The organism is Streptomyces sp. NPDC087215, assembly GCF_044744885.1.
Classification (GTDB): Bacteria; Actinomycetota; Actinomycetes; order Streptomycetales; family Streptomycetaceae; genus Streptomyces.
This window is the reverse complement of record NZ_JBIUZD010000004.1, coordinates 113,780-171,450: the sequence shown is the minus strand read 5'-3', so window position 1 is coordinate 171,450 and position 57,671 is coordinate 113,780. Positions and strand designations below refer to the sequence as shown.

The 57,671-nt window shown below is 73.6% G+C and carries 39 protein-coding genes and 1 pseudogene (1 of these 40 cut by a window edge); 28 read left to right on the top strand and 12 right to left on the bottom strand.

The genetic code is table 11. From position 1 onward, the window contains the following. Both guaB and ACIO92_RS13515 read left to right on the top strand, forming a co-directional pair. Positions 1-789, top strand: partial view of an IMP dehydrogenase gene (gene guaB, locus ACIO92_RS13520; protein WP_366439615.1) — the 3' portion only. Its footprint begins 714 nt before the window's first position; the window shows 789 of its 1,503 coding nt (coding positions 715-1,503); its start codon lies off the left edge, out of view; it ends in the stop codon at positions 787-789. A gap of 105 nt (positions 790-894) precedes the next feature. Continuing rightward, positions 895-2,019 carry a GuaB3 family IMP dehydrogenase-related protein gene (locus ACIO92_RS13515; protein WP_366439614.1) on the top strand — a complete coding sequence of 375 codons (1,125 nt, stop codon included), beginning with the start codon at positions 895-897 and terminating at the stop codon, positions 2,017-2,019. A gap of 70 nt (positions 2,020-2,089) precedes the next feature. On the opposite strand, the gene ACIO92_RS13510 is transcribed toward ACIO92_RS13515, so the two are convergent. Further along, positions 2,090-3,331 carry a nucleotide sugar dehydrogenase gene (locus ACIO92_RS13510; RefSeq protein ID WP_366439613.1) on the bottom strand — a complete coding sequence of 414 codons (1,242 nt, stop codon included), beginning with the start codon at positions 3,329-3,331 and terminating at the stop codon, positions 2,090-2,092. A 272-nt stretch (positions 3,332-3,603) separates the two neighbouring features. Between ACIO92_RS13510 and ACIO92_RS13505 the strand changes: the two genes are divergently transcribed. From ACIO92_RS13505 to ACIO92_RS13480, 6 genes are all read left to right on the top strand, one after another. Next, positions 3,604-5,310, top strand: coding sequence for a glycerol-3-phosphate dehydrogenase/oxidase (locus ACIO92_RS13505; protein ID WP_366439612.1), 1,707 nt, complete (start codon positions 3,604-3,606; stop codon positions 5,308-5,310). A 189-nt stretch (positions 5,311-5,499) separates the two neighbouring features. Beyond that, entirely contained in the window at positions 5,500-8,082 is a 2,583-nt protein-coding gene (locus ACIO92_RS13500) for a protein kinase (protein WP_402281305.1), read from the top strand. A gap of 158 nt (positions 8,083-8,240) precedes the next feature. Next, on the top strand, positions 8,241-11,702 hold the full coding sequence (locus ACIO92_RS13495) for a protein kinase (protein ID WP_402281303.1): 3,462 nt from the start codon (positions 8,241-8,243) through the stop codon (positions 11,700-11,702). A 146-nt stretch (positions 11,703-11,848) separates the two neighbouring features. After that, positions 11,849-13,792, top strand: coding sequence for a protein kinase (locus ACIO92_RS13490; RefSeq protein WP_402281301.1), 1,944 nt, complete (start codon positions 11,849-11,851; stop codon positions 13,790-13,792). Between the two features lie 196 nt (positions 13,793-13,988). Then, positions 13,989-15,653 carry a succinic semialdehyde dehydrogenase gene (locus ACIO92_RS13485; protein ID WP_366439608.1) on the top strand — a complete coding sequence of 555 codons (1,665 nt, stop codon included), beginning with the start codon at positions 13,989-13,991 and terminating at the stop codon, positions 15,651-15,653. Positions 15,654-15,834: 181 nt separating this feature from the next. Beyond that, positions 15,835-17,676, top strand: coding sequence for a GMC oxidoreductase (locus ACIO92_RS13480; protein ID WP_402281299.1), 1,842 nt, complete (start codon positions 15,835-15,837; stop codon positions 17,674-17,676). A gap of 809 nt (positions 17,677-18,485) precedes the next feature. Here the strand turns inward: ACIO92_RS13480 and ACIO92_RS13475 are convergent. Beyond that, positions 18,486-18,776: a chorismate mutase gene (locus ACIO92_RS13475; protein WP_401236746.1), complete on the bottom strand. Its 291-nt coding sequence runs from the start codon at positions 18,774-18,776 to the stop codon at positions 18,486-18,488. 347 nt (positions 18,777-19,123) lie between these two features. On the opposite strand from ACIO92_RS13475, the gene guaA reads away from it, so the two are divergent. The 5 genes from guaA to ACIO92_RS13450 all read left to right on the top strand — a co-directional run bounded on the left by guaA (position 19,124) and on the right by ACIO92_RS13450 (position 24,044). Further along, the gene (gene guaA, locus ACIO92_RS13470) at positions 19,124-20,716 is read left to right on the top strand and encodes a glutamine-hydrolyzing GMP synthase (RefSeq protein ID WP_366439605.1); all 1,593 of its coding nucleotides are present in this window, start codon (positions 19,124-19,126) and stop codon (positions 20,714-20,716) included. 116 nt (positions 20,717-20,832) lie between these two features. Then, positions 20,833-21,621 carry a class II aldolase/adducin family protein gene (locus tag ACIO92_RS13465; protein ID WP_366439604.1) on the top strand — a complete coding sequence of 263 codons (789 nt, stop codon included), beginning with the start codon at positions 20,833-20,835 and terminating at the stop codon, positions 21,619-21,621. 177 nt (positions 21,622-21,798) lie between these two features. After that, entirely contained in the window at positions 21,799-23,031 is a 1,233-nt protein-coding gene (locus ACIO92_RS13460; protein WP_366439603.1) for a hypothetical protein, read from the top strand. Positions 23,032-23,346: 315 nt separating this feature from the next. Continuing rightward, the gene (locus ACIO92_RS13455) at positions 23,347-23,499 is read left to right on the top strand and encodes a hypothetical protein (RefSeq protein WP_402057003.1); all 153 of its coding nucleotides are present in this window, start codon (positions 23,347-23,349) and stop codon (positions 23,497-23,499) included. Between the two features lie 2 nt (positions 23,500-23,501). Further along, on the top strand, positions 23,502-24,044 hold the full coding sequence (locus ACIO92_RS13450; protein WP_402281568.1) for a DoxX family protein: 543 nt from the start codon (positions 23,502-23,504) through the stop codon (positions 24,042-24,044). Positions 24,045-24,200: 156 nt separating this feature from the next. Here ACIO92_RS13450 and ACIO92_RS13445 read toward each other — a convergent pair whose 3' ends face one another. Next, positions 24,201-25,547, bottom strand: a complete 1,347-nt coding sequence (locus ACIO92_RS13445) for a PspC domain-containing protein (protein WP_402056559.1) — start codon at positions 25,545-25,547, stop codon at positions 24,201-24,203. Between the two features lie 156 nt (positions 25,548-25,703). Here ACIO92_RS13445 and ACIO92_RS13440 point away from each other — a divergent pair, with 156 nt between their 5' ends. Next, positions 25,704-26,966, top strand: coding sequence for a PspC domain-containing protein (locus ACIO92_RS13440; RefSeq protein ID WP_351795886.1), 1,263 nt, complete (start codon positions 25,704-25,706; stop codon positions 26,964-26,966). Then, positions 26,963-27,691 carry a response regulator transcription factor gene (locus ACIO92_RS13435; RefSeq protein WP_366439601.1) on the top strand — a complete coding sequence of 243 codons (729 nt, stop codon included), beginning with the start codon at positions 26,963-26,965 and terminating at the stop codon, positions 27,689-27,691. The genes ACIO92_RS13440 and ACIO92_RS13435 overlap by 4 nt, the downstream gene beginning before the upstream one ends. A 1,037-nt stretch (positions 27,692-28,728) precedes the next feature. Here ACIO92_RS13435 and ACIO92_RS13430 read toward each other — a convergent pair. Beyond that, positions 28,729-29,808 carry an NlpC/P60 family protein gene (locus tag ACIO92_RS13430; protein ID WP_402281295.1) on the bottom strand — a complete coding sequence of 360 codons (1,080 nt, stop codon included), beginning with the start codon at positions 29,806-29,808 and terminating at the stop codon, positions 28,729-28,731. Positions 29,809-30,171: 363 nt separating this feature from the next. Between ACIO92_RS13430 and ACIO92_RS13425 the strand changes: the two genes are divergently transcribed. Both ACIO92_RS13425 and pcrA read left to right on the top strand, forming a co-directional pair. Beyond that, positions 30,172-30,525 (top strand): hypothetical protein, encoded by a 354-nt coding sequence (locus ACIO92_RS13425; protein ID WP_366439599.1) that lies wholly within the window; start codon positions 30,172-30,174, stop codon positions 30,523-30,525. A 112-nt stretch (positions 30,526-30,637) separates the two neighbouring features. Beyond that, positions 30,638-33,085, top strand: coding sequence for a DNA helicase PcrA (pcrA, locus tag ACIO92_RS13420; RefSeq protein WP_402056554.1), 2,448 nt, complete (start codon positions 30,638-30,640; stop codon positions 33,083-33,085). Positions 33,086-33,173: 88 nt separating this feature from the next. Here the strand turns inward: pcrA and ACIO92_RS13415 are convergent, their stop codons facing one another. Then, positions 33,174-34,841: a M23 family metallopeptidase gene (locus ACIO92_RS13415; RefSeq protein ID WP_402056551.1), complete on the bottom strand. Its 1,668-nt coding sequence runs from the start codon at positions 34,839-34,841 to the stop codon at positions 33,174-33,176. Positions 34,842-35,115: 274 nt separating this feature from the next. Continuing rightward, entirely contained in the window at positions 35,116-35,886 is a 771-nt protein-coding gene (locus tag ACIO92_RS13410) for an alpha/beta fold hydrolase (RefSeq protein ID WP_366439596.1), read from the bottom strand. Positions 35,887-36,187: 301 nt separating this feature from the next. Here ACIO92_RS13410 and ACIO92_RS13405 point away from each other — a divergent pair, with 301 nt between their 5' ends. After that, entirely contained in the window at positions 36,188-36,595 is a 408-nt protein-coding gene (locus ACIO92_RS13405) for a cobalamin B12-binding domain-containing protein (RefSeq protein ID WP_366439595.1), read from the top strand. Positions 36,596-36,656: 61 nt separating this feature from the next. Here ACIO92_RS13405 and ACIO92_RS13400 read toward each other — a convergent pair whose 3' ends face one another. Together ACIO92_RS13400 and ACIO92_RS13395 are read right to left on the bottom strand one after the other, a co-directional pair. Beyond that, positions 36,657-38,303, bottom strand: coding sequence for a DUF5691 domain-containing protein (locus ACIO92_RS13400; RefSeq protein WP_402281566.1), 1,647 nt, complete (start codon positions 38,301-38,303; stop codon positions 36,657-36,659). 529 nt (positions 38,304-38,832) lie between these two features. Further along, the gene (locus tag ACIO92_RS13395) at positions 38,833-40,185 is read right to left on the bottom strand and encodes an SWIM zinc finger family protein (protein WP_402281292.1); all 1,353 of its coding nucleotides are present in this window, start codon (positions 40,183-40,185) and stop codon (positions 38,833-38,835) included. A gap of 147 nt (positions 40,186-40,332) precedes the next feature. On the opposite strand from ACIO92_RS13395, the gene ACIO92_RS13390 reads away from it, so the two are divergent. The 6 genes from ACIO92_RS13390 to sucD all read left to right on the top strand — a co-directional run bounded on the left by ACIO92_RS13390 (position 40,333) and on the right by sucD (position 48,408). Beyond that, on the top strand, positions 40,333-40,746 hold the full coding sequence (locus tag ACIO92_RS13390) for a hypothetical protein (RefSeq protein ID WP_366439593.1): 414 nt from the start codon (positions 40,333-40,335) through the stop codon (positions 40,744-40,746). Positions 40,747-40,880: 134 nt separating this feature from the next. Further along, positions 40,881-42,038, top strand: coding sequence for an AAA family ATPase (locus tag ACIO92_RS13385; protein ID WP_366439592.1), 1,158 nt, complete (start codon positions 40,881-40,883; stop codon positions 42,036-42,038). After that, complete coding sequence (locus ACIO92_RS13380; RefSeq protein ID WP_402281291.1) at positions 42,035-44,341, top strand: DUF5682 family protein; 2,307 nt, start codon at positions 42,035-42,037, stop codon at positions 44,339-44,341. The genes ACIO92_RS13385 and ACIO92_RS13380 overlap by 4 nt, the downstream gene beginning before the upstream one ends. Next, on the top strand, positions 44,338-45,609 hold the full coding sequence (locus tag ACIO92_RS13375) for a vWA domain-containing protein (RefSeq protein WP_402056544.1): 1,272 nt from the start codon (positions 44,338-44,340) through the stop codon (positions 45,607-45,609). Before ACIO92_RS13380 ends, ACIO92_RS13375 begins: the two co-directional genes overlap by 4 nt. A 715-nt stretch (positions 45,610-46,324) precedes the next feature. Next, positions 46,325-47,503 (top strand): ADP-forming succinate--CoA ligase subunit beta, encoded by a 1,179-nt coding sequence (sucC, locus tag ACIO92_RS13370; protein WP_366439589.1) that lies wholly within the window; start codon positions 46,325-46,327, stop codon positions 47,501-47,503. A 20-nt stretch (positions 47,504-47,523) separates the two neighbouring features. Continuing rightward, positions 47,524-48,408: a succinate--CoA ligase subunit alpha gene (gene sucD, locus ACIO92_RS13365; protein ID WP_366439588.1), complete on the top strand. Its 885-nt coding sequence runs from the start codon at positions 47,524-47,526 to the stop codon at positions 48,406-48,408. A gap of 170 nt (positions 48,409-48,578) precedes the next feature. Here sucD and ACIO92_RS13360 read toward each other — a convergent pair whose 3' ends face one another. Beyond that, on the bottom strand, positions 48,579-49,733 hold the full coding sequence (locus ACIO92_RS13360) for a sigma factor-like helix-turn-helix DNA-binding protein (RefSeq protein ID WP_401236817.1): 1,155 nt from the start codon (positions 49,731-49,733) through the stop codon (positions 48,579-48,581). Positions 49,734-49,943: 210 nt separating this feature from the next. Further along, positions 49,944-50,141, bottom strand: a pseudogene (locus ACIO92_RS13355) (helix-turn-helix domain-containing protein); the annotation flags it as partial. Positions 50,142-50,260: 119 nt separating this feature from the next. On the opposite strand from ACIO92_RS13355, the gene ACIO92_RS13350 reads away from it, so the two are divergent. Further along, positions 50,261-52,033, top strand: a complete 1,773-nt coding sequence (locus ACIO92_RS13350) for a DUF6350 family protein (RefSeq protein ID WP_402281290.1) — start codon at positions 50,261-50,263, stop codon at positions 52,031-52,033. A 48-nt stretch (positions 52,034-52,081) separates the two neighbouring features. Here ACIO92_RS13350 and ACIO92_RS13345 read toward each other — a convergent pair whose 3' ends face one another. Next, positions 52,082-52,816, bottom strand: a complete 735-nt coding sequence (locus ACIO92_RS13345) for a hypothetical protein (protein WP_366439585.1) — start codon at positions 52,814-52,816, stop codon at positions 52,082-52,084. Positions 52,817-53,068: 252 nt separating this feature from the next. On the opposite strand from ACIO92_RS13345, the gene purN reads away from it, so the two are divergent. The 3 genes from purN (at position 53,069) to ACIO92_RS13330 (ending at position 56,919) form a co-directional block, all read left to right on the top strand. Then, on the top strand, positions 53,069-53,698 hold the full coding sequence (purN, locus tag ACIO92_RS13340) for a phosphoribosylglycinamide formyltransferase (protein ID WP_402056538.1): 630 nt from the start codon (positions 53,069-53,071) through the stop codon (positions 53,696-53,698). Beyond that, positions 53,673-55,244 (top strand): bifunctional phosphoribosylaminoimidazolecarboxamide formyltransferase/IMP cyclohydrolase, encoded by a 1,572-nt coding sequence (purH, locus tag ACIO92_RS13335; protein ID WP_366439583.1) that lies wholly within the window; start codon positions 53,673-53,675, stop codon positions 55,242-55,244. Before purN ends, purH begins: the two co-directional genes overlap by 26 nt. Before the next feature lie 220 nt (positions 55,245-55,464). Continuing rightward, positions 55,465-56,919 carry a DUF2079 domain-containing protein gene (locus tag ACIO92_RS13330; RefSeq protein WP_402281563.1) on the top strand — a complete coding sequence of 485 codons (1,455 nt, stop codon included), beginning with the start codon at positions 55,465-55,467 and terminating at the stop codon, positions 56,917-56,919. 93 nt (positions 56,920-57,012) lie between these two features. Here the strand turns inward: ACIO92_RS13330 and ACIO92_RS13325 are convergent, their stop codons facing one another. After that, a complete protein-coding gene (locus ACIO92_RS13325) occupies positions 57,013-57,621 on the bottom strand; it encodes a hypothetical protein (protein ID WP_366439582.1) in 609 nt (202 codons plus the stop codon). Positions 57,622-57,671: the final 50 nt, after the last annotated feature.

Here is a 57,671-nt window from a genome sequence, read left to right as displayed (position 1 = left end):
GAGCGGGCCCAGGCCCTGATCGAGGCGGGCGTCGACTTCATCGTCGTGGACACCGCCCACGGCCACTCCCGGCTCGTCGGCGACATGGTCGCCAAGATCAAGTCGAACTCGTCCGTCGATGTCATCGGCGGCAACATCGCCACCCGTGACGGCGCCCAGGCGCTGATCGACGCCGGTGTCGACGGCATCAAGGTCGGTGTCGGCCCCGGCTCCATCTGCACCACCCGGGTCGTCGCGGGCATCGGCGTCCCGCAGGTCACCGCGATCTACGAGGCTTCTCTCGCCGCCAAGGCGGCCGGTGTGCCGGTCATCGGCGACGGCGGTCTGCAGTACTCCGGAGACATCGCCAAGGCCCTCGTGGCGGGCGCGGACACCGTGATGCTGGGCTCGCTGCTCGCGGGCTGCGAGGAGTCCCCGGGCGAGCTGCTCTTCATCAACGGCAAGCAGTTCAAGTCGTACCGGGGCATGGGGTCGCTCGGCGCGATGCAGTCCCGTGGCGAGCAGCGTTCCTTCTCGAAGGACCGCTACTTCCAGGAGGGCGTCGCCTCCGACGAGAAGCTGGTGCCCGAGGGCATCGAGGGCCAGGTGCCGTACCGGGGCCCGCTCTCCGCGGTCGTCCACCAGCTGGTCGGCGGACTGCGTCAGTCGATGTTCTACGTCGGCGGCCGCACGGTGCCGGAGCTCCAGACGAACGGCCGGTTCGTCCGGATCACGTCCGCGGGCCTCAAGGAGAGCCACCCGCACGACATCCAGATGACGGTCGAGGCACCGAACTACAGCAGGAAGTAACAGAGCGCGAGCGTGGGGGCGGTTCCGGGAGGTGCCCGGAACCGCCCCTCGCGCGTGTGTCGGGGATACTGGTAGGCGCAGACGTAGAGGGAAAGGCCACACATCGTGACTGAGATCGAGATCGGGCGCGGCAAGCGCGGCCGCAGGGCGTACGCGTTCGACGACATCGCCGTCGTCCCGAGCCGGCGCACCCGGGACCCGAAGGAGGTCTCGATCGCCTGGCAGATCGATGCCTACCGGTTCGAGCTGCCGTTCCTGGCCGCGCCGATGGACTCGGTCGTCTCGCCGCAGACCGCCATCCGCATCGGTGAGCTGGGCGGCGTCGGCGTGCTGAACCTGGAGGGTCTCTGGACCCGGTACGACGACCCGCAGCCGCTGCTCGACGAGATCGCCGAGCTGGACGAGGCGAGCGCGACCCGCCGTCTGCAGGAGATCTACGCGGCTCCGATCAAGGAGGAGCTGATCGGGCAGCGCATCAAGGAGGTGCGCGACTCCGGTGTCGTCACCGCCGCCGCGCTCTCTCCGCAGCGCACCGCCCAGTTCTCCAAGGCGGTCGTCGACGCGGGCGTGGACCTCTTCGTCATCCGGGGTACGACGGTCTCCGCCGAGCACGTGTCCGGCGCGTCCGAGCCGCTGAACCTGAAGCAGTTCATCTACGAGCTGGACGTCCCCGTGATCGTCGGCGGCTGTGCCACGTACACGGCGGCCCTGCACCTGATGCGGACCGGCGCGGCGGGTGTCCTCGTGGGCTTCGGCGGCGGGGCGGCGCACACCACCCGCAACGTGCTGGGCATCCAGGTCCCGATGGCGACCGCGGTCGCCGACGTGGCCGCGGCCCGCCGCGACTACATGGACGAGTCCGGCGGCCGGTACGTGCACGTCATCGCCGACGGCGGCGTGGGCTGGTCCGGCGACCTGCCGAAGGCCATCGCCTGCGGTGCCGACGCGGTCATGATCGGCTCCCCGCTGGCCCGTGCCACGGACGCGCCCGGCAAGGGCCACCACTGGGGCATGGAGGCCGTCCACGAGGACGTGCCGCGCGGCAAGCTGGTCGACCTGGGCATCGTCGGCACCACCGAGGAGATCCTCGCGGGCCCGTCGCACACCCCGGACGGCTCGATGAACTTCTTCGGTGCCCTGCGCCGCGCGATGGCCACCACGGGCTACAGCGAGCTCAAGGAGTTCCAGCGCGTCGAGGTCACGGTCGCGGACGCCCAGCACAAGCGCTGACGGCTCCCGTACGTCCCCGAGGGCCCCGCACCGACCGGTGCGGGGCCCTCGGGCGTTCACGGCCGGGCGTTCACAGCCGGTGGGCCGCGCCGGTGGGGGTGGCGCCCCGGGTGTCGAGGAGCAGTTGGGCCTTCACGGAGAGCCCCTGGAGGTCGTACGTGCGGTGGTGCTGGAGCAGGACCGTCAGGTCGGCGTGGGCGGCGGCCTCGTAGAGGGAGTCCGCGCGGGGGACGGGCAGCTCGCGGACGCGCCAGTCGGGGACGTGCGGGTCGTGGTAGCTGACGGCCGCGCCGAGGTCCATCAGGCGGCGGGCGATCTCGTCGGCGGGGGAGCCCTGGCGGTCGGGGAGGTCGGGCTTGTAGGTGATGCCGAGGAGGAGGACGCGGGCGCCCCTGGCCGACTTGCCGTGCTCGTTGAGGAGGGTGGCGGCGCGCTGGACGACGTACTGCGGCATCCGTTCGTTGACCTGGCCCGCGAGTTCCACGAGCCGGAGCGGGCGGTGGGCGCCGACGGTGTCGACGGGGGCGCCGTGGCCGCCGACGCCGGGGCCCGGCCGGAAGGCCTGGAAGCCGAAGGGTTTGGTCTCGGCGCAGCGGATGACGTCCCACAGGTCCACGCCGAGTTCGTGGCAGAGCACCGCCATCTCGTTGACGAGGGCGATGTTGACGTGCCGGAAGTTGGTCTCCAGGAGCTTGACGGTCTCGGCCTCGCGCGGGCCACGCGCGCGTACCACCTTGTCGGTGAGACGTCCGTAGAAGGCGGCGGCCGATTCGGTGCAGGCGGGGGTGAGGCCGCCGATGACCTTGGGGGTGCCGGCGAAGCCGTGGGTACGGCTGCCGGGGTCGAGGCGGCCGGGGGAGTACGCCAGGTGGAAGTCGCGTCCGGCGCGGAGGCCGGAGCCCTCTTCGAGGAGGTCGCGGAGCAGGCCCTCGGTGGTGCCCGGCGGGACGGGGGACTCCAGGAGGACGGTGGTGTGGGGGCGCAGCCGGGCGGCGAGCGCGCGGGCCGCGCCGGCGACGGCGGCCAGGTCGAGGGCGCGGTCGGGGCCGAGCGGGGTGGGGACGCAGATGACCGCGGTGCGGACCCGGCCGAGTTCGGCGGGGTCGGCGGTCGGCCGGAATCCTCCGGCGAGCATCCGGCGGACCTCGGGCACGGTCAGGGGGCCGTCGGCGGGGGAGCGGCCTGCGGCGAGTTCGGCGACGGGCCGGGGGTCGGTGTCGTAACCGACGGTGTCGATGCCCGCGGCGGCGGCGGCTCGGGCGAGGGGGAGACCGTGGTGGCCGAGGCCGATGACGGCGAGGTCTGCGGGCATGGGGGTGGGCCGTCCTTCCCAGTAGCCGGAGGAGACGCGGGGCGCAAGCCCGGTGGACAGAACGGGTCGAGCGCAATGTCAGACTAGGCGTAAATATGACCGATATGCCGCATTGGGGGGTCGAAGGGTGCCGAGTGTTATCCACAGGCCGGTGGTCAGACGGTGGCTGAAGTCGCCGGGTCGGGACAGAATCGAGCTGTGAGCCGGACCGCACGGTCCCGGCTCTCGTGCCGGAACGACGGGGGAAACCGGAGAACGGGAAGGCGGCAGCCGTGAGGACAGCGACACTGGGACCCGCCGAGCGCACCGAGGCGCTCGCGGCCATGGCCGAGCGCGAGCTGGACGTGCTGGTCGTCGGCGCAGGAGTGGTCGGCGCCGGGACCGCCCTCGACGCGGTGACGAGAGGGCTCTCCACCGGCCTGGTCGAGGCCCGGGACTGGGCCTCCGGCACGTCCAGCCGCTCCAGCAAGCTCATCCACGGCGGACTGCGCTATCTGGAGATGCTGGACTTCACCCTCGTACGGGAGGCGCTGAAGGAGCGCGGGCTCCTCCTGGAGCGCCTCGCCCCGCACCTGGTGAAGCCGGTGCCCTTCCTCTACCCCCTCCAGCACAAGGGCTGGGAGCGGTTCTACGCGGGCTCCGGCGTCGCCCTGTACGACGCCATGTCGCTCTCCTCCGGCCACGGCCGGGGCCTCCCCGTCCACCGGCACCTCTCGCGGCGCGGCGCCCTGAGGGTCGCCCCCTGCCTCCGCAAGGACGCCCTCGTCGGCGCCCTCCAGTACTACGACGCCCAGATGGACGACGCGCGCTTCGTCACGACCCTCGTGCGCACCGCCGCGTCCTACGGCGCCAGGGTCGCCAGCCGGGCCCGGGTCGTCGGCTTCCTGCGCGAGGGCGAGCGGGTCGTCGGCGCCCGCGTCCAGGACGTCGAGGCGGGGGCCGCGTACGAGATCAGGGCCAAGCAGATCGTCAACGCGACCGGGGTGTGGACCGACGACACCCAGGCCCTCATCGGCGAGCGCGGCCAGTTCCACGTCCGCGCCTCCAAGGGCATCCACCTCGTCGTCCCCAAGGACCGCATCCACTCGACCACCGGACTCATCCTGCGCACCGAGAAGTCCGTGCTGTTCGTGATCCCCTGGGGCAGACACTGGATCGTCGGCACGACGGACACCGAGTGGGACCTCGACAAGGCCCATCCCGCCGCGTCCAGCGCCGACATCGACTATCTCCTGGAGCATGTGAACGGCGTGCTCTCCACCCCGCTCACCCGGGACGACGTCCAGGGCGTCTACGCGGGACTGCGGCCCCTGCTCGCGGGCGAGTCCGACGCCACGAGCAAGCTCTCGCGCGAGCACACCGTCGCCCACCCGGTGCCGGGCCTCGTCGTCGTGGCGGGCGGCAAGTACACGACGTACCGGGTCATGGCCAAGGACGCCGTGGACGAGGCGGTGCACGGACTCGACCAGCGCGTCGCGCCCTGTGTCACCGAGGACACCCCGCTGCTCGGGGCCGAGGGCTACCGCGCCCTGTGGAACGCACGGGCCAGGATCGCCGCGCGCACCGGCCTCCATGTCGTCCGGGTCGAGCACCTCCTCAACCGCTACGGCTCCCTGACGGAACAGATCCTCGATCTGATCGCCGGGGACCCCTCGCTCGGTGAACCGCTGTCGGCGGCCGACGACTATCTGCGCGCCGAGATCGTCTACGCCGCCTCCCACGAGGGCGCGCGCCACCTCGACGACGTCCTCACCCGGCGGACCAGGATCTCCATCGAGACCTTCGACCGGGGCACGCGCAGCGCCCGCGAGTGCGCCGAGCTGATGGCGCCCGTCCTCGGCTGGGACGAGCGCCAGATCGAGAAGGAGGTCGAGCACTACGAGAAGCGGGTGGAGGCGGAGCGGGAGTCGCAGCGGCAGCCCGACGACCAGACGGCGGACGCCGCACGGCTCGGAGCACCGGACATCGTGCCGATCTGACGGGACGTCCGGGTCGTCCGGTTCGGGTGGGAGCCCGGGGGTGTCCGGGGGCGTCGTCATCCCGGAGTTCGGACCCGGGGGCGCCGCCCGCGCCGAGGTGAGAGACAATGAGCTCTCTTCCAGGGCGGGTTACCGCATCGCGCGGGAAGCGGCAGACGCGGCGAAGATCAGGGATCGCAGAGGGGACGCATGTCGGAGGCGGAGCAGTCGCGGGACACGGCGAAGGACCCCGGGCGGGACGCCGCAGGGGCCGCGACCGACGGCGACCGAGGAGCGGTTCCGGCCGCGCGTGAACCGGAGCGGGACGAGCGGAAGCCGCGCGGGGAGGACGACTCCCCGGAGCGGGCCGCCGGGACCGGACCGGAGGACGAGACGGGGCCGGAGGTCACGGCCGGGCCGGAGAGCGTGACCGGGCCGGAGCGCACGAGCGGCTCGGGCGGTGCGGACGCTGCCGGGGGCGCGGACGCCTCCGTGCCTTCCGGAGCCTCCGGGAAGGCCGGTGCCGCCGGTGACCCCCGGGCGTCGAGGGGCTCGGGTGCTTCCGGTGGCTCTGGTGTCTCGCGTGGCTCTGGTGACCCACGTGCTTCGCGTGGCTCCCGTGACTCCCGTGACTCCCGTGACGAGGACACCCCTGGTACGTCTGACAATCCGAGTGGTCCGAGTGGTCCGAGTGGTCCGAGCGGTTCGGAACGTTCGGACGCCTCCGCCGGTCCGGACGTGAAGGACGGTCAGGAGGCCGCCGCCTCCGGGCGGCTGCGCGGCACCGAGCCCTCCACCGGCCGCGCCGGGTTCGGCGCGGGCGACGGCGACGGCGAGAGCGACCGGGGGCGCCCGGCGGGCACCGCGCGTGCCACCGGCGGCGCCCGGCCGCGCAAGGACCCGGTCACCGAGGGCCGCCTCCTCGCGGGCCGTTACCGCCTCGGCGCGGTCCTCGGACGCGGCGGCATGGGCACGGTGTGGCGCGCGGTCGACGAGACCCTCGGTCGTACCGTCGCCGTCAAGGAACTCCGTTTCCCCACCAGCATCGACGAGGACGAGAAGCGCCGCCTCATCACGCGGACCCTGCGCGAGGCGAAGGCCATCGCCCGCATCCGCAACAACGGCGCCGTCACCGTGTACGACGTCGTCGACGAGGACGACCGCCCGTGGATCGTCATGGAGCTCATCGAGGGCAAGTCCCTCGCGGACGCCGTGCGCGAGGACGGCACGCTCACGCCCCGGCGCGCCGCCGAGGTCGGCCTCGCCATCCTCGACGTGCTGCGTTCGGCCCACCGCGAGGGCATCCTGCACCGCGACGTGAAGCCGTCCAACGTACTGATCGCCGAGGACGGCCGGGCCGTCCTCACCGACTTCGGCATCGCCCAGGTGGAGGGCGACCCCTCGATCACCTCCACCGGGATGCTCGTCGGCGCGCCCTCGTACATCTCGCCGGAGCGGGCCCGGGGCCACAAGCCGGGCCCCGCCGCCGACATGTGGTCGCTCGGCGGTCTGATCTACGCGGCGGTCGAGGGCAGCCCGCCGTACGACAAGGGCTCCGCCATCGCCACCCTGACGGCGGTGATGACCGAACCGGTCGACCCCCCGAAGAACGCGGGCCCCGACCTGGAGAAGGTCATCTACGGGCTGCTCGCCAAGGACCCCGCCCAGCGCCTCGACGACGCAGGTGCGCGCGTCCTGCTGCGGGCCGTCCTCGACGCGCCCGACGTGACCCCCGAGGTGTCGCCCGAGGTCACCAGGGTCGTGGCGCTGCCGCCCCGCCCCGAGCGGGGGCCGGGCGCGCAGGGTCCGGCGGCCGACCGGGACAAGGCGCCCGACGCGACGGCCGACCGGATGCGGGGCGCCCTGAAGTCCGTGCGGAACGCGGCGGTCTCCTCGAAGGCCGACCGGCCGTCGACGGGCGCGCCCGCGACGGTCCCGCACCCCAGGGCGGCGGTGAACTCCGCGCAGGCGCACGGCACCGGCCGTCCCGCCCCGGCGCGCGCCCCGCTCACCGACGTCGTCCCGCGCCGCACGCTGATCATCATCGTGGCCGTCGTGGTGCTCGCCCTGCTCGGCACGATCCTCGCCGTCTCCCTCGGCGGTGGCGAGGAGGGCGACCAGGGCAAGGGCGGCGGCACCACCGCATCGGCCGGTGCCTCGGCGGGCGGCGACGGATCGGACGGTTCCGGCAGCTCCGACGGCGGCAAGGGCCAGCAGCCCGGTGGCCCCGGCCAGCAGGGCGGCACGCAGCCGGACGGCACCGGTACCACCGGAGGGTCGAACGGCAAGGGCGTCACCCCGTCGGGGACCACCGGCGGGGGCACGGGCACGAGCCTGCCCGCCGGATACGCCCTGGTCACCAACGCCCGTTTCCACTTCAGCATGGCCATGCCCGCGAACTTCCGGATGCGTGCCATACCGGGGTACGACGGCGGCGCGATCTTCAGCGAGAGCGGCGGTTTCCCGCGCATCCAGGTCGACTTCAACGGAAGCCCGAAGGACGACGCGGCGGCCGCCTGGGAGTTGGCCAAGCTCGGAGTGGCCGCCACCAGCAAGGGGTACAAGCACGTCGGCATCAGGACGGTGTCCTACAAGGGGTATCCGACCGTCGCCGACTGGGAGTTCGAGCGGACCCAGAAGGACATGCGGGTCCATGTGCTCAACCGGGGCTTCAAGGTGGACGCCGACCGCGGCTACTCCATCATGGTCAGCTGCGCGGCGCAGGAGTGGGACGCCGAGGAGTGCCGGACGCTGCGGGAGACCGCGTTCGGGACGTTCAGCCCCAAGGACTGACCGCTCCCACGTATCGTGAGGGCCGAGGACCGTACGCAGTCGAACAGAGCCGTCGACCGCACGGTCCGTGACCGGAATCGACGGACCCGCCCGATCCCGCACGACCTCGGGGGTCCGGCGGGCCGCGGGGGACACAGCGTGCGCGCGGGGGAGGCGTCGTGGACGACTACGCGGGAAGAGTGCTGGCGGACCGCTACCGCCTGCCGCTGCCACCGGGGGGCGCCGACGCGCCCGCCGACGCGTACGACCTGGCCGAGACGCGCGCCTTCGACACCTACAGCGGGCAGGAGGTCCTGGTCCGTCAGGTGCCGCTGCCGGAGTTCGTGGACGCCGAAGTGCTCGACGGCGAGGACGGGTCCGCCGGGGCGCGGGGCGCCGCGGGGCGGGCGACCCGCCGTCCGGCCGAGCCCGTCGTGCGCCGGGCGATCGAGGCGGCCCAGGCCGCCGCGCAGATCCCCGACCATCCCCTGCTCGACCAGGTCTTCGACGTCTTCGCGGAGGCCGGTTCGCTGTGGATAGTGAGCGAGCGCGTCGCCGCCCGTCCGCTGGCCGCGCTCCTCGCCGAGCAGCCCCTCAACCCGTACCGCGCCGCCGAGATCGGCGCCGACGTCCTCACCGCCCTGCGCGCGCTGCACGCCCACGGCTGGGTGCACCGGAACATCACCGCCCGGACCGTGCTGGTCTGTGAGGACGGCCGGGTGGTCCTCTCGGGTCTGGCGGTGGGCGCCGCCGAAGAGGCCCTCTGCGGGTACGCGCCGGTCCCCGAGACGGAACCGGAACCGTCCGGTTCGGGCTGGCACGCCCCGGAGAACAGCCCCGCCGACCGGAGGCCGACCGCCCACCACCCGGAGAGGTACGACCCCGAGGATTCCCGGGGTCATGACGATCACCGGGACTTCCAGGACTCCGGGGACCTCGGGGGATTCGAGGGTCCCGGGCGCTTCGAGAAGTCCGGCGGCTTCGAGCTGCCCGGGAGCCTCGACGGGCCCGGGGAGCACGACTCCGGGCTGTACGGCTCCGAGCCGTACGAGGCCGAGGTCTACGAGGAGGGCGGCGGGCCGGTCCCGTACGGGGCGGACGAGACGGGCGGCCTCGTGCCCGTCCCGGCACCCGTGGTCCCCGGCGCCCCTGTCCCCGTTCCCTACGGGACCCCGGACCCGGACCCGGAGCTGCCGGACGCCTACGGCGATTCCTACGACGACCCCTACACCGACGCCGATACGCAGGTCGAGGCGGCCACCGGGGCCCAGGTCTACGCCGACGTCCACGCCGAGGCCGACGCCCACAGCGACGCCCACGAAGCCCTCCACGGCGCCGGAACCCTCCACGACCCCGACGACGCGGACGCCTCCGCGTCCCCCTACGGCACCGCCCCCGGGTCCTACGGCTCCGACCCCTACGGGCGGTCGGCCGGGGCTCCCGCCGAGCAGGGGTCCCCGCCCGCGCCGCCCACCGCGGACGTCCGGGCGGCGAGGGCCGGAGCCATCGCGGCCTACCGCGCCGGAGCGCGCGCCGCCGCCGCGATCGGCGAGAGCGGCGCGCTCCCCGTCCAGCGCCCCGCGCCGCAGGACCCGCCCGCCCCGCCCCCGCCGCCCACGGCCCAGGCGGTCGGCTCGCCCGAGCCGCAGTGGTGGGCACGGGTGGCGGACGAGGCGGACGACGAGGACGACGGCGACGACCCGTACGACGACGAGGGCGCCCGGCCGACCGACCCCCCTGCCGGTCCGCCGCCGCGCGTGATGCTGGCGGGCAACTGGAGCGACGGCCCGCACACCTCCCGGGACGGCTCGGCACCGATCTCCGCGGGCGGTTCCGGCCCCGTGCTGCCCGGCTCGGGTCGCCCCGCGCTGCCCGCCGGATACACGGCCGCGACCCCCGACCCCGACCGGCTGCCCGACCCCGACCGCTTCCCGGTCCCCGTCGGCGCCCGGCAGAGCGCGCCCGCCGCGACCCCGGCGGAGACGTACCGGGGCCCCGGCACCCGGCTGGCCGCCGAGCGGGCCCGGCAGACCCGGATCGCGGTCGTCGGGGCGGTCACCGAGCGCTGGGCGCCCGAACAGGCCGGTCCCGTCCACGAGAACTGGCGCCTCGCCCCGCCGATCGGCCCCGCCACCGACCTGTGGGCCCTCGGCGCGCTCCTCTACCGGGCCGTCCAGGGCCACGCGCCCTATCCGGAGGACAACGCGGCCGAACTGGTCCAGCTGGTCTGCGCCGAACCGCCCGCCTTCGCGGAGGAGTGCGGTCCGCTGCGCCCGGTCGTGGAGTCCCTGCTGCGTCAGGACCCGACCGAGCGGCCCGACTTCGAGGAGCTGCGGGGCTGGCTGCGGTCCCTGGTGCGCTCCGCCCCGGAACCGGAGATGGGCGCCGGGACCGTACCGCCGCCGCCCTTCGACGAGGCGCGGCTGCCGATCGTGCGCAGACGCGGTGAGCTGGTGCGCCGTCGGCGCGGATCGGCGGGCGCGGGCCGCCACCGTCACAAGCGGGGCAAGGAGCCGCGCCCGCCGTCCCCGCGCGGGTCCGGACAGCCGCCCGAGTACGGGACCGGCCGCGTACCGGCCGGGTACGAGCGGTCGGGCCCCGGTCACGAGCGGCCGGAACCCGGGTACGCCGAGCACGGACCGGGCGGTGCCCACGAGGAGTTCGGTCCCGGTGCCGGGGACCCTGGCCAGGACTTCCACGACGGCCCCCGCCGGGACCCGCACGACGACTTCGACGACGGTCCCCGCCATGCCCCGGCGCGGCAGGACTTCCGTGACGACTTCGACGACGAACCGCGTCGGGGCGGGCGCGGGCGGTTCGGGGGATTCGGCGGCTTCGGCGGGGACCAGCACCCGCAGGACTTCCACGAGGAGATCCCGCAGCGGGCGCCCCGTACCGCGCGGTCCTCGGCCGCCCGGCGCCCCGGCTCCGGCACGCCGAAGTCCCTCGGCCGCACCCTCGTGGTCCTGGTCTTCCTCCTGCTCGGCGGGGCGGTCGCGTACGCCGTCCTGGTCCTGCCCGGTGACGGGGAGACGCCGAACGGTCCCACCGCCACCGGTCCCGCCCCGTCCGGCGCGGCCCGGAACTCCGGCACCACCCCGCCCACCGGCGGCCCTTCGGCGACGACCGCCCGGCCGACCGCCCCGCGCACCACCCCGCCCCCCGCGGACACCTCGGCACCCGCGCTCGCCGCCGGATACGCCCTGCGGAAGGACCCGGAGGGCTTCCGGATCGGGGTGCCGAACGGCTGGCGGCGCAGCCCGATCAACGACGCCGGGCAGGTCCGCTACACCGGAGGGGACTTCACGATGATCGTGGTGCCCGGCCGGGACAGCGTCCGGGAGAACGGTTCCGACCCGCTGGAGTACCAGAACACCAGGGAGCGGGAGCTGGATCCGTGGCGGGCGTCGAGCTGGTCGGGCGCGGAGAGGACCCGCCGGGTCGACATCGGCAGGACGGCGACGGCCACCGGCAGTTACTGGTGGCTGGACGGCACGGGCCGTCAGGTCTTCGTCCGCAACCTGGCCCTGGTCGACGGCGGGCGGTACCACGTCGTGCAGGTCATCGGCCCCTACGTCGACAGTGACAAGGTGTCCGAGATCTTCGACGAGGCGACGAAGGCGTTCCGTCCGGGCCGCTGAGCAGCACCGGGACGGCCGCGGGTTCCGTGGCGGTCACGGAACGCCCATCGGCCCCCGGTCACAGTGCTGTTCCTATGACCGCCCCGAGGTTCCGTCGTCCGTACCCCCCTCCGTAACCTGGCATCCGAAGGAACGGGCGGGGGCAAGTGGAACATTCTCAGAGCACAGGCGAGGGACTGCTGCTCGCCGGGCGCTACCGACTGGGCGAGGCCATCGGGCGCGGCGGCATGGGCAAGGTCTGGCGCGCGCACGACGAGGTGCTGCACCGCGTGGTGGCGGTGAAGGAACTGACGGCGGGTCGGTTCGTGGCGGAGGCCGACCGGCTGGTGCTGCACGCCCGCACGCAGAAGGAGGCGAGAGCCGCCGCGCGGATCACGCACCCCGGCGTCGTCACGGTCCACGACGTCCTGGAACACGACGACCGGCCGTGGATCGTGATGCAGTACGTCGACGGGCCGTCGCTCGCCGACGCCGCCAAGGAGGCGGGCACGATCGAGCCGCGCGAGGCGGCCAGGATCGGGCTGCACGTCGTCGGCGCGCTGCGCGCCGCGCACGAGGCGGGAGTGCTGCACCGGGACGTCAAGCCGGGCAACGTCCTCCTCGCGCGCGACGGACGCGTCCTGATCACCGACTTCGGGATCGCGGCCATCGAAGGCGACTCGACGATCACCCGTACGGGTGAACTCGTCGGCTCGATCGACTATCTGGCGCCCGAGCGGGTACGCGGCGGCGATCCGGGGCCCGCCTCGGACCTGTGGTCCCTCGGCGCCACCCTGTACGCGGCCGTGGAGGGCACCTCCCCGTTCCGTCGTACGTCTCCGATCAGCACCATGCAGGCCGTGGTCAGCGAGGAGCCGTCCCGCCCGCTGAAGGCGGGCCCGCTGGCCCCCGTCATCGTGGCCCTGCTGCGCAAGGACCCCGACCAGCGTCCGCGCGCGGACGAGGCCGAGCGGATGCTCCTCGAAGCGATGGAGGGCCGGACGCCGGAGGCGGCACAGGCCTTCGTCCCGACGCAGCGGGTGAGCCGGGAGGAACTGGAGCCGACCGGCGAGGGCCGGGGCGGCGGCCGGGGCGGCGGCCGGGGCGGCGGTCCGGCGGGCTCGCTGGACCCCTCCGATCTGGTGGAACTGGGTGAGGACGCCGGGGACGGCGGGGACAGCGGGACTCACAGGGCTGGTGGGGCTGACCGGGCTGATGGGGTCCGCGAGACCAGCGGGGCCGGTGAGATTCATGCGGCGAGCAGGTCCAGCGGGACCCAAGCGACCAGCGGGTCCAGTGGTACGGCCGAGCCCCCCGGTGCGAAGGACGCCCCCGGTGCGACCGTCCCGGCCCCCACGAGTCAGTGGCCACAGCCGCCCCACACCCTCTCTCCGTCCCCTTCCGGGCCGGGCTCCTGGCCCCCCTCCCACCCCACCGCCGTACCGCCGCCCCCGGCCGGGGGCGGCCGGGGCCGCTGGCGGACCGTCGCCCTGGCCGCCGTGGTCGCCGGGCTCGTCGCGGGCGGCGCCGTCTTCGCCACGATGAACCACCTGGGCGGTGACCGGGGCGGCGAAGGCGGCCGGACCACGACCAGCGCGCCCGCCCCCACGACCCCTCCGCGGTCCAGCGCCCCCGCCGTCCGCGAGAAGGCGAACGCGGTCCCGGACGGCTGGCACCGCGTCGAGGACCCGGCGGGCTTCAGCCTCGTCGTGCCGGACGGCTGGAAGCGGCAGTTGGAGGGCGACCAGATCGACTACACCCCGGACAACGGCCGGCACCGCATCCGGATCAGCATCGACCGCAACCCCGACTACGAGAACCCGTACATGCACGCGCTCGACCTGGAGCGCGCGCTCCAGCGGCGGATGGACTACACCCGGGTCAAACTCGTCCAGACGGCCTACCGCGACCAGGTGCGTTCCTGCCTGTGGGAGTTCACCTGGACGGAGAAGAAGAACTTCCCCGGCCCCCGGCACGCCATCGACCAGATCTACTACGCGGACGACGGCACCGAGTACGCGATCTACATGTCCTCGCCCGAGTCCAGCTGGGAGACCACCCGGGAGCAGTTCGACGTGGTCCTCCAGCACTGGCGGGCCCCGGGCGACTGAACGGCCGCGCGGGTACGCGCCGGGCCCCCGGCGCGTACCCGCCAACGGGTGAAGAATCTCCGGCGCGCCCCTCCGCCAGCCACAACCCGCTGATCAGGGCTTATGTGCCAGTGATCGCTGGCGCGATGGGCGCACCCGGCGAAAACGCGTTACCGACGGGTACCCAAAGAGCGGAACGCGGCCTACGCTCGCCCTCATGACGGACTCGCAGGCCCCCTCCGCCCCCCCGGTTCCCGACGCCTCCGCCCAGCGGACCGGAGCCGCCGCGCCCGCCGGGGCGACCAACCCGGTCGCGCCCGCGCCCGCAGGCGCGCGTACCGCCGCCGACGTCGTGACGCCCGAGGTGGTCGCCCGGCTCACCCGTGGCGTCGTCGGCTCCGGACGGACCGCCAACCACAGCCCCTTCACCGGGGACCGGCTCGCGGAGCTGCCCGAGTCCACCCCCGAGGACGTCGCCGAGGCCTTCACGCGCGCGCGTGCGGCCCAGCCCGTCTGGGCCGCCGTCCCGGTCAGGGTCCGCGCCGCCGTCCTCCTGCGCTTCCACGACCTCGTCCTCCAGCGCCAGTCCGAGGTCCTCGACCTGATCCAGCTGGAGACCGGCAAGGCCCGCCTGCACGCCCACGAGGAGGTGCAGGCGGTGGCCGTCGCCGCCCGCCACTACGGCCGCAAGGCCCCCAAGTACCTCGGCCCCAAGCACCACACCGGCGTCGTCCCGACCCTGACCAAGGTCACCGAGCTGCGCCAGCCGCGCGGTGTCGTCGGCCAGATCGCGCCCTGGAACTACCCCCTGGAGCTGTCCGTCGGCGACGCGCTCCCCGCCTTCGTCGCGGGCAACGCCGTCGTCATGAAGCCCGACACGGAGACCGCGCTCACCGCACTGTGGGCCCGTGACCTGCTCATCGAGGCCGGGCTGCCCGCCGGGGTCTTCCAGGTCGTCCTCGGCGAGGGCCCGGTCGTCGGCCCCGAGGTCGTCAAGCACGCCGACTACGTGTCCTTCACCGGCTCGACCCGCACCGGCCGGGAGGTCGCCCAGGGCGCCGCCGCCCGCCTCGTCGGCGTCACCCTGGAGCTCGGCGGCAAGAACGCGATGCTCGTCCTGCGGGACGCCGACATCGAGAAGGCCGCCGCCGGCGCCGTCCGCGCCTGCTTCTCCTCCGCGGGCCAGCTCTGCATCTCCATCGAGCGCCTCTACGTCCACGAGTCCGTCGCGGACGCCTTCCTCGACCGCTTCGCCGCCCGCACCAAGGCCATGCGGCTCGGCAACTCCCTCGCGTACGGGGCCGACATGGGCTCCCTCGTCGGCGCCCGGCAGCTGGAGACCGTCACCCAGCACGTCGAGGAGGCCGTCGCCAAGGGTGCCCGGCTCGTCGCGGGCGGCGTCGCGCGCCCCGACATCGGCCCCCTCTTCTACGAGCCGACCATCCTCGACGGCGTCGAAGCCCCGATGGCCGTCTGTGCCGAGGAGACCTTCGGCCCGGTCGTCTCGGTCTACCGCTTCACCGACGAGGACGAGGCCGTCCGCCTGGCCAACGCCACCCCGTACGGCCTGAACTCCTCGGTCTGGACGAAGGACTCCCGCCGGGGCCACGCCGTCGCGGCCCGGCTGCGCACCGGCACCGTCAACATCAACGAGGGGTACGCCCCCGCCTACGGCAGCGTGCAGTCCCCGATGGGCGGCATGAAGGACTCCGGGCTCGGCCGCCGCCACGGTTCCGAGGGCATCCTCAAGTACACCGAGGCCCAGACCGTCGCCCAGCAGCGGCTGATGCCGCTCGCCCCCTCCTTCGGCATGGACGACGAGAAGTACGCCGCGTTCATGACCACGTCCCTGAAGGTGATGAAGGCCCTGCGCCTGCGCTGACCGCCGCCCCCGCCCCTCCGGCGCACGGCCCCCGCCCCGGAGCCGTACGGACTCCGCCCCTCCGTGCGACCCCCGCCCCTCTCGTACGGGCTCCGCCCCTGCCCGTACGAGCCTCGTGTCTTCCCGTACGAGTTCCGCCCTTTTCCGTACGAGTCCCGCCCCTTTTCGTCCGAGGAGAGCCATGACCGCGGTACCCCCTGCCCGGAATCAGGAAGCGAGCAGGCCGGACGACGCCGACGACGGGTACGACTACGACGTCCTCGTCGTCGGCTCCGGCTTCGGCGGTTCGGTCACCGCCCTGCGGCTCACCGAGAAGGGCTACCGGGTCGGCGTACTGGAGGCGGGCCGCCGCTTCACCCGCGCGACCCTGCCGAAGAACTCCTGGGACGTGAAGAACTTCCTGTGGGCCCCCGCCCTGGGTCTCTACGGCATCCAGCGCATCCATCTGCTCGGCAACGTCATGGTGCTGGCGGGCGCGGGCGTCGGCGGCGGCTCCCTCAACTACGCCAACACCCTCTACGTACCGCCGGAGCCGTTCTTCGACGACCCGCAGTGGCGGGACATCACGGACTGGCAGGACGAGCTGCGGCCCTACTACGACCAGGCCCAGCGGATGCTCGGCGTCCGGCTCAACCCGACGACGACCCCCTCCGACGTGCACCTGAAGGCCGCCGCCCAGGCCATGGGCATCGGCGACACCTTCCACATGGCCCCGGTCGGCGTCTTCTTCGGCGACGGCTCCGACGCCGACGGCACGGCGAGGGCGAGGCCCGGCGGCGAGGTCCCCGACCCGTACTTCGGCGGCGCGGGCCCCACCCGGCGCGCCTGCACCGAGTGCGGCGAATGCATGACCGGCTGCCGCCACGGAGCCAAGAACACCCTCAACGAGAACTACCTCCACCTCGCCGAGAAGGCGGGCGCGACCGTCCACCCCATGACCACGGTCGTCACCGTCACCGAGGACTCCCGGGGCGGTTTCGCCGTGCGGACCCTCCCCACCGACCGGCGGCGCAAGGGCAGGGGCCGGACCTTCACCGCCCGCCGGGTGGTGATCGCGGCGGGCACGTACGGCACCCAGACCCTGCTGCACCGGATGAAGGACACCGGCCTGCTGCCCCGGATCTCCCGGCGGCTCGGTGAACTGACCCGTACCAACTCCGAGGGCCTGGTCGGCGCCCAGACCACCGAGCGGCGCTACCGCGAGCGGTACGGAGGCAAGAAGGCCGACTTCACCCGGGGCGTCGCCATCACCTCCTCGGTCCACCCCGACGCCCACACCCACATCGAGCCGGTGCGGTACGGCCGTGGCTCCAACTCGATGGGCGGCCTGACCGTCCTCCAGGTCCCCTACGGGGCCCACCGGGTCCGCGCCTGGTTCCTCAACATGCTCAGGCACCCCGCCCTCGCCGCCCGCTCGCTCTCCAACCGGCACTGGTCCGAGCGGACCATCATCGGTCTGGTCATGCAGTCACTCGACAATTCCCTGACGACCTACCGCAAGCCCGGCGGACTCGGAAAGGGCCTGCTCACGGCCCGCCAGGGACACGGCGCGCCGAACCCGGTACAGATCGCCGAGGCCACCCGGGCCGCCACCCTCCTCGCCGAGGAGATCAACGGCTTCGCGGGCTCCAACATCGGCGAACTGATGGGCACCCCGCTCACCGCCCACTTCCTCGGCGGCTGCCCGATCGGCGCCGACACCGACTCCGGTGTCATCGACCCGTACCACCGGCTCTACGGCCATCCAGGGATCTCCGTCGTCGACGGGGCGGCCGTCTCCGCCAACCTCGGCGTCAATCCGTCCCTGACCATCACCGCGCAGGCCGAACGCGCGATGTCCTTCTGGCCGAACAAGGGGGAGGAGGACGTCCGCCCGCGCCAGGGTGAGGCGTACGTCCGGCTCACGGCGGTCGAACCCAGGTCCCCCGCGGTCCCGGCCGAGGCCTTCGGCGCCCTGCGCCTGCCGTTCCTCGGCATCCCGGCCGTACCGCCGAAGAAGAGCGCGAGGACGAAGAAGGCGTGAGGGCCCTCGGGTGCGGGAGGGCCGGGAGAGGGTCCTGTGGAAGGCCCGGGGCGGCAGGGGAAGGCGGGTGCCGCCCCGGAAGACAGAAAGGGCGCTGCACCCCCCTCCGAGTGCAGCGCCCTTCCAGTTCTTGGTGGTGCCGCATAGATGACCCGTGACCGCCGGGATTGGTTGTAGCGGTTGCCCACAATCTCCATGTGACGCGCGTCACGTCCCGTGGGCGAGGGGGCGCGAGGGTACGAACAAGGGCCCCGTGGCGCGATTCCGGTCGCGGCACGGGGCCCTTGGCGTCGGTACCGGTGTCAGGGTGACGCCGGTACCGAGCGGCACGGCGCCGGGGGGTGCGCCGTGCGGGAGGGGAAGGGAAGAGAAAAGGGGAGGGAGAGGGGGAGGGGACGGGACGGATTCCGGGGTCCGGGCGTCCCGGGTCCGGAGGTTCGTACAGTGCGGTGGGGTGCCGGCGATCGTGGGGGCCGCCGCCGGACGAGCCGGTTGCGGTCGGCCCCGAGCGTCCTCGGGGCCGACCGCCCTTTTGGGCGACCGGGCTGCTGTCCCCTGCTGCCCGGTCACGAGCGCTGGCGCGAGGTCCCACGGCGTACCAGAGGTACGCCACACGCCCCAGCGAAGTCCACGCGTGGTTTCCTGCGGGCCCGCCCCTGGCTGGCACGGACACCCGGACCAACGAAGTCGGCTCCGGGCCGGTCACGCGCCGTACGGGTGAGAGCGGGACCGAACTCAGATGCGGGCCCTCGCTCACACGCGGACCGCGCCCTCCGGCGCGCGCCGGGACGCCCCGGCGCACGGCATCCTCAGATACGGCCCCGGCACAGCTCCAGCATCGTCATCGCCAGCGCCGTGCCCGGCTTGCCCAGCGCGTCCCGGTAGTGGCCGAGGACCTCCATCTCGCGCGCCAGGTTCACCCGACGGCCGCCCGAGGAGATCCGGGCCTCCTGGATGACGGCCGAGACCGCCGTCCGCTCCTGGATCAGACCGATGATCCGGTCGTCCAGCGCGTCGATCCGCTCGCGCGCGTCGCCGATCAGCGCCGCCGCCTCGTCCGTACGGGCGCCGGTCTTCTCGGACGTGGTGGTCTGCGTCATGGTGGGGCTCCTGAGGTGTCGGGCGGGCCCGGCGGTGCCGGACCCGGGCCGCCCCGGAGCGACCAGGCCCGGAAACGACAGAGCGCCCCGGGCCTGTCGGCCCGGGGCGCCTGGGAAGTCGCTCGTCAGTTGCTCAAGCAGCACGACCATGGCAGCCGGTGGGCCGGATGCCATAGGTAAAGACGAAGGTCGTGAACTCGCGCATGTGGACAGTATGGCCCCTGCCGCGCCCCCGGAGCCCACCGGGTTCGGATGGTGAGACGAGAAGCGTCACCGGCGCGCCGGTAGAATCGACAGATAGCACCCCCCTTCGGGGGACCCCCTCCTACCGCCGGAAGGCCGCCGTAGTGTCATCAGCGACCCCCGCTGCCGCGCCCGACGTCACCAACCCGGACGTAGTCCTCGTTGTCGACTTCGGCGCCCAGTACGCCCAGCTCATCGCCCGCCGCGTCCGTGAGGCCCGGGTCTACAGCGAGATCGTCCCGTCCACCATGCCGGTGGCCGAGATGCTGGCCAAGAACCCGAAGGCGATCATCCTCTCCGGCGGCCCGTCCTCCGTGTACGCGGAGAACGCCCCCCGCCTCGACCGGGCCCTCTTCGAGGCGGGTGTCCCCGTCTTCGGCATGTGCTACGGCTTCCAGCTGATGGCGACCACCCTCGGCGGCACCGTCGACAACACCGGCGCCCGCGAGTACGGCCGCACCGCGCTGCACGTCTCCAAGGCCGGTTCCACCCTCTTCGAGGGCACCCCGGTCGAGCAGCCGGTGTGGATGTCGCACGGCGACGCCTGCTCCGCCGCCCCCGAGGGCTTCACCGTCACCGCGTCCACGGACGTCGTGCCCGTCGCCGCCTTCGAGAACGACGAGAAGAAGCTCTACGGCGTCCAGTACCACCCCGAGGTGCTGCACTCCACCCACGGTCAGCAGATCCTGGAGCACTTCCTGTACCGAGGCGCGGGCATCGAGCCCAGCTGGACCACGGGCAACGTGATCGAGGAGCAGGTCGCGGCCATCCGCGCGCAGGTCGGCACCAAGCGCGCCATCTGCGGTCTCTCCGGCGGCGTCGACTCCGCCGTGGCCGCCGCGCTCGTCCAGAAGGCCATCGGCTCCCAGCTCACCTGCGTCTACGTCGACCACGGCCTGATGCGGAAGAACGAGACCGAGCAGGTCGAGAAGGACTTCGTCGCCGCCACCGGCGCCAACCTGGTCGTCGTCGACGCGCAGGAGCGCTTCCTCACCGCCCTCGCCGGCGTCTCCGACCCCGAGACCAAGCGGAAGATCATCGGCCGCGAGTTCATCCGCGTCTTCGAGCAGGCGCAGCTGGACATCCTCCAGGAGGAGGGCCCCGAGGTCGCCTTCCTGGTCCAGGGCACCCTGTACCCGGACATCGTCGAGTCCGGCGGCGGCACCGGCACCGCCAACATCAAGTCCCACCACAACGTGGGCGGCCTCCCCGAGGACCTGGAGTTCGAGCTCGTCGAGCCGCTGCGCCAGCTCTTCAAGGACGAGGTCCGCATGGTCGGCCAGGAACTCGGCCTGCCCGAGGAGATCGTCCAGCGCCAGCCCTTCCCCGGCCCCGGCCTCGGCATCCGCATCGTCGGCGAGGTCACCAAGGAGCGCCTGGACCTGCTGCGCGAGGCCGACGCCATCGCCCGCGAGGAGCTCACCGCAGCCGGTCTCGACCGCGAGATCTGGCAGTGCCCGGTCGTCCTGCTCGCCGATGTCCGCTCCGTGGGAGTCCAGGGCGACGGACGCACCTACGGCCACCCCATCGTCCTCCGTCCGGTCTCCTCCGAGGACGCCATGACGGCCGACTGGTCGCGCCTGCCGTACGACGTGCTGGCCAAGATCTCCACCCGCATCACCAACGAGGTCGCCGACGTCAACCGGGTCGTCCTCGACATCACCAGCAAGCCGCCGGGCACCATCGAGTGGGAGTAGTCGTCCCCGCTCCCTGAGACCGACGAAGCCGCCGTCCCGCGCCCGCCGCGCGAGCCGGCGGCTTCGTCGTGTCCGGGCTCTGGTGACTTGGCGGGCCGGGCGTTACCTTCCCGCGCATGAGCGCGATACCCGACCCCGTACCCCTCGAACGGCTCCACTTCGCCATGCCGCCCGTCCACGCGACGGCCGAGGAGGAACGCACCCACCGCAGACAGCGGATCGCGGGCGCGCTGCGGCTCTTCGCCCGCCTCGGGTACGAGGAGGGCGTCTCCGGCCACATCAGCGCCCGCGACCCCGAGCACCCCGACTGCTACTGGGTGAACCCCTTCGGGGCGCCCTTCGACGAGGTGACCGCGAGCGACCTCGTCCTCGTCAACGGCGACGGACAGGTACTCCGGGGCGGGCGGCACGTGAACCAGGCCGCGTTCACCGTCCACGCCCAGGTCCACCGGGCCCGGCCCGACGTCGTCGCCGTCGCCCACACCCACTCCCTCCACGGACGGGCCCTGGCCGCGCTCGGCGAACTCCTCGACCCGATCACCCAGGAGGCCTGCGCCTTCTACCAGGACCACGCCCTCTACGACGCCTACACCGGAGTCACCGTCGACCCGGAAGAGGCCCGCCGCGTCGCCGTCGCCCTCGGCACCTTCAAAGCGATCGTCCTCCGCAACCACGGACTCCTCACCGTCGGGACCTCCGTCGATGCCGCCGCCTGGTGGTTCCTCTCCCTCGAACGCGCCGCCCAGATCCAGCTGACCGCCCGCGCGGCAGGCAAACCGGTCCTCATCGACCACCGCGAGGCCGTCGCCACCCGCGAACAGCTCGGCACCGACCTCGTCGCCTGGATCAACTACCAGCCGCTCTGGCGCAAGATCAGCCGAACAGAGCCCGAACTCCTGTCGTAACACGATCGCCTCACCTTTCTGTACGTCAATGAGATGTCGCGGCAATCACTCCCCGGCAGGGCGCGAAGAAGCATCCGCGAGAGCCGCCGGTAAGACACAATTCCGTTAAATCGAAAGCTGGTTGACCGCTCGGGGCGCACCGGCACGTGTCGTGAAGTGAGCTCGGGAGTGAGCACCGTGGCGGTTCAAGAGGCGAGACAGTACGGCGGACACGCGACGGCCTGCACGGGCTGCGCCCACTGCGGGCAAGCCGGACACCGGCGCGCCGTCGCGGCCTTCCTCGCCCGCCGCGACGAACTCGCCACCGGCCACGGCGTCCCCGCCGCGGTCGCCCACTCCCCGGTCGCCGCCCGCCAATGGGTCTCCGACGAACTGGCCCAGTCCGCCCGCGCGGTCGGAGCCCACGGGCGCGAGGCCGGACTCGCCTGGCTCGACCGGGTGCACCGCGGCGGCCTCGGTGCCGTCTGGGGAGCCGTCCTCGCCCTTCTCCTCGGCCAGGCCCTCACCGCGATCCAGACGGGCTGGACCGGGGCCCGGACGGCCGGTCTCTGCACCGCCCTGGTCCTCGCCCTCCTCCTCAGCGCCGCCGCCCACGCCCACCGCTCCCGCGGTGGTCTGCTCGCCCCCCTGCTCGGTGAGGACAACCGGCTCTCCACCCCCCAGGCCGTCGCCGCCGTCTGGCTCCTCCTCCTCGGCTACACCCTCCTCTTCCTCACCTTCCTGTCACCCGGCGCGACCCCCTTCGCCCTGGCGCGTGGCGCGGGCCTCCTGTCCGTCCTCGCCCTGGTGGCGGCCGTCACCGTGACCGCCCGTCTCGTCGTCTCGGCCGGGACCGCCTCCGGCCGCCTCCAGAAGGTCCGCGCCGACCGTCCCCGCGCCGCCGACCTGCTCTGCGACGACGGTGGCCGGGCCGCCCTCGCCGATGTCCAGTACCTCCTCGTCTCCGTCTCCGTCCTCGCCCTCACCGCCGTCGGCCTGGCCCGCGACCCCTCCCGGCTCCCCGAGGTGCCCTGGTCCCTCGTCGTGCTCCTCGGCGTCTCGGCCGCCTGGCACCTCGCCGCCAAGTGCACCGAGGGCGTCCGCCCCACGATCCACTCGGTGGTCCGGTCCCGGGAGGCCGGTGACCTCGACGCCCCGATCCGTACGGGCGACGACATCGAGATCCGCGGCTGCGGCTTCGTCCCGCCCGGCGCGGGAGCCCCCGACCCGCTGACCCGCCTGGTGGTCCGCATCGGCCCGGTCCACACCCATGTGCCCCTCGTCCCGGTCCCCGGCGGTTTCGCCAACCCCACCGACGCCTCCCTCACCGTCCCCCTCCCCGCCGACGTGGAACCGGGCCGGGTGGAGGTCTCGGTCGTCACGGCGTCGGGCGTCGAGACCAACCGGGTCGTGATCGACGTCGTCGACTGACCCCTCCGGCCCGTCCCCCGCGCCCCCACCCCGACCGTGCGAGGAGAATCGATCCGCGAACAGTCGTACGGGGCGTGGAGAGGTGACCGACGATGACGGGACAGACGAACCCCGAGGGCCCGGCGGACCGGGGCGACCGCGAGGCGCCGCCGGACCGGCGGCCCGACGAGAGCCCGGCCGGACACGCGGACCCATCCGGCCTTGCCGGGCCCCCGGGACAAGCGCCCGGTGCCGTCACCGGGCCCGATGACGGCGGTCCGGATACCCCGGGGCTTGCTGACCCCGACCTCGATCCCGCCCCGGACCCCGCCCCCCATGACCGACGACTCGACGGCGCTCCGGGCGCGACGGGTGACGGGCGACTCGGTGGCGGCGGTCCGGCTGATGGCGGGCTCGGCGACGGTGGTCGGGACGGCGGGTTCGGTGACGGTGGCCGGGACGGCGGGTTCGGTGGGTCCGGCGGGCTGAGTCTGCCCCGAGAGGCTGGTGGGCCGGGCTCATCGGGAGGGCCCGGTGGACCGGGGGCGCTCAGCGAGTCCGGCGGACTCGACGGGTGGAAGACGCTCGCCTCCCGCTACGCGCTCCTTCCGCTGCGGCTCTTCCTCGGGATCACCTTTCTCTACGCCGGATTCGACAAGCTCACCGATCCCGCGTTCTTCGGGGACTCCGGCACCGGCTCCATCGGCGAGATGATGAGAGGCGTCCGGGACTCCTCGGCCCTTCCCTCCCTCGTCGACCTCGCCCTCAAGAACCCCACCGGATTCGGCTACGCCATCGCCTTCGGAGAACTCGCCGTAGGGATCGGGACCCTGGTGGGCCTCTTCGCCCGAGTGGCGGCCCTCGGGGGCGCGCTGATCTCGCTGAGCCTGTGGCTGACCGTGAGCTGGCAGGTGCAGCCCTATTACCTTGGCAACGACCTCGCCTATGTGATGGCCTGGCTCCCGCTGCTGCTCGCCGGGGCGTCCGTGCTGTCGCTGGACCGGATCCTCGCCGTGCGCCGCCGTATTCGATAGGCCACCCAGGTCACGAGGCCGGCGACTCCGAGGCCGAGCCCGAGCACCGGGAACGCCACGTACCAGGGGGCCTTCCAGGCCCCCGTCGCGTCCCCCGCGTACAAGGCGGCCAGGGCCAGGGCGCTCAGGCCTGCCAGCAGCCGCCCGGGGCGGAACTCATGAAGCAGCACGGGTCACCTCCACCTGTCCGATACCGACCTCCAGCGAGAGGTCCAAGGTGCCGGCCGGAGTCGTCCCGGCGGGCGGTTCGAGTGTGCGGGTCACATCGCGGTCCGGCGCGACGTCGATGTCGTCAGCGGGTTCGCCGGGCAGCCGCAGGTCCCCGAGCGCCACTTCGGCGCGCAGCTTCACCACCGTGTCCTTCGGGACGATCACCTTGACCTGCCCCGCGCCGACACCGACCGAGGTCGAGACGGTCGTGCCCGCCGGGACGGGGAGCCCCGAAAGATCCAGTGTGCCCACCCCGGTCCCGACCTCGTAGTGCGGCTGCACGGCCGTCACGGACGTCGGCTTCCAGGTGTCGCGGACCCACTCGGTGCTGATGTCCGAGGGCAGCGCCGTGGCCAGGGCCAGCAGGCACGCCGTGATCACGGTGTGGAAGACCGTGCCGAACCCGGTCCGGCCGAGGAAGCTGCTGACGACCAGGCCGACGCCGAACATGGTGAGGGCGGCGATCAGACCGGTCTGCAGGCTGGTGCGGAGCGGCTCGGTCTCCCAGGTGGCCGCCGTCCCGACGACCGCGGCGATCAAGGCCAGCAGATACACGATCCCGCCGATGGACCGCGGGCTTCTGCGCAGCGAAGGCTGCGGACGCTGGGGACCCGACCGGTCGGAACCCCACTGGCTTCCGGGCTTCGGCACCTTTCCGTCGACCCGGCCCTCGTCGTCCAGGACGCCGTGCGGGCCCCAGAGATACCCGATGGCCAGCTTGCCCGTCGAGCCGTCCTTGACGATGGGCTCCTTCCACCAGGACGGGAAATCGGTCAGCGGCGGCGCCTTGGTCTCGGGGGGAGCCTCCGAGACCGCCAGGGCGGCGGCGGCCGACTCCACCCGGCCCTCGGGCTCGATCACTCCGCTCTGCCGGTGCCGGGACCACACCGCCGCCGCGCACACCACGAACGCCAGCAGGAACGCGGAACCCAGCATCGAGCCGCTGTGCAGCATCGAAAGGAAGATTCCGCAGCCCACCAGTGCCATCAGCACCGCGGTCAGCGAAGTCCCGGAGACCCGGCCCGTCAGCAGTCTGCGGCCCTCGTTCTCCTCCTCGCCCGTGAGCGGTATCAGCAGCCAGGCGAAGCCGTAGAAGATCAGGCCGATGCCCCCCGGCACGGCCAGCACACCGAGCGCGACGCGGAAGATCACCGGGTCGAGGTCGAAGTACCGGCCGAGACCGCCACAGACACCGCCCACGACCTTGCCGCCGCGCGAGCGCCGCAGTGGGCGGGCGGAATCGGCCTCCGCCGGTGGCGGGGCCTCGTGCTGCGAAGGCATCGAACTCGTCATGACTCCATGGTGAACGGCCGTGACGTCCAGCGGCACCGGGGACGACCCTGGCCCGACCCTGATATTCGGAGGGGCGTTGTCCCTGAGGTCTTACCAGGGACGATCTCAGGGCCGACCCTGATGTCCGGAGCGCGTCGAACGTGTGACGATCGGTGCATGTCCGCAACCGCTCGTGTCACCGACACCGACGAACCTCCCGTGCGCAAGCTGTACCGCAGCGCCGACGGGCGGTGGCTCGGCGGTGTGGCGCGTGGTCTCGCCGGGCATCTCGGTCTTCCGGTCGTCTGGGTGCGGATCGCCTTTCTGCTCCTCTCCTTCATGGACGGCCTCGGCTTCCTGGTCTACGCGGCCTTCTGGATCGTGGTCCCGCTGGGCGTGGGCGGCCGGGCCGCTCCCCGCCCCGTCTTCGAGACCACCCCGGACGGGCGCCGCAGACTCCGCAAGCCCGAGCGGGGACAGATCTTCGCCCTGATAGCGCTCGCGATAGGCGGCGCGGCCCTCATCGGGAACATCAAGGTCGACAGCGAGTCCGGGCGGTACGTCTGGCCGGTCATCCTCGTCGGTGTCGGTCTCGCCGTGGTCTGGCGCCAGGCGGACAACGCCCGCCGGGCCAGCTGGACGGAGGGCGGGCGCAGCAGCCGTGCCTTCCAGCTCGCCCGGGGGCTCGTCGGCGTCGGCCTGGTGGGCACCGGCCTCGCGGTCTTCGTGGTGGTGCGGGGTTCGGTCGCCCAGCTCGGGACGGCGCTCACCGCCGCCGTCGCGGTCCTCACCGGCATAGCCCTGCTCGCCGGGCCCTGGCTGGTCCGGATGTCCCAGGACCTGTCGGAGGAGCGGACCATGCGCATCCGGGCCCAGGAGCGCGCCGAGGTCGCGGCGCACGTCCACGACTCGGTGCTGCACACCCTGACCCTGATCCAGCGCAATGCGGAGGACGCGGGCGAGGTGCGGCGTCTGGCCCGCGCCCAGGAGCGGGAGCTGCGGAACTGGCTCTACAAGCCGGAGGGCACCGGCAAGGAGGAGGAGCCCGAGACCCTCGCCGAGGCGGTGAAGAGGGCCGCGGCCGAGGTCGAGGACAAGCACGGGGTGCCGCTGGAGGTCGTCGTCGTGGGTGACTGCCCGCTCGACGACGGACTGGTGGCACAGGTACAGGCCGCGCGCGAGGCGATGGTGAACGCCGCCAAGTACGGTGGCGAGGGTGGGGCCGTCCAGGTGTACGCCGAGGTGGAGGGCCGCACGGTCTTCGTCTCGGTACGGGACCGGGGACCCGGGTTCGATCTGGACGCGGTGCCCGAGGACAGGATGGGCGTACGAGAATCGATCATCGGCCGGATGCAGCGCAACGGCGGCTCGGCACGGTTGAGATCGGTGCCGGGTGGGGGCACCGAAGTGGAGCTTGAGATGGAGAGGGCGGACGGATGAGCGACGAGACCGGGGCAGAGACCGGGGCGCGGGCCGGAGCCGACGCGGGTGCGGAGGGCACGGGCCGCCGGGTGCGGGTGGTGCTCGTCGACGACCACCGCATGTTCCGTACCGGAGTACAGGCGGAGATCGGCCGCACCGACATCACCGGTGTCGAGGTGGTGGGCGAGGCCGCCGACGTCGACCAGGCGGTCACGGTGATCACGGCGACCCGTCCCGAGGTCGTGCTGCTCGATGTGCACCTGCCCGGTGGTGGCGGTGTGGAGGTGTTGCGGCGCTGCGCGAGCCTGATGGGGGTGGCGGAGGACCCGGTCCGCTTCCTGGCCCTTTCGGTGTCGGACGCGGCGGAGGACGTGATCGGGGTGATCCGGGGCGGTGCCCGTGGCTATGTCACGAAGACGATCACCGGCAAGGACCTGGTCGACTCGATCTTCCGGGTGCAGGAGGGCGACGCCGTGTTCTCGCCCCGGCTCGCGGGCTTCGTCCTGGACGCCTTCGCGTCGACGGACGCGCCGCCGGTGGACGAGGACCTCGACCGGCTCACCCAGCGGGAGCGGGAGGTGCTGCGGCTGATCGCCCGTGGGTACGCGTACAAGGAGATCGGCAAGCAGCTCTTCATCTCGGTGAAGACGGTCGAGTCGCATGTCTCGGCGGTACTGCGCAAGCTCCAGCTCTCCAACCGGCACGAGCTGACCCGCTGGGCGACCGCCCGCCGCCTGGTCTGACGCGTCGGAGAGCGGCCCTGGTACGGGGCCGCCCGCGCGGGCGGCCCGGACGGGCCCGACCTGCGTCGAGCAAGGCCTGAGGGCTGGGCGGGCCCGAGACGGCCGCGCTCCGGTCCGTGCTGGACCCGGGCTCTGCCGGACCTGGGAGCTGACCCGGCCCGGCCTGGACCCGGCCCGGCCTGGACCCGGCCCGGCCTGGGGCCGGGCAGGGCCGGACTCGACCTGGCTCTGAGCCGGGCGGGACGCGTTCCAGCCTGTGCCGGACCTGACTGCGCCGGATCCGCCTGCGCCGGACCCGAGCCGGACCCGGGCCGAGCCGGAACCGGGCCAGACCCGGGAGCCGAGCCGCGCCCGATCTGAATGGGCCCGATCTGAGTGAGCCGGGCTGGACCTGATGGCCGGGGTGGACCGCCCCGAGCCGACCCGAGCCGACCCGAGCCCGACCCGGAGGCCCGGGTCGGGCTCGGGTCGGGGCCCTGTTCGGGGCCGGGCGTGCGCCCTGTCCCTGTCCCTGACCCGGGCCCTGTCCCGGGCCGTGTCCCTGGTCCTGCCCCTGACCTGGGCTGCGTCCCTCACCCTCACCCTGGCTGCGTCCCTCACCCTGGCCGCGTCCCTCACCCTGGCCGTGCCCCTGATCGGGACCCTGTCAGCACCGGGGCCTCTGTCTGGACCCTGCTGTTGCCCGGCTTCTGTCGGTGCGGGCCCTCGTCGGCCGGGGCCTTGCCGGTGGTGGCCTTGGCCGGGGAACCCGTATGCACCGGGTCGTGTTCGGGTTTCGGTCCAGGGCCGGGACTCCACCGCATTCGGCTTGTCCCGGGATCGCACCAGGTCCGGGGCGCTCCTCGGCCCCTGCGGGTAGCCGGGGTCCGGGTCCCGCTGCCGATCGGGGCCTGTCCTGGGGGCGTGTCATGCGGGCCCAGGACGGTCCTGAGGGCCGTGACGTGGTGACCCGGTGGCGGGCGATTCCGGTTCGGTGCCCGTCTCGGGAGCAGCGGACTTCCGGCCGGAGAGGCGGGCGGGGTCGGACAGGGGAGTCCTCAGGCCACGCGGGTCGCTCCGGCGAAGGGCATTTCGTCGATGGGGGCGACGCGGACCGGGGCGCCGGGGCGGGGGGCGTGGATCATCTGGCCGCCACCGATGTAGAGGCCGACGTGGCTGATGCCGGAATAGAAGAAGATCAGGTCGCCGGGGGCGAGCTCGGAGCGGGAGACGCGGCGGCCGGCATTGATCTGGCTGTACGTGGTGCGGGGCAGGGAGACACCGGCGGTGCGCCAGGCGGCCTGGATGAGGCCGGAGCAGTCGTAGGCCGAGGGGCCCGTCGCGCCCCAGACGTACGGCTTGCCGAGCTGGGCGCGGGCGAAGGAGACGGCCTGGGCGGTCCGTCCGTCGGGGGCGGTGACCGGGTCGCGGTCGCCGGTCGAGGCGCGGTCGGCGCGGGCGGTTCCGGTGTGGGCGACGGCCGTGGTGGTGCCGGAGCCCGCCTCGGCGGCTTCGTAACGGGCGCGTTCCTCGGCGGTCAGACGGTCGAGGAGGGTACGGGCCTCGGCCAGTCTGCCGAGGACGGCGGCCTTCTGGCGCCTGAGTTCCGTCTCGTTCCGGCGCAGCTCGGTGAGGTGCTGGGCGGACTCGCCGCGGAGTTGCCGGATCGCGCCCAGTTCGCGGCGTACGGCGCTGATGGCGGCGGTCTGCCGGTCGCCCGCCTTCTCGGCGAGGGCGGCCCGCTCCAGGTACTGGTCGGGGTCGGAGGTGAGGGCCAGCCGCACGGCGGGGTCGAGGCCGCCGGTGCGGTACTGGGCGGCGGCCATGGCGCCGAGGCCGTCGCGGGCGTCGTTGAGGCGCTGGGTCCTGCGGGCGGCCTCGTCGCGCAGCCGGTCGAAGGCGGCGCGGGCGGCGTCGGCCCGTTCCTTCGCGCCGTTGTACCGCTCGGTCGCGGCTCCGGCGTCCTCGTAGAGCCGGTCGACCTTCTCCTTGACCTGAGCGGTGGTGGGCCGGGGGTCCGCGTGCCCGGAGCCCTCGAAGAGGGCGGTGGTCGCGGCGGAGGCCAGGGCGAGGGTGGCGGCGGTGCGGGCGGCGTGGCCGCCGAGGAGGGAACGCCGGGGCTTTCGGTGCGCTGCCACGAGGGCGGTCACATCCTCTGTCTGCGGATACGGGCCCGCCGGTGTCTGCGGGTACGGGTCCACCGGGCCGACGGCGGGCCGCCACAGGGGAGACGGTCCGCCGCCGGGTTCTTCGGCGGAGCGGTCGGCAACCGCCGGGAGACCGGCGGCGGTGGGGAGCCGGCCACCTGCTGGAGGACGCTAATCCGGGGGCCGTTGCGGCACGGAGGGTTGATCGTTATTGGCGCCAGTTGTCGGATCGGGGGCTGAACGCTTTCGCCCGCGAGGGCGGTACGGGGACATTCCGGTGGCTGCCCGACCGAAGCACCGGAGTGGGTGGACCCGGCCGGAGGACGGTGCTAAGGCCCCGGTTAGGCTCCGCCCATGGACGTACTCATCAATGTCTTCGTCGCCCTGCACATCATCGGTATCGCCTCCCTGCTGGGCGGCTTCCTCACCCAGATGAAGGCGATGGGGGCCGGTACGGCCCGCTTCAGCCCCGCGATGCTGCACGGCGCGCTGACCATGCTGATCACGGGCATCGCCCTCGTCGGCCTGAACCAGGCGGACGACCACGCCGTGAACAACCTCAAGGTCGGCATCAAGCTCGCGGTCCTCGTCGTCATCCTCGGCCTGGTCTACGTCAAGCGGGACGAGGAGAAGGTCGACAAGGGCCTCTTCGCCGCCGTCGGCGGGCTGACCATGGCGAACATCTTCATCGCGACCCTCTGGGTCTGATCCCGGCCTCCCCATCGGGCCCGGCTCCCGGCCGCCCGCGCGCGAGCGGTCCGGGGCCGGGTTCCGGAGGCGGGCCCCGGATGTCAGTGCGGCGTCCTAGACTCGTGAGGCGATGAGCAGCCTCTTTGACGACAGCTTCCTGGCCGGCCTCCAGAACCACTCCTCGGAGGAGCCGCCGCCCCACCCCGAGGACGACGAGCACCGCGCTCCGGCCACGGAGGAGGTCCCGCACGACCTCTTCGGGGGACACTTCGACGCGCCCCCGCCCCGGGACGCGTACTACCGGGACGGGCACCCCCGGCCCGTCGTGGACCCCGCCGCCCTCCTGGACGGGCTGAACGAGCAGCAGCGCGCCGCCGTCGTCCACACCGACACCCCGCTGCTCATCGTGGCGGGCGCGGGCTCCGGGAAGACCCGGGTCCTCACCCACCGCATCGCCCACCTCCTGGGCAGCCGACACGTCCACCCCGGCCAGATACTGGCGATCACCTTCACCAACAAGGCCGCGGGCGAGATGAAGGAGCGCGTCGAGCAGCTCGTCGGGCCGCGGGCGAACGCGATGTGGGTGATGACCTTCCACAGCGCCTGCGTCCGCATCCTGCGCCGCGAGTCGAAGAGGCTCGGCTTCACCTCCTCCTTCTCGATCTACGACGCCGCCGACTCCAAGCGGCTGATGGCCCTGGTCTGCCGCGACCTGGACCTCGACCCGAAGAAGTTCCCGCCGAAGTCGTTCAGCGCCAAGATCTCGAACCTCAAGAACGAGCTGATCGACGAGGAGAGCTTCGCCGACCAGGCCGTCGACGGCTTCGAGAAGACGCTCGCCGAGGCGTACCGGATGTACCAGGCGCGGCTGCGCGAGGCCAACGCCCTGGACTTCGACGACATCATCATGACGACGGTCCATCTGCTCCAGGCGTTCCCGGACGTCGCCGAGCACTACCGCCGCCGCTTCCGCCACGTACTCGTCGACGAGTACCAGGACACCAACCACGCCCAGTACACCCTGGTGCGGGAGCTCGTCGGCACCGGTGACGAGGACCTCGGCCCGGCCGAGCTGTGTGTCGTCGGCGACGCCGACCAGTCCATCTACGCCTTCCGCGGCGCCACCATCCGCAACATCCTCCAGTTCGAGGAGGACTACCCGGACGCGACGACGATCCTCCTGGAGCAGAACTACCGCTCCACCCAGACGATCCTCTCGGCGGCCAACGCCGTCATCGAGCGCAACGAGTCCCGCCGTCCCAAGAACCTGTGGACGAACGCGGGCGCGGGAGCGCAGATCACCGGCTACGTCGCCGACACCGAGCACGACGAGGCCCAGTTCGTCGCCGACGAGATCGACCGGCTCACGGACGCGGGCGAGGCCAAGGCGGGAGACGTCGCCGTCTTCTACCGGACCAACGCCCAGTCCCGCGTCTTCGAAGAGATCTTCATCCGGGTCGGACTGCCCTACAAGGTCGTCGGCGGTGTGCGCTTCTACGAGCGCAAGGAGGTCCGGGACGTCCTCGCGTACCTGCGCGTCCTCGCCAACCCTGAGGACAACGTGCCGCTGCGCCGCATCCTCAACGTCCCCAAGCGGGGCATCGGCGAGCGCGCCGAGGCGATGATCGACGCGCTCTCCCTGCGCGAGAAGATCACCTTCCCGCAGGCGCTCAAGCGGGTCGACGAGGCGTACGGCATGGCCGCGCGCTCGGCGAACGCGGTCAAGCGGTTCAACGCGCTCATGGACGAGCTGCGTACCGTCGTCGAGTCCGGCGCGGGCCCGGCGGTCGTCCTGGAGGCGGTCCTGGAGCGCACCGGCTATCTGGCCGAGCTCCAGGCGTCGACGGACCCGCAGGACGAGACCCGTATCGAGAACCTCCAGGAACTCGCCGCAGTGGCGTTGGAGTTCGAGCAGGAGCGCGGCGAGGAGCCCGCGACGCTCGCCGAGTTCCTGGAGAAGGTCGCACTCGTCGCCGACTCCGACCAGATCCCGGACGAGGACGAGGAGGGCCGGGGAGTCATCACGCTGATGACGCTGCACACCGCCAAGGGCCTCGAATTCCCGGTGGTGTTCCTGACGGGCATGGAGGACGGGGTGTTCCCGCACATGCGTGCCCTCGGCCAGGCGAAGGAGCTGGAGGAGGAGCGGCGCCTGGCGTACGTGGGCATCACGCGTGCGCGTGAGCGGCTCTATCTGACCCGCTCGTCGATGCGCAGCGCCTGGGGACAGCCCTCGTACAACCCGGCCTCGCGCTTCCTGGAGGAGATCCCGGCGACGTACCTGGAGTGGAAGCGGACGGGGCCGATGGTGAAGCCCGCCGGGCCGACCTCGGGGATCACCTCGTCGCTGTCCTCCTCGCGCACGCGTTCCGGTCCTTCGGGGTTCGCCACCCGGCGGGCCGGGGAGAAGCCGGTGATCTCGCTCCAGGCCGGTGACCGGGTCACGCACGACCAGTTCGGTCTGGGCACGGTGGTGGCGGTGACCGGTGTGGGTGCGGACGCCCAGGCGACGATCGACTTCGGCGACGAGAAGCCGAAGCGGCTGCTGCTGCGGTACGCGCCGGTCGAGAAGCTGTAGCGGATCTCCTGACGACGACCTGAGCGGGCCCCGCCTTCCGGCCGGAAGGCGGGGCCCGCTCAGGTGAGGTGCGGCGGAGGGGGTGCGGTCAGCGGGTCGGGTCGAGGCCGTGGCTGCGCAGCCAGGCCAGCGGGTCGACCGCGTAGCCGCCGCCGGGCCGGACCTCGAAGTGGAGGTGCGGGCCGGTGGAGTTGCCGGTGTCACCGGAGTACGCGATGACGTCACCGGCCTTGACCTGGCCGGAGCGGAACTTGGGGCTGCTGAGGTGGCAGTACCAGGTCTCGGTGCCGTCGGGGGCGGTGACGATGACGACGTTGCCGTAGGCGCTGTTCAGCTGGGTGCGGACGGTGCCGTCGGTCGCGGCCATCACGGGCGTGCCCTCGCGGACGGGGAAGTCGATGCCGGTGTGCACGGACATCCAGTTGACGCCCGACTGTCCGAAGCGGGCGCTGAGCTGGTGGAGCTCCACCGGCAGCGCGAACTTGGGGCGCAGCGCCTCCTTGCGGGCGGCCTCGGCCTCGCGCTTCTTCCGGTCGGCCTCCTGGCGCTGCCGGAGGTCGATGCGTTCCTGGGTGCGGCTGGCGCGGTCGCCGAAGTCGCGGGCGTCGGCGCTGAGCGCGGCGAGCTGGGTGTCGAGCGCGTTGTTGGCGGCGACCTGCTTGACGGAGGCGGGGTCGGAGGCGGCGAGCGCGGTGGTGCTCTCCGCCTTGCCGCTGTCGGCGCCGGACCCGGTGAGCCCGCCGACGGAGGCGGCGGCGATGCCCGCGACGCCCATGACGCAGGCGGAGGGGACGGCGACGGTGAGGAGCGCGGACCGCTTGGTGGGGGTACGGCGACGGCCCCGGTTGCCGCCGGAGGGGCGGCGCGGGGGGCGGCCCGCGACGGGGGAGCCGGTGCGGAGCTCGACGGCGGGCGTGCCGTCGTGCGTGCCGTCGGCGTCGGACCCGGTGTCCGGCTCGTGGTCGGTGTCGTCGTCGAAACCGGCCTGGTGGGCGGTGTCCTCGGCGAACCCGTGGTCGTCGGCGTACTCGGCGTCGTGGCTCGCGGTCTCGAAGCCGGTGTCTTCGGCGGGGTCGAGGGGGGCGGGGTCCTCGGTGTGCTCCGCCGCCGCGGTGGCGTAGTCGAACGCGAACTCGGCGGTGTGCTCGGGCCCCGGCGTGTACTGCTGCGGGACGACCGGTTCGGCCTCGGGGGCCGTGTTCCACGCGGTCGCGTCGTAGGCGCCGGTGTCGGTCGTGAAGGCGGGGGCGGCCCACTGGCCGGTGGTGTCGTAGGCCTCGTGGCCGTACGTGCCCTGGGCGGCGTAGGAGCCGGAGTGGAGGTTCTCGTACTGGCCGGTCTGCTGGGCCTCGGTCCAGGCGGAGGCGTCCCACTGACCGGTGGTGTCGTACGAGGAGGCGCTGTCGTGCGTGCCGGCGGTCTGCTGCTGTGCGGTGTCGTACGGCGTGGTCGTCGTCGCGTACGTGCCCGTGGTGTCGTAGGTACCGGTGGTGCCCCACTGGCCCGTGGTGTCCCACTGCCCGGTCGTGTCCCACTGGCCGGTGGTGTCGTACGTGCCGGTGGGCTGCTGCTGTGCGGTGTCGTACTGACCTGTCGTCGGGTACGTCCCGGTGGTGTCGTACGTGCCGAGGTCCCACTGTCCGCTGTGGTCGGCCTGGCCTGTGGCGTACGAACCGAAGAGTGGATCGACGCCGAATCCGTTGGTGGTGTGGGCGTCGTCTCCGACGTACCCGGCGTGGGGGTGCTGGTCGTTCACCAACGTCTCTCTCGCCTCGGCAACAGGACCGGTCCGGGGCGGGCCCGTCGAGGGTGTCCCGGGGGTAAGCAGTGGCGCGACTGTACCCGGCGGCCTGTGCAACCGACAATCTTCAGATGGGTTCGCTGCGTTAGGAAACGGGCAATCGGCCGTGTTTCGCCAGCTCACGGGGCGAGCTTTGGCCTTGTGTTCGAGAAGCGTTCGAAGCGCGGCTCCCGCGTGTCAGTGATCTTCCGCGCGCGCCGCCGGGCGCCCGGCCGGTCGTCCCCGTACGTCAGGCGACGGACGCGGCGCCCGGGGCCTCCGGGGCGTTCGCGTCGAGGGCTTCCAGGATCCCGGCGGCGACCGTGGGATGCACGGTCAGCGCCAAGTGCCCGATCCCGCTGACCCGTACGTTGCGCACGAGCAGATCGGGGTGGTCGAGCCGGGCGGTCTCCACCGGCGACATCATCTGGTCCAGATCGCTCCAGAAGCTCACGAACCGGGTCCGGCAGTCCGGCGCCGGACCCGCCAGCTCCCGCAGCACCCCGGAACCCGGCCGCATCTGCCGGACCAGCGGATGCGCGTCGGCCAGCGGTGCCACGGTGGTGCCCGAGTGCGGAGTGCCCAGGGTGACCAGGGTCCGCACCCGGGTGTCACCACCGAGGCACTGCACGTAGTAACGGGCGATCAGACCGCCCAGGCTGTGCCCGACCATGTCGACCTCGGCGGCTCCCGTACGGGTGACGATCTCCTCCACCCGGCGGCCGAGCAGCACGGCGGCGGCCCGCAGGTCGCGGGTCAGCGGCGAGTGGTTGAGCGACTCGACGCGGTCACGGCCGTGCCGCGTCAACGAGCGGCGCAGCAGGAGGAACACCGAGCGGTTGTCCACGAAACCGTGCAGCAGCACCACCGGGCGCCGGGCGGGCGAGAGCGGCGCCGGAGGCTCCGGGGGCGAGCGGCGTTCGGCGGCGATCCCCGTGGGATAGAGGACCAGATGGCCGGTGAGGATCGCGAGTTCGAGGGCGGTGGCCTTCATCAGGGTGGTGACCTCGGCGAACTCCATGGCCGGCCTCCCGAACGGCGCGGGGGCCGGACGGCACGTCGGCGCACCGCGTCTCCGCGCCGCACGGACGACGGCACGGAGACGCGGCGACCTCGTCGCGGCTCCCTTCGCGCCCCGCCCCGCTTGCGGCTGGTGGGCCCAGGAGGAGGGCCCGAAAGCGGGGTGCGACGCGGAGCGAACATGTCCCACGTGTGATTTCCCCCTCGCTCGCCGCCGCGAAACTGCTGCGTGCGGGATGCTGGGGATAACGTTCGTTCACCTCCCCGGCAATCGGGCGCGGGGGTCGCATGTGGAGGCAGTGATGGGTGTGACCGGTCCGATCCGCGTGGTGGTGGCCAAGCCGGGTCTCGACGGCCACGATCGCGGGGCCAAGGTGATCGCGCGGGCACTCCGCGACGCCGGTATGGAGGTCATCTACACCGGGCTCCACCAGACGCCGGAACAGATCGTCGACACCGCGATCCAGGAGGACGCCGACGCGATCGGCCTCTCGATCCTCTCGGGCGCGCACAACACCCTGTTCGCGAAGGTCCTGGAACTGCTCAAGGACCGTGACGCGGAGGACATCAAGGTCTTCGGCGGCGGCATCATCCCGGAGGCGGACATCCCGCCGCTGAAGGAGAAGGGCGTGGCGGAGATCTTCACGCCGGGCGCCACGACCGCCTCCATCGTCGACTGGGTCAACGCGAACGTCCGCGTGGCCGCGTGAGCCCCTTCCGTGCCGGGTGACCTGCCCGTCCTCCTTTCCGAAGGGCCCTCCCCCGGGGGAGTCACTGTGCCGGTGCCGGTGCCGGTGCCGGTGCCGGGACCGGGACCGGGTTCGGTTCCGGTGACGGCCCCGGGAGTGCGTCCGGCACCGGCGGCGCCTCCGTGAGTTCGGCGTGCATCGCCGCGCGCAGCCGGAGGGTGGAGACCAGCCGCTGGAACGCCTCGGACCAGTAGCCGCCCGCGCCGGGGGAGACCTCGTCCGTCTCGTCCGGCCGGGCCGTCAGGGAGTCCAGGTGCCAGGCCGACTCCGGGGCGAGACAGCGCTCCGCAAGCCCCATCACCCCACTGAAGCTCCACGGATAACTTCCCGCCTCCCGCGCGATGTCGAGGGCGTCGACCACCGCCTCGCCCAGTGGCGCCGCCCACGGCACCTCGCACACGCCGAGCAGTTGGAACGCCTCCGACAGCCCGTGGGCGGCGATGAACGACGCCACCCAGTCCGCCCGCTCCGCCGGACGCAGCGTCGACAGCAACTGGGCCCGCTCCGCGAGCGACGACGTGCCCGGCCCCGTCGCGGGAGGCGCCGACGGCGCGCCGAGCAGCGCCCGCGACCAGACCGCGTCCCGCTGCCGCACGGCAGCCCTGCACCAGGCCGCGTGCAGCTCCGCCTGCCAGTCGTCCTCGACCGGCAGCGCCACGATCGCCTCCGGGTCGCGCCCGCCGAACCGGGGCGGCCAGCAGGACAGCGGGGCCGCCTCCACCAACTGGCCCAGCCACCAGGACCGCTCGCCCCGCCCGGCCGGAGGCGTCGCCACCACACCGTCCCGCCGCATCGCCGCGTCGCACTCGTGCGGGGCCTCGACGACGACCGAGGGCGTCCGCGCCGTCCGGTCGAGCCCCACGCACGAGACGGCCCGGCCCGCCATCCGGCCGGCCAGCGCCGAGCGGGGGAGCGCGGACAGCAGTTCGGCGGCGGTGGCGCGGACGTTGCGGCTGCGGTCGCCGAGGGCCGCCTCCAGGAACTCCTCGTCCGCGTCGGAGAGTCCGCCCCGCAGCGAGTCCAGGAACATCAGCCGGTCCTCCGCCCGCTCGACGGACCAGGTGCCCGCGAGCAGGGCGAGCCCGGCGGCCGGATCCTCGGCGCGTACGGCAGCCAGCAGGGCGACCCGCTCCGCGAACAGGCCCTCCTCCCACAGGGCCCGTACGCCCTTCTCGTCCCCGGGGTCCGGAAGGGAGCCGCCCGCGCCCGAACCCCGCAGCGCGAACCGCCACTCCGGGTTCTGCCGGGCCAGCCACAGACCGCGTGCCCCGGCCAGCCGGAGTGCCTGCGGCCGCAGGTCCGTGCGGGCACGTGCCGCGTCGAGAAGGGCGGGCAGGGTGGCGGAAGGCGCTTTGAAACCATGCCGATCGGCGAGTGTCAGCCACTGGGGGAGCAGCTCGGCGAGGTCGGGGGCGGCCCGGCGCCGCCCGGCGGGCGAGGGAGCGGCCCGGCCCGCGAGCAACTGGTCCAGCCGCCGCCGGGCGGCCTCGGGCAGTCGGCCGCGCGGATCGGCGGGCGCGGGCTCCGGCAGCGGCGCGGCGGGACCGGGCCGCAGCCCCGCCCTGCGCCGTACGGTGTGCACCGCGGCGGCGTCGAGGAGCGCGCCCGGCAGGTCCCCGCCGCCGGTCCCCGCGAACCCGCCGGGGGCCCGCCGGTCCGTACCGAGCATCGCGGCGGTCACCAACTGCTCCCAGGCCCGGCCCTCGCCGTCCGCGCCCCCCGTCCCGTCGGTGGTTCGGGCGTCCCGGTCCGAGAGGTCCGCGACACCTGGTTCCGGGGTGTCCGGGCCGTCCGGGGCCCCGCGTCCGTCGGTGGCCACGAGCCCCCGCCCACCGAGGTGGGTGGCGGCCCGCCCGTCGGCGCCCCCGGCCCCCGGCCGGTCGGCGTCCCCGGGGCCGATCCGTTCCCCCGTATCCGTGCGGCCTGTTCCGGCATCGGGTGCGGCACCCCTTTCCTCCGCGCCCGGTCCGCTCCTCTCCCCGGCGGGCGAGGTCGTTCCGGTGTCCGTGGCGTTCCGCCCGTGCGGGGGTCTCCGCCGGGCCCCGGGCGTCGGCGCGTCCGCCGTGCCGGTCGTCGGCTGTTCGGGTGCCGTCGTACGCGCCGGGCGGGCGGCGGCCGGGGGTGTCGTGTCCGTCTTCATCGGTGCCTCCGGTCGGTGAGGGCGGTGCGGCCCGTGCGGGGTGTCCGGTCGGCGGGGGTCATACGAGGGGGACCGTCTCGTCCGGGGCCTCCGGGGACCAGGCGGTGAGCGGGGTGAAGCCCCGGTGCCCGCACTCCCCGAAGACGGTCAGCGGCGCACCGCCCGACAGGGCGACCAGGCGCCAGAGTCCGGGCCGCGACTGGGCGGCGGACGTCAGGGGCAGGGCCTCGCGGCCGTCCGCGTCGGCGAGCTGCCAGCCGTACTCCGCGCGCGTCGGTACGACCCCGCTCAGGGTCACCGGCCAGGAGTCCAGCCACGGGTCGTCCCTCAGCGCCCCGCCGTACGCGTCGAGCGCCGCCCCGACCGGGCCGCCCGGTGGCGGGCCCACGGGTGCGGTCACGGGGACGAAGTGCTCTCCCGGCTCGGCCCTCAGCTGCCCGGAGCCCGTATGGGGGGTCAGTTCGCCGTCCAGCACCGCGCCCACCGGGAGGGCCAGCGCGGGAGCCCGGCCCGCCGCCCCGTAGGAGAGCAGGAACGAGGTGCGCCCGCTGGTCGTGCCGTGCAGCCAGATGCGACGGGTGGTCAGCCGCGCGTCCCCCGTGTCGTACTGGGCGAGAACCAGCCAATGATCGCGCACCGGGGCCCCCTCGACCGGAGAGGGGAGGCCCACCCGGGTCCGTACCGTCGTGGCGAACGGCGCGGGCAGCCGCTCGGCGCCGAGCCAGGCGCGGTCCAGGAGGTGGGTCAGCGCGCACTCCTCCAGGAGCCGCACCGGCCAGCCTGGGCCCGAGCCCGGTATCGCGCCCAGCTCCCGGACCCGGCCCGCGAGGCCCGGTGCCTGAGCGTCGACCATGCGGGCGGCCGTCTCCTCCCACAGCCCGTACCCCGGCTGCCCGGCCGCCGCGAGGCCGCCGCGCAGCAGATCGGCGAGCCGCTGCTCCAGTTCATGGGTGCCCGAGGTGATCCGGGCCGCCCGGCGCGCGGCCCTGCGGCGAGCCGCCTCCGGGTCCGCCGGGCGCCGGGCGGACGTGCCCTCGGCCGGGCGGGCCGAGGCCGAGGACGCGGCCCGCCCGCGACGGGTTTCGAGCCATCGCGCGGCCCAGTCGGGCGCGGTGGACTCCCCGGGCGCCGTACCGTCCGACGCGTGGAGCAGCAGCAGCCCGAGCGCGTGTTCGCAGGGGGACTTCCGGCTCGGGCACCCGCAGTGGAAGGCGGGCCCCGTGGTGTCGACGGCCGTCCGGTGGGTCGTGCCGCCGCCGTCCCGGCACAAACCCCAGACGACGCCCCCGCCATGGCCCGATTCCGGCCACGATCCGGCCGAGCCCAGCTCGCTCCCCGCACTGCGCGACGCGTCGTCGGGAGCCAGTGCCAACACCTGCTCCGCTGTCCGGCGCACCCCCATGGCATTCATGTCACCGACGGTAGAGGCAGCCACTGACAACGGCTCTGGCCTGCGAGTTGAGGCGGGGAAAGCACTCGGGGCGATTTGACTTTACTCTCCCTTTAAGGTTGCCTGCGCGAACCGACCGATCCACCTCTCGCGTCCAGGGGGACCCCCATGAAGCGCACTGCCCGCACCGCCGCGACGGCCTTCGCCGTCACCGGTCTCGCCCTCGGCCTCGGCGCCTGCTCCGCGGTCACGGACAAGGCCGTCGAGCAGGTCGACAAGTCCGTGAAGCAGTCCTACGAAGTCACGTACGAGGTCACCGGCAAGGGGATCGAGTCCATCGAGTACCACGCCGGTGACGGCAGTGCGATGGAGCCGAAGATCGAGTCCGAGAAGAACCCCACGACGCCGTGGAAGAAGACCGTGAAGCTGACGGGCATCATGCCGCCGGCCGTCATGCCGGTCTCGCTGACCCCCACCGACCTCACCTGCAAGGTCATCTACCAGGGCAAGGTCCTCAAGGAGGCCAAGGCCGAGCAGGCCATGGCGGGCGGCTGCGTCGCCGTCTCGCCGATCGTGGGCTGACCCCCCCGGCACCCGCTGGCCCTCCCGCACCCCTGAACCCCTCCAACCGCCCCTGACCAGCGGAGACATCCGATTGTCAGTGGCATGGTGCACGGTGGATCGCACAGCAGGTCGAACGATCTGGAGGGGGATCCATGACCGTGCCCGAAACCGTCGCGCAGCCCGGTTCCGGCGTCGATACGGACGCCGGACCGGCGCGGCCGCAGGCCGCCGCCGAGGTCCTCAGGCCGCACGCCGAGCACGCCTTCGCCGGTGAACTCGCCGCGCTCGCCACCGCCGACGACCGGCCCCGCCCCGCCCGCTGGCGCCTCTCGCCGTGGGCCGTCGCCACCTACCTCCTGGGCGGCACCCTCCCCGACGGGACGGTGATCACACCCAAGTACGTGGGACCCCGCCGCATCGTCGAGGTCGCCGTCAGCACGCTCGCCACCGACCGGGCCCTGCTGCTCCTCGGGGTGCCCGGCACCGCCAAGACCTGGGTCTCCGAGCACCTCGCCGCCGCCGTCAGCGGCGACTCCACCCTCCTCGTCCAGGGCACCGCGGGAACCCCGGAGGAAGCCGTCCGGTACGGCTGGAACTACGCCCGGCTCCTCGCCCACGGCCCCGACCGGGAAGCCCTCGTGCCCAGCCCCGTCATGCGCGCGATGTCCCTCGGCATGACCGCCCGCGTCGAGGAACTCACCCGTATGCCCGCCGACGTGCAGGACACCCTCATCACCGTCCTGTCCGAGAAGACCCTGCCCGTCCCCGAACTGGGCCAGGAGGTCCAGGCCGTCCCCGGGTTCAACCTGATCGCCACCGCCAACGACCGCGACCGGGGCGTCAACGAGCTCTCCAGCGCGCTCCGCCGCCGCTTCAACACCGTCGTCCTGCCGCTGCCCGCGACCCCCGAGGCCGAGGTCGACATCGTCGCCCGCCGCGTCGAACAGCTCGGACGCGCCCTCGCCCTGCCCGCCGTCCCGGCCGGGGCCGACGAGATCCGACGGGTCGTCACCGTCTTCCGCGAGCTGCGGGACGGCGTCACCACCGACGGCCGCACCAGGGTCAAGTCCCCCTCGGGCACGCTCTCCACCGCCGAGGCCATCTCCGTCGTCACGGGCGGTCTCGCCCTCGCCGCCCACTTCGGCGACGGGGTCCTGCGCCCCGCCGACATCGCCGCGGGCATCCTCGGCGCGGTCGTCCGCGACCCGGCGGCCGACCGGGTCGTCTGGCAGGAGTACCTGGAGACGGTCGTCAGGGAGAGGGACGACTGGAAGGACTTCTACCGCGCCTGCCGCGAGGTGAGCACATGACCCCCACGGCCCCGGCGCCCGCTGCCCGCGCCCCCGGCCGGGCCCCGCGCCCGGCCGCCGGACCGCTCCTGCTCGGGGTGCGGCACCACGGCCCCGGATCGGCGCGCGGTGTGCGCGCCGCCCTGGACGCGGGGAATCCGGCCGCCGTCCTCGTCGAAGGCCCCGCCGAGGCCGACGCCCTCGTGACCCTCGCGGCGGACCCCGCCATGCGCCCCCCGGTCGCCCTCCTCGCCCACGCCGTGGACGACCCCGGACGGGCCGCGTTCTGGCCCCTGGCCGCCTTCTCGCCCGAGTGGGTCGCCATCCGCTGGGCCCTCGACCGGGGCGCCGCCGTCCGCTTCATCGACCTGCCCGCCACCCACACCCTCGCCACCACCGACCCCGCCCGGGACGACCACGGGGCCGGGGCCGCCGACGACGGCCCGCGCATCGACCCGATCGCCGAACTCGCCGCGACCGCCGGGTACGAGGACCCCGAGCGCTGGTGGGAGGACGTCGTCGAACTGCGCGGCGACGGCGACCCCACCGCCCCCTTCGAAGCGCTCGCCGAGGCCATGGACGCACTCCGGGAGACCTACGGGCACGGCGGCCACCCCCGCGACCTCGTCCGCGAGGCGTACATGCGGCTCCGCCTCCGGGCCGCCCGCAAGGAGTTCGGGGACGCCGTCGCCGTCGTCTGCGGCGCCTGGCACGTCCCCGCCCTCACCCGGCGGACCACCGCCGCCGCCGACCGGGCCCTGCTCAAGGGCCTGCCCAAGGTGCGGACCGAACTGACCTGGGTCCCCTGGACCCACCGCAGGCTCGCCCGTCGCTCGGGATACGGCGCGGGCATCGACGCCCCCGGCTGGTACGCCCACCTCTTCGGCGCGCCCGACCGGCCCGTCGAACGATGGATGACCGAGGCCGCCCGGCTCCTCAGGGCCGAGGACCACCCCGTCTCCTCCGCCCACGTCATCGAAGCCGTCCGCCTCGCCGAGGCCCTCGCCGCCCTGCGCGGACGACCGCACCCCGGCCTCGACGAGACCACCGACGCCGTCCGCTCCGTCCTCTGCGAGGGCTCCGACGTGCCCCTCGCCCTCGTACGGGACCGGCTCGTCGTCGGGGACGTGCTCGGCCGGGTCCCCGACAGCGCCCCCGCCGTCCCCCTCCAGCGCGACCTGGTCCGCCGCCAGCGCACCCTGCGCCTGCGGCCCGAGGCCGCCGAGCGGGACCTCGACCTCGACCTCCGCAAGGACGGCGACGGCGAGCGCAGCCGACTCCTGCACCGGCTGCGGCTGCTCGGCGTCACCTGGGGCACCCCGGCGACCGGACGCGCGGGAACCGGCACCTTCCGGGAGGCCTGGCGGCTGCGCTGGGAACCCGAACTGCACGTCCAGGTCGCCGAGGCGGGCGTCTGGGGCACCACCGTCGAGGGCGCCGCCACCGCCCGAGCCCGCTCCCGCGCGCGGGCGGCGACCGGGCTCGCCGACATCACCGCCCTCGCCGAGCAGTGCCTGCTCGCCGGACTCGCGGACGCGCTGCCCGCCGTCATGCGGGCGCTCGCCGACCGGGCCGCGCTCGACACCGACGTCGCCCGTCTCGCCCAGGCCTTCCCGGCCCTCGCCCGCGCCCTGCGCTACGGGGACGTGCGCGGCACGGACACGGCGGCCCTCGCCGAGGTCGCCACCGGGCTGCTGGAGCGGATCTGCGTCGGTCTGCCGCCCGCCTGCGCCGGACTCGACGCGGACGCGGCCACCGCCATGCGCGAGCGGATCGACGGGGTCCACCAGGCCCTCGGACCGCTGCCCGGCGCCGGAAGCACGGCCGACCGCTGGGCGGGCGTCCTGCGCCGCCTCGCGGACCGCGACCGCGTACCGGGCGTCCTCCGGGGCCGGGCCGCCCGGCTCCTCCTCGACGAGGGCCGGATCAGCGACGACGAGACGGCCCCGCTCATGAGCCGCGCCCTCTCGCCGGGCACCCCGCCCGCCGACGCCGCGGGCTGGATCGACGGCTTCGTCGGCGGGGCGTCCGGCGGAGGTCTGCTCCTCGTCCACGACGAGCGGCTCCTCGGGCTGGTCGACGACTGGCTCACCGGGGTGCCCGCCGAGGCGTTCACCGGCGTCCTGCCACTGCTCCGCCGGACGTTCTCGGAGTACGAGCCCGGGGTCCGCCGCACCCTCGGTGAACTGGTCGCCCGCGGGCCGGGCGCCTCCCGGAGCCCCGCGCCGGGCACCCCCGGCTTCGCCCCGGCGCCCGACCGGGAACGGGCGGACGCCGTGCTGCCCCTCCTCCACCTCGTCCTCGGCCGGGAGACCACACCATGACCACACCCACGGACCCCGCCCGAACCGCCGCCCCGGCCGTCGCCACGATCCCCTCCGGCACCGGTCCGACCTATGGGCCGGGCGGTCCCACAGACGGGCCGGGCGCCCGGCCGTCCGGCTGCGGGGACGACGAGCGGCTGCGGCGGTGGCGGCTCGTGCTCGGGGGCGGGGACGCCGAAGGGACCGGGCGGGGGCTCACCGGGACCGACGCCGCCATGGACGGGGCGCTCGCCGCGCTCTACGGGCGCGGGACCCCCGGAGCCGAGCACGCCGGACGGGAACGTTCGGCGGGGCTGGGGGCCTCCGCGCCCTCCGTCGCCCGCTGGCTCGGCGACATCCGTACGTACTTCCCCGGCTCCGTCGTCCAGGTCATGCAGCGCGACGCCATCGACCGGCTCGGCCTCGCCACCCTCCTCCTGGAGCCGGAGACGCTGGCGGCGGTCGAGCCGGACGTGCACCTCGTCGGCACCCTGCTCTCCCTCCACAAGGCCATGCCGGAGACCACCGGGGAGACCGCGCGCGCCGTCGTGCGCCGGGTCGTCGACGACCTGGAGAAGCGCCTCGCCGCCCGCACCCGCGCGACGCTCACCGGGGCCCTCGACCGGTCCGCCCGGATCAGCCGCCCCCGCCACCGCGACATCGACTGGGACCGCACGATCCGCGCCAACCTCAAGAACTACCTGCCCGAGCACCGCACGGTCGTCCCGGAGCGGCTCGTCGGCCACGGGCGCGCCTCCCGGGCCGTCAGGAAGGAGGTCGTCCTCTGCGTCGACCAGTCGGGCTCGATGGCCGCCTCCGTCGTGTACGCCTCCGTCTTCGGCGCGGTGCTGGCGTCGATGCGGTCCCTGGCCACCCGGCTGGTGGTCTTCGACACCTCCGTCGTCGAGCTGACCGATCTGATCGACGACCCGGTGGACGTCCTGTTCGGCACCCGGCTCGGCGGCGGCACCGACATCAACCGCGCGCTCGCCCACTGCCAGTCGAGGATCACCCGCCCCGCCGACACGGTCGTGGTCCTCATCAGCGACCTGTACGAGGGAGGCATCCGTGACGAGATGCTGAAGCGGGTCGCGGCGATGAAGGCCTCGGGCGTGCGGTTCGTCGCGCTGCTCGCCCTCTCCGACGAGGGCACCCCGGCGTACGACCGCGAGCACGCGGCGGCGCTGTCCGCGCTCGGCGTCCCCGCCTTCGCGTGCACTCCCGACCTGTTCCCGGAGGTGATGGCCGCCGCCCTGGAGAACCGCCCGCTGCCGATCCCCGTCGACTGACAGCCGACAGCCGACAGCCGGTCATCGACCACTGACCACCGGACTCACAGCCGACCGGCGACGACTCGCGGGCGATCGCCGACCACTCGCGGCCGACCGGCGACCGCCGACCGCCGAACAGCGGACCGGCGCGGACCGCTGCCCCGGCCCGCAGACCGCAGTCGCACCCGATCCCCGATCCCACGGCCCCGGCCCCTCACCCCCGGCCCCTCACCCCGGACCCCCGCCCCCGGACCCCGACTCCCGCGGCCCCCGCGCCGTCCCGGCGCCGACCGCCCGCCCCGGACCCGTACCGTCCGGCTCCCCCGTCCGGCTCCTCCGCCGGTGCGGATTCCGTTGTCTCCTGGCCACTCGCACGGGTGTCCTCGGGAGGACTGAGTCCCATGTCACACCCCCTGTCAGGGGCGTCCCACCAGGGGCTCCGGCGTGTCGTACGGGGACGGGAGCCCAAGCGCCACCTGCCGTGCGGGGCGTCCGGGCCGGTCCGCCGACCCCTACGGAGGGCCCCCCGGTCCCTACGATCTGTGACCCGTATCACCGCTCGGTTGTGATCTGCGATTTAGGGACCTACGTCCCACGGCGATAACCTGCGAGACGGACATGCCGCGTTCACGGACACCGTGACGCCTTCCTTGTGACAGCGCAGTCACGTTGCCCTTCGCGGCACGCCCACGCAGACAACGAACCGCGATCATCAGAAAAGGGACGGACGCGCGTGGACCTGTTCGAGTATCAGGCGAGGGACCTCTTCGCCAAGCACGGTGTACCGGTGCTGGCCGGTGAAGTCATCGACACGCCTGAGGCGGCGCGCGAGGCCACCGAGCGTCTTGGCGGCAAGTCGGTCGTCAAGGCGCAGGTGAAGGTCGGCGGCCGCGGCAAGGCCGGTGGCGTCAAGCTGGCCGCCACCCCGGACGAGGCCGTCGCCCGCGCGACGGACATCCTCGGGATGGACATCAAGGGCCACACGGTCCACAAGGTGATGATCGCCGAGCTGTCCCCGGAGATCGAGGCGGAGTACTACGTCTCGTACCTCCTCGACCGCACCAACCGCACCTTCCTCGCCATGGCGTCCGTCGCCGGTGGCATGGACATCGAGGAGGTCGCCGCGACGACCCCCGAGAAGCTCGCGAAGGTGCCCGTCGACTCCAACAAGGGCGTCGACATCGTCAAGGCCCGCGAGATCGTGGCCCTGGCGCAGTTCCCGGCCGAGGTGGCCGAGAAGGTCGCCGATGTCATGGTGACCCTGTGGGACACCTTCGTCGCCGAGGACGCCCTCCTCGTCGAGGTCAACCCGCTGGTGAAGACCAAGGACGGGCGCGTCCTGGCCCTGGACGGAAAGGTGTCTCTCGACGAGAACGCCGACTTCCGCCAGCCGGAGCACGAGGCGCTCGAGGACAAGGCCGCGGCCAACCCGCTCGAGGCCGCCGCCAAGGCCAAGGGCCTCAACTACGTCAAGCTCGACGGCGAGGTCGGCATCATCGGCAACGGCGCCGGCCTGGTCATGTCGACCCTGGACGTCGTCGCGTACGCCGGTGAGAACCACGGCGGCGTGAAGCCGGCCAACTTCCTCGACATCGGCGGCGGCGCCTCCGCCGAGGTCATGGCGAACGGCCTGGAGATCATCCTGGGCGACCCGGACGTCAAGTCCGTGTTCGTCAACGTCTTCGGTGGCATCACCGCCTGTGACGAGGTCGCCAACGGCATCGTCCAGGCCCTGGAACTGCTCGCCTCCAAGGGCGAAGAGGTCTCCAAGCCGCTGGTCGTGCGCCTCGACGGCAACAACGCGGAGCTGGGTCGCAAGATCCTGTCGGACGCCAACCACCCGCTGGTGCAGCGCGTGGACACCATGGACGGAGCGGCCGACAAGGCCGCCGAGCTCGCGGCTGCGAAGTAAGGGACGAGGGAACCAGAGCCATGGCTATCTTCCTCAACAAGGACAGCAAGGTCATCGTCCAGGGCATGACCGGTGCCACGGGCATGAAGCACACCAAGCTCATGCTGGGTGACGGCACCAACGTCGTCGGTGGCGTGAACCCGCGCAAGGCCGGCACGTCCGTCGACTTCGACGGCACCGAGATCCCCGTCTTCGGCACGGTCGCCGAGGCCATGAAGGAGACCGGCGCCGACGTCTCGGTCCTCTTCGTGCCGCCGGCCTTCGCGAAGGCCGCCGTCGTCGAGGCGATCGACGCCGAGATCCCCCTCGCCGTGGTCATCACCGAGGGCATCGCCGTCCACGACTCGGCCGCGTTCTACGCGTACGCCGTGGAGAAGGGCGGCAAGACCCGCCTCATCGGCCCGAACTGCCCCGGTCTCATCACCCCGGGCCAGTCCAACGCCGGCATCATCCCGGGCGACATCACGAAGCCGGGCCGCATCGGCCTGGTCTCGAAGTCCGGCACGCTGACGTACCAGATGATGTACGAGCTCCGTGACATCGGCTTCTCGTCCGCCGTCGGCATCGGTGGCGACCCGGTCATCGGCACCACGCACATCGACGCCCTGGCGGCCTTCGAGGCCGACCCGGAGACCGACCTGATCGTCATGATCGGTGAGATCGGCGGCGACGCCGAGGAGCGTGCGGCCGACTTCATCAAGGCCAACGTCACCAAGCCGGTCGTCGGCTACGTCGCGGGCTTCACCGCGCCCGAGGGCAAGACCATGGGCCACGCCGGCGCCATCGTCTCCGGCTCCTCCGGCACCGCCCAGGCGAAGAAGGAGGCCCTGGAGGCCGCGGGCGTCCAGGTCGGCAAGACGCCGACCGAGACGGCCGAGCTGGCGCGCGCGATCCTCGCGGGCTGAACCCGGCTCACCCCCGACGGCCGCAGGCAGTGGCCGCCAGCCGTACGAGAGGGCCCCGCCCCCTGCCCGGTCACCCGGGCGAGGGCGGGGCCCTCTCGCGTCATCCGGCCCGTCCGGGCCTGTCCGGACGGGCCCGGCGTCCGGCCCGTCCGTCCGCCGTCCGTCCGGGTCTACTCGGCCGTCGGGATCAGGCGTTCCGGGCCCGGGTTCGGTTCGGAGCGCAGGCTGTCGCGCAGTTCCACGTCCTCCGGGCGGAGCTTCTCGGGGCCACCGCGCACGGGGACGCCGTTGACGGTCTCGCCGGGGACGTTGACCGGGAGGTAGTGGGTCGGGGCGGTCGCCGCGGCGAAGCCCGTGACGCCGATGAGGACCGCCGTCACCCCGAGGACCGCCCTGGTCCAGACGCGGGTCCTGCGGTCGCTGCCGGTGCGGACCGTACGGGCGGCCGGGAGGGTCGCCGTCGGCGCCTCGGCGACCAGTGCGCCCAGCCGCCGGTGCAGCGCCCCGGGCTCGGCGAGCTCCGGCACCCGCCGCCCGAGGACGGTCCTGGCGTGCAGCAGCCGGTTGGCGGCGGCCGGGGTGCTGGCCTCGGTCTCGGCGGCGGTCTCCGGCAGGTCGAGGCCGAGCCCGTCGTACAGCAGGACGGTACGGCGGTACGGCGGGGGCAGTTCGAGGAGCGCGCCGAGCAGGGCCCGCCGGTTCGCCTCGGTGGGCGGGGCGTCGGGGTGTTTGTGCGCGCGGCGCATCCGGTGCCAGGGGGAGAGGGCGTACTCGTACGCCGTCGCCCGCACCCAGCCCACCGGGTCCGGGTCGACGGCGACTTCGGGCCAGTGCTGCCAGGTGTGGTGGAAGGCGTACTCGACGGCCTCCCGGGAGAGACCCCGGCGCCCGGTCAGCAGATAGGTCTGGTGGACGAGCCCGGGGGCGGCGTGCGCGTAGAGCGCGTCGAAGGCCTCCTCGGGCGTGGGGCCCGGCGTGGTGGGGGGTTCCGGTGCCTCCTCGGGGGCCGCCTGTCTCAGGCGCTCCTTCGGCTTGGGCGCGCCCTTGCGGGCGGGGCCCGAGGCGATGGCGGGGGTGGGCGCGGGGGCCTTCGGCGGCCGTGCGGTCCGCTTGGCGGCGGCCCTGGGCCGTACTCCGGCGGAATCGGCGGCCTGCGTCCGTACGGGTGACTTGGCCTGCGGCTGCGGGTGCCGCTTCAGGGGGGACCGGTTCGCGGCCCCCGCCTCTGCCGGGGCCCCGGCTCCGGCTTCGGCTCCGTTCGAGCCCTGAGTCCCTGATACGGCCCCGGGTACGGCGGCCCCGGGTACCGGACCGGACCCGGCCACGGCCTGAGCCCCACCCGGCTCCCCACCCGGCCACCCGGCCTCGGACCGCTCCGGCCGCTCCGGCCGTTCAGACCGCTCCGGCCGCTCCGGCGACACGGATCCTCCCGGCCGCTCCGGCGACACGGATCCTCCCGGCCGTCCGGAGACCGGCGGCCGTCCCTCCGCCGCGGACGGACGGTCGGCCCTCGGCCCGCCGCTCGGTGCGCCGAGCAGCTTCGCGTACGCCTCGCGCTTGCGGCCACGTGGGGACGAGCGTCCCGTCTCCCACGATCTGACCGTGGCCTTCGTGACGCCCACGGCCTCGGCGACCTGCTCCTCGCTCAGCGCGAGGGCCTCACGCAGCCTGCGCCGCTCCTTAGGGGTCGGCAGGGTGACGGCGGATGCGGAATCCGCGGGGCTCCGGCTCATCGGTGTCGACCTCCCGCAGAGCTGCTGGGGGCAGAAAAGTACATAAACGTATATTGAGCGACACAGCCGAGGTTTGCCTGTTACGCGGCAAAAGCGCGTGTCGTTGGCAGCATGACCCCGTGACCCATGTGACCGAACACCCCCTGGTCCAGGGCGGTCGTTCCACCGTGCTCGCCACCGCCTGCGTCCGGGGCGGGGTCGCCGCCGGACTCGGTCTCGGCGCCCTCGCGGTCCTGGTGGTCGCGGCCTGGATCAGCTCCCCGTACCCGGACGGCGGCGCCGACGGGGCCCTGCGCCTGGCCGCCGGGCTCTGGCTCCTCGCCCACGGCGTCGACCTCGTCCGCACGGACACCCTGAGCGGGCTGCCCGCCCCGCTCGGTGTCGTCCCGCTGCTCCTGTCCGCGCTGCCGGTCTGGCTGGTCCACCGGGCGGCCCGCGACACCCTCGACAGGGGCGCCGAGGGCGCCGGTCCGCGCCTCACCGCCGGTGGCGCGGTGGCCGCCGTCACCGGGGGATATCTGCTGGTCGCGGCCGTGGTCGTGGTCTACGCCGAAGGCGGGCGGCTGCCCGCCGACCTGCTCACCGCCGGGTTCTGGCTGCCCGCGGTGGTGACGGCGGCGGCGGGCGCCGGGGTGTGGACCGCGCTCGGCCGTCCGCTGCCCGGACGGCGGCAGGCGGCGGTCGCCCTGCGGGCCACCGGACTGGGTCTCGTGACCCTGCTGGGCGGCGGCGCGGTCACCGCCGCGGTCTCGCTGGCCTGGCACGCGGGCCGGGCGCAGACGGCGTACGCCGGGCTCACGGGGGAGTGGTCGGGGCGCGTGGCGGTGCTGCTGCTCGTCCTGGCGCTGCTCCCGAACACGGCCGTCTGGGGGGCCGCGTACGGGCTCGGCCCCGGATTCACCCTCGGTACCGGCGCGCTCGCCACCCCGCTGGGCCTCGCCGGGGACCCGGCTCTGCCGTCCTTCCCGCTGCTCGCGGCGCTGCCCACCGAGCCGCGCGGTTCCTGGCCGCACTGGGCGGCCGTGGCGGTGCCGCTGCTCGCGGCCGTGCTCCAGGGGCGCCGGGTGGGCCGGGCGGCGCGGACCTGGGAGGCCCGGGACACGGCCCTCACCGCGCTGGGCGCGGCCTGGGGCTGCGGGGCGGCGATGGCGGTCCTCGCCTGCGCGGCGGGCGGCCCGCTGGGGAGCGGCAGGCTCTCGGCGTTCGGCCCGGTGTGGTGGCAGGCGGGGGCGGCGGCGGTCCTGTGGGGCGCCTGCGCGGGTGTCCCGACGGCGCTGGGCGTACGGGCCTGGGGCCGTCGCGTCCCCCGCGCGGAACGCCCCCCTGAGCCCGGCCGGACCGGGACGGTGGGCTCTGGGTCTGGAGTGACGGCTGGTACGGCCCCGGCGCCGGGGCGGGTCACGGCAGTCGTTACGGCCCCCGTCCCGGTGTCCGGTACGGCTCCGGGGGCCGTCGTGGACCCGGGTACGGCCCCGGCGACCGGGCCCGGCCCGGACGCCGGGGCGGGTCCCGCGTCCGCTTCGGGTACGGCCCCGGCGACCGGCCCGGGGCTCCGGGCCCGGCGGAAGTGGCCGTTCGGCCTCGGCGCCCTGTCCGGGCTGCTCGTGGGGTCCAGGACGGCGGACCAGGGGTCCGGGACGGCGGCCGGACCGGGGGCGGCGCCGGGGACGACGCCCGCGCTCCCGCCCGTATCCGGGTCGGGGACGGGCACCGGTTCCGGACCCGGCACCCCGCCCTCCTGGGACTCCGGCTTCGAGCCGTACGACTATCTGCCCGCCGACTGGGAACCGACCGCACCGCCCCCGGCGGCCCCGGCCGCACCGAACCCGGCCGCACCGAACCCGGCGGACCCCGACGCCCCGGCCGGGGGGACCGACGGGGCCGCGCCCTGACGATCCGAGGGAGCCACGGCCCCGCCGAAGCGGCCGTGCGCCCTCCGGCTACTCCCTGACGCCGAAGCCCGCGCGCAGCGGCTTCGGCAGCAGGTCGTTGCAGGCCAGCTGGCCCGCGTGGGTCAGGGCGTCGTCACGGCACTCGTAGAAGTCGCGGTAGACGAGCTTCATGGTGAAGCCCACCGCGACGATCATCAGGGCCACGCTCGACGCCACCAGACCGCTGATCGCGGCGGTCCGCATCGACCGGAGCTGGGTCGCCCGGGAAGGCGCCTGCGCCTGTCCCGGGCCCTGCCCGGGGGCCGAGGGAGCGGGCTCCGCGGGCCCTGACGCCGCCGACGGCTCAGAGGCGGCGGCCTTCGGCCGGGCGCGCAGCGCACTGATCGCCCAGTACAGGCCGAGCGCGCCGAGGAGCAGCGCCAGCTCCGGGATCTCGAAGATCGCGAAGAAGAAGGCCCACATGCCCGAGAGGATCGCGTACCGGGCCCGCCGCTGCGCCGGGTCCGTGGGGTCCCAGCGCATTCCCTGGCGTCCGCCGCCGCCCTGGCCGGGACCTCCTTGCCCCGGGCCGCCCTGGCCGCCTTCCTGGCGCTCGGGTTCCCGGCCGAAGCCGTCGTCCGAGCGGCCGGGCTGGCGGGGGCTCCAGCGACCGTCGGGCGAGCCCTGGGAGCCGGACCCGTCGTCCGAGTCCTCCGGTCGCCGTGGCTGCCACGGCTGGTCCGGCCTGCCCTCGGGCGGCGGCGCGAACGGGTTGTTGTCGTCCGTGGACTGGCGTTCCGGCATGTGCTGAACGTCTTCCCTCTGTCGTCTCGACCACATCCGCACCGTGGTCTCCGCTGCTGTCTCGTCTGCTGCTGTCTGCCGCGCGTGGGGGGCGTCGGCCCTGACGCTACCGCCCTGCCCCGCCCCCGTCCCGCGGGGGCCGTCCGGTGTGCCGGTATCGTTGCGGTCGGTCGAGCCATTCGTAGGGTTCCCCGTATCGAGCGACACGATTCGTTCGTACGACCGCACAAACACCACGGAAAGAGTGACCCAGTGGCTGCCGCCCGCCTCGTCGTCCTGGTCTCCGGTTCCGGTACCAATCTGCAGGCCCTCCTCGACGGCATCGCCGCGGACCCCGAGGGGTACGGCGCGGAGATCGTCGCGGTCGGCGCCGACCGCGACGGCATCGCGGGTCTGGAGCGCGCCGAGCGGGCCGGGCTCCCGACCTTCGTCTGCCGGGTCAAGGACCACGCGAGCCGCGAGGAGTGGGACCGGGCGCTGGCCGAGGCGACCGCCGCGCACGCGCCGGACCTCGTGGTCTCGGCCGGTTTCATGAAGATCGTGGGCAAGGAGTTCCTCGCCCGTTTCGGCGGCCGGGTCGTCAACACCCATCCGGCCCTGCTGCCCAGTTTTCCCGGTGCCCACGGGGTGCGCGACGCCCTCGCGTACGGCGCGAAGGTCACCGGGTGCACCGTCCACTTCGTCGACGACGGCGTCGACACCGGCCCGATCATCGCCCAGGGCGTGGTCGAGGTGCGGGAGACGGACGATGAAGCCGCTCTGCACGAGCGCATCAAGGAAGTCGAGCGTTCGCTGCTCGTCGACGTCGTGGGGCGTCTCGCCCGGCACGGCTACCGCATTGAGGGACGAAAGGTTCATGTCGGTGAACACGGACACCGTTAAGCCCATCCGCCGCGCGCTGGTCAGCGTCTACGACAAGACGGGGCTCGAAGAGCTGGCCCGCGGCCTGCACGAGGCCGGTGTCGAGCTCGTCTCCACCGGCTCCACGGCCGGGAGGATCGCCGCCGCCGGGGTGCCGGTCACCAAGGTCGAGGAGCTGACCGGCTTCCCCGAGTGCCTGGACGGCCGGGTCAAGACCCTCCACCCGAGGGTGCACGCGGGCATCCTCGCCGACCTGCGCCTGGAGTCGCACCGCGCGCAGCTCGCCGAGCTGGGCGTGGAGCCCTTCGACCTGGTCGTCGTGAACCTGTACCCGTTCCGCGAGACCGTCCGGTCGGGCGCCACCGAGGACGAGTGCGTCGAGCAGATCGACATCGGCGGCCCGTCCATGGTCCGCGCCGCCGCGAAGAACCACCCGTCCGTGGCGATCGTCACCAGCCCGGAGCGGTACGCGGACGTGCTCGCGGCCGTCGGGGCGGGCGGCTTCGACCTGGTGGCCCGCAAGCGCCTGGCCGCCGAGGCGTTCCAGCACACCGCCGCGTACGACACGGCCGTGGCCTCCTGGTTCACCAACGTCTACGCCCCCGAGGCCGACGCGAACGGGCTCCCCGAGTTCATCGGCGAGACCCTGGAGCGCAAGTCCACGCTGCGCTACGGCGAGAACCCGCACCAGGCCGCCGCGCTGTACGTCGACGGGCAGCCGGGCGGGCTCGCCAACGCCGAGCAGCTGCACGGCAAGGAGATGTCCTTCAACAACTACGTGGACACCGAGGCCGCGCGCCGCGCCGCCTTCGACCACGACGAGCCGTGCGTGGCGATCATCAAGCACGCCAACCCGTGCGGCATCGCGGTCGGCGCGGACGTCGCCGAGGCGCACCGCAAGGCCCACGCCTGCGACCCGCTGTCCGCGTTCGGCGGGGTGATCGCCGTCAACCGCGAGGTGTCGGTGGCGATGGCCGAGCAGGTCGCCGAGATCTTCACCGAGGTCATCGCGGCCCCGGCGTACGAGGACGGCGCCGTCGAGGTCCTCGCGCGGAAGAAGAACATCCGCGTCCTGCGGGTCGAGGGCACCCCGGCGCAGCCGGGCGACGTCAAGTTCCTGTCCGGCGGTGCGGTGGTGCAGCACACCGACGTGTTCCAGGCCGAGGGCGACGACCCGGCCCACTGGACGCTCGCCACGGGTGAGGCCCTGTCCGCCGAGGAGCTGGCCGAGCTGGACTTCGCCTGGAAGGCGTGCCGCGCGGTCAAGTCCAACGCGATCCTGCTCGCCAAGGACGGCGCCTCGGTCGGCGTCGGCATGGGCCAGGTCAACCGGGTCGACTCCGCGAAGCTCGCGGTCGAGCGGGCGGGCGAGGAGCGGGCGCGCGGCTCGTACGCCGCCTCCGACGCCTTCTTCCCCTTCCCGGACGGCCTGGAGATCCTCACCGGGGCGGGTGTGAAGGCGGTCGTGCAGCCCGGCGGCTCGGTCCGTGACGAGCAGGTCGTCGAGGCGGCGCGGAAGGCGGGCGTGACGATGTACTTCACGGGCACGCGCCACTTCTTCCACTGATCCGCACGTTTATCGGTTCGTACGCTTCCATCGGTCCGTACGTTTCCAGTGATCCGCACGTCTTCCACCGGTCCCTCCGGTGCGGGCCCGGCGCCCGTACCGGAGGGACCGGCTCCCTGACGCCTCCAGGCCCCCTCGCCTCCACGCAACGGGTCCGCCGATCGGGTGGACTCTGGTCTAATGGGTTGCTCTTTTGTCGGCCACTGGTAGTGGGGGCGTGGTGTTGGACGTACGGAACAGGTCCGCCGAGGAGACCGTCACCGGTTCTCCCGGCCCGGCCGCCGCCGAGCCGCCGGGCGGGCTCGCACCCGCCCCGCTCCGTCCGTACCTGATCCTCGCGGGCGTCCTGTGCGCCCTGTACTTCCTCTACTCGTGGGTCCAGTACGCGCACTTCCGCACCCCCTCCTGGGACCTCGGGATCTTCGGGCAGTCGGTCAGGGCGTACGCCGAGTTCCGGTCGCCCGTCGTGGACATCAAGGGGCCCGGCTTCCAGATACTGGGCGACCACTTCAGCCCCGTCACCGCCCTCCTCGCCCCGCTGTACTGGATCTGGCCCTCGCCGGTCGCCCTCCTCTTCGCGCAGGCCGCCCTGTTCGCCGCCTCGGCCGTCGTCGTCGGCCGGACCACCCAGCAGATCCTGGGCAGCCGGGCCGCGGGCATCGGGATCACCGTCGCGTACGGGCTGTCCTGGGGGCTCCAGGAGGCGGTCAAGTCCGACTTCCACGAGATCGCCTTCGCCGTCCCGCTGCTCGCCCTGACCTGCCGGGCCCTGCTCCTCGGGCGCTGGACCGCCGCCGTGGCCTGGTCCGTCCCGCTCGTCCTGGTCAAGGAGGACATGGGGCTGACCGTCGCCATGGTCGGCGCGGTCCTCTTCCTGAAGGGGCAGCGGGGGCTCGGCGCGGCCCTCGCCGGTTTCGGCACCGCGGCCTTCGCCCTCACGGTCCTCGTCCTGATCCCGGCGGCGAGCCGGGCCGGCCAGTACGACTACTGGGCCAAGATAGAGAAGACCGGACAGGGCGCCGACACCTCCTTCGGACAGGTCGTCGGGGACGCCCTCGCCTCGGGCGAGCGCTGGGAGATGCTCTTCTACCTGCTGGCCGTCACCGGCTTCCTCGCCCTGCGCTCCCCGCTGGTCCTGCTCGTCCTGCCCACGCTCGGCTGGCGCTTCCTCTCCCAGGACCCCAACCACTGGGGGATGCACTGGCACTACAGCGCGATCCTGATGCCGGTCGTCTTCCTGGCCCTGGTGGACGGCGTCCGCTCGGTGCGCACCTCGCGGCTCGCCTGGCTCGCCTCGTACGGGAAGGTGGCCGTCCCGGTCGCCACGGCGGTCGCGCTCGTCCTCGCCGCGAACCTGCCGCTGCGGGAGCTGACCAAGCCGGAGACGTACCGGACGGACGCCCGTGCCGAGCAGGCGCGGGCGGCGGTCGGCGCGGTGCCGGACGGGGCGAGCGTGGAGGCCGACGTGTCGCTCCTCGCCCATCTGACGGCGGATCACCGCGTCTACTGGGCGGGCTCCTCGGGGGACGCCGATCCCGACTACCTCGCCTACGACCTGCGCGGCTGGTCCCAGCAGATATCCGACCCGGTGCAACTGGCTTCGCAACTGCATCCGGGCGCCCGCTACGAGATCGTGCACCGCTCGGAGGGCTTCACGGTCCTCAAGAAGGTGTGACGGGACACGGAAAGGCCCGGGGGCCCGGTTCCACGTGGAACCGGGCCCCCGGGCCCTTTCCGTACCGGTCCGCGCGGAGACGGACCGGGCCGGTCAGTACTGCTGCTTGTTGCGGTTGAACCAGGCCGAGCCGTCGCCCTTCGCCACGAAGACGATGACCAGGACCGCGAGCGCCAGGCTCACGATGCCGAGCGGCAGCGAGAAGATGCTGAACAGCGCGCCGACCGAGCCGTAGACGATGGCGCCGATGCGGACGCCGTTGCCGCCGGACTTGAACTTCACGGCCAGCAGGATGCCGACCACGCCGACGATCAGCGAGAAGACGCCCGCGGCGATCAGCAGGCCCTGGCCCAGGCTGGCGAACGCCTCGGCGTCGGCGGAGGAAGCGCCCGACTTCTCCAGCTCGCTGCTGACGGCGAAGGACATGACGACCATCACGAGCGCGCCGATCAGGTTCAGTCCGCCCATGATCCAGAGCATCACGCGCGCGGCCTTCACCCCGCCCGGCATCTCCATGGCCGCGCCCGGGTAGCCGCCGTTGCCGTACGGCGAGAGCGGCGGGGCGGCCGGGTAGCCGTAGCCCTGCTGCGGCGGCACGCCCTGCGGGGCCTGCTGCGGGTAGCCGTAACCGGGCTGCTGGCCCTGTCCCTGGCCCTGGTCCTGCGGCTGGCCGTAAGGATTGTTCGGGTCGCCGAAGCTCATCGCGGTTTCCTCCGTGAATTTCTCTGTGCGGGGACGACGCGGCCCGCGCG

What these genes read in the sequence shown, in the direction of transcription:
- ACIO92_RS13510 (WP_366439613.1), bottom strand. Translation starts at nt 3,331, where the DNA reads ATGCCCGCAGACCTCGCCGTCATCGGCCTCGGCCACCACGGTCTCCCC.
- ACIO92_RS13445 (WP_402056559.1), bottom strand. Translation starts at nt 25,547, where the DNA reads ATGACGAGTTCGATGCCTTCGCAGCACGAGGCCCCGCCACCGGCGGAG.
- ACIO92_RS13375 (WP_402056544.1), top strand. Translation starts at nt 44,338, where the DNA reads ATGACCACACCCACGGACCCCGCCCGAACCGCCGCCCCGGCCGTCGCC.
- sucD (WP_366439588.1), top strand. Translation starts at nt 47,524, where the DNA reads ATGGCTATCTTCCTCAACAAGGACAGCAAGGTCATCGTCCAGGGCATG.
- ACIO92_RS13405 (WP_366439595.1), top strand. Translation starts at nt 36,188, where the DNA reads ATGGGTGTGACCGGTCCGATCCGCGTGGTGGTGGCCAAGCCGGGTCTC.
- ACIO92_RS13325 (WP_366439582.1), bottom strand. Translation starts at nt 57,621, where the DNA reads ATGAGCTTCGGCGACCCGAACAATCCTTACGGCCAGCCGCAGGACCAG.
- ACIO92_RS13400 (WP_402281566.1), bottom strand. Translation starts at nt 38,303, where the DNA reads ATGCTCGGTACGGACCGGCGGGCCCCCGGCGGGTTCGCGGGGACCGGC.
- ACIO92_RS13455 (WP_402057003.1), top strand. Translation starts at nt 23,347, where the DNA reads ATGACCGACGACTCGACGGCGCTCCGGGCGCGACGGGTGACGGGCGAC.
- ACIO92_RS13475 (WP_401236746.1), bottom strand. Translation starts at nt 18,776, where the DNA reads ATGACGCAGACCACCACGTCCGAGAAGACCGGCGCCCGTACGGACGAG.
- pcrA (WP_402056554.1), top strand. Translation starts at nt 30,638, where the DNA reads ATGAGCAGCCTCTTTGACGACAGCTTCCTGGCCGGCCTCCAGAACCAC.
- ACIO92_RS13485 (WP_366439608.1), top strand. Translation starts at nt 13,989, where the DNA reads ATGACGGACTCGCAGGCCCCCTCCGCCCCCCCGGTTCCCGACGCCTCC.
- ACIO92_RS13440 (WP_351795886.1), top strand. Translation starts at nt 25,704, where the DNA reads ATGTCCGCAACCGCTCGTGTCACCGACACCGACGAACCTCCCGTGCGC.
- ACIO92_RS13500 (WP_402281305.1), top strand. Translation starts at nt 5,500, where the DNA reads ATGTCGGAGGCGGAGCAGTCGCGGGACACGGCGAAGGACCCCGGGCGG.
- ACIO92_RS13480 (WP_402281299.1), top strand. Translation starts at nt 15,835, where the DNA reads ATGACCGCGGTACCCCCTGCCCGGAATCAGGAAGCGAGCAGGCCGGAC.
- ACIO92_RS13435 (WP_366439601.1), top strand. Translation starts at nt 26,963, where the DNA reads ATGAGCGACGAGACCGGGGCAGAGACCGGGGCGCGGGCCGGAGCCGAC.
- ACIO92_RS13380 (WP_402281291.1), top strand. Translation starts at nt 42,035, where the DNA reads ATGACCCCCACGGCCCCGGCGCCCGCTGCCCGCGCCCCCGGCCGGGCC.
- ACIO92_RS13425 (WP_366439599.1), top strand. Translation starts at nt 30,172, where the DNA reads ATGGACGTACTCATCAATGTCTTCGTCGCCCTGCACATCATCGGTATC.
- purH (WP_366439583.1), top strand. Translation starts at nt 53,673, where the DNA reads ATGTCGGTGAACACGGACACCGTTAAGCCCATCCGCCGCGCGCTGGTC.
- ACIO92_RS13345 (WP_366439585.1), bottom strand. Translation starts at nt 52,816, where the DNA reads ATGCCGGAACGCCAGTCCACGGACGACAACAACCCGTTCGCGCCGCCG.
- ACIO92_RS13385 (WP_366439592.1), top strand. Translation starts at nt 40,881, where the DNA reads ATGACCGTGCCCGAAACCGTCGCGCAGCCCGGTTCCGGCGTCGATACG.
- ACIO92_RS13395 (WP_402281292.1), bottom strand. Translation starts at nt 40,185, where the DNA reads ATGAATGCCATGGGGGTGCGCCGGACAGCGGAGCAGGTGTTGGCACTG.
- ACIO92_RS13465 (WP_366439604.1), top strand. Translation starts at nt 20,833, where the DNA reads ATGAGCGCGATACCCGACCCCGTACCCCTCGAACGGCTCCACTTCGCC.
- ACIO92_RS13410 (WP_366439596.1), bottom strand. Translation starts at nt 35,886, where the DNA reads ATGGAGTTCGCCGAGGTCACCACCCTGATGAAGGCCACCGCCCTCGAA.
- ACIO92_RS13390 (WP_366439593.1), top strand. Translation starts at nt 40,333, where the DNA reads ATGAAGCGCACTGCCCGCACCGCCGCGACGGCCTTCGCCGTCACCGGT.